A 57,671-nucleotide genomic window follows, 5' to 3' on the forward strand; every position below is an offset into this window, starting at 1 on the left:
TGCCTTTGTTTTTGGTTTGTTAGCACTCATGTTTTAGGAGTGCTAACACCTTATGCTCATAAGATAGCACTCTTGATTTGGTTTGTCAATATTATTTTGTGAATTTTTTGTTATTTTATGAACAATGGGAATTATTAAGATTATGTTATAGAAAGGGACGCGGGGAGAAAGTATTGATATTGTGTGCGGTTTCGGACGCTAAGAGATACTAAGTCTGCAGATTTCTGCGGACTTAGTATCTCTTAGCATCCTGCAAATGCACACAATATCAATACTTTCTCCCCGCTGGCTGTTCAGGACGATCATATAGGCGGGGCTCTCTCCTGGGAGGCGAATCGCCTCTTCTAAAACTCGGTGTAGAATTATTTGTCTAAAGTATCCAGATTCTTTTTCAGGTCGATCATTTTATCGCGGAGTTCGGCGGCTTGTTCGAAGTTGAGGTCTGCGGCTGCGGCGCGCATTTGTTTTTCTACCTGGGTGATGAGTTTGATAAGTTCTTTGCGGGTCATGGACTCTGGGTCTTTCTGGAGTCGGACTTCGGTTTCGGCTACTGCTTTGGATACGGCGATGAGGTCACGGACTGCTTTTTTGATAGTAGTCGGAGTAATTCCGTGTTCTTTGTTGTAGGCTTCCTGAATAGTTCGGCGGCGGTTGGTTTCGGTGATGGCTTTGTGCATGGAATCGGTCATGTTGTCTGCGTACATGATTACATGGCCTTCGCTGTTTCGGGCAGCTCGTCCGATGGTCTGGATGAGGGAGGTTTCGGAACGGAGAAAGCCTTCTTTGTCTGCATCCAGGATTGCTACCAGGGTGATTTCCGGGATGTCCAGGCCTTCCCTGAGGAGGTTGATTCCTACCAGTACATCAAAGACATCCAGACGCATATCGCGGATGATGCGGGCACGCTCTAAGGTATCGATATCGGAATGAAGATAGCGGACCCGGATTCCTACTTCTTTCATATATTCTGTCAGGTCTTCTGCCATTCGTTTGGTGAGGGTGGTGATCAGGATTTTGTGTTTCTTTGACACTTCTTTGTTTACTTCCCCGATCAGGTCGTCAATCTGTCCTTCAATGGGGCGGACTTCTACTTTCGGATCCAGAAGTCCGGTTGGACGGATGATCTGTTCTGCACAGAGGAGTTCATGATCATACTCATATTGTCCCGGGGTGGCAGATACAAACATGACCTGATCCAGTTTTGATTCGAATTCTTCGAAGCTTAAGGGACGGTTATCCTTGGCTGAAGGAAGTCGAAAGCCGTAGTCTACCAGCGTCTGCTTACGGTTCTGGTCACCGGCGTACATTCCTCCTACCTGAGGTACTGTGATATGAGATTCATCTATAATAAGTAAGAAGTCATCTCCAAAATAGTCCAGCAGCGTGTATGGCGGCTGTCCGGGCTTTAATCCTGACAGATGTCTGGAATAATTTTCAATTCCTGAACAGAATCCTGTTTCTTTCATCATTTCAATGTCAAAATTGGTGCGTTCTGAGATTCGCTGAGCTTCCAGAAGTTTGTCTTCGCTTTTGAAATACTCTACGCGTTCTTTTAATTCTTCTTCTATTGCTACCGCTGCTCTCTGGATCTGTTCTGCAGGCACTACATAGTGGGATGCAGGGAAGATGCTGATATGGGAACGCTGGCATTTGATTTCTCCTGTCAGTACATCAATTTCTGAAATACGGTCGATCTCATCTCCGAAAAATTCTACTCTCACGGCTGTGTCGGAGCTGTTGGCAGGAAAAATTTCCAGAGTATCTCCGCGGACACGGAAGGTGCTTCGGTGGAAGTCCATCTCATTTCTGGTATACTGAATGTCGATCAGCTCCCGGATTACCTCATCCCGGTCTTTGGTCATACCTGGACGCAGGGAGATCATCATGTCAAAGAATTCCTGAGGGGATCCCAGTCCGTAGATACAGGAAACGGAGGAAATGACCACTACATCTTTCCGTTCTGACATTGCGGCTGTGGCAGAGAGACGGAGTTTGTCAATTTCGTCATTGATGGAGGAGTCTTTAGCGATATAGGTGTCTGAAGACGGGACATAGGCCTCCGGCTGATAGTAGTCATAATAGGAGACAAAGTATTCCACTGCGTTCTCAGGGAAGAATTCCTTCATCTCTCCGTAAAGCTGTGCCGCGAGAGTTTTGTTGTGGGCGAGAATGAGGGTTGGTTTATTAAGCTGGGCGATGACGTTCGCCATAGTGAAGGTCTTACCGGAGCCTGTGACACCCAGTAAAGTCTCGAACTGGTTGCCTTCTTTAAAACCTTCGACCAGTTTCTCGATTGCCTGAGGCTGGTCACCGGTGGGTTTGTATTCGGAGTGCAATTTAAAATGATCCATAATATTCTCCTGTTTTAATCAAATTTCGCTTATCAAAAATTGAGATATGTTTTAGTATGGTTATGTTTTCAGTATATCATCCCATATAAAAAAAGTACAGAACAAACGAATACCTGTTCTGCACTTTAGAACGTGTCGCTACTGTTCACACGCTACTATTCCGCGAGGTGTTTTTTGTGAGCGAAGGTCACAGAAAAACCGAGACATGCCGCGCGAGTTTATGCGAATAGCATAAATTCTGTGCATCGCGAAGCATGTTACTGGGCACGGAGTGAACAGTAACAACGTGTCTGAAGGATACTTTATGCTATTGTTCGCTCCGCCTGTCTAAAACCCCACAAATAGTCTTCTCAACTTTTTCTGCATCAACAGGTTTTGCAATATGTCCGTTCATTCCTTTTGCCAGTGCCTTTTTTCTGTCTTCTTCGAAGGCATTGGCTGTCATGGCAATGATTGGAATATTTGCTTTGTTCTTATCTGACAGTCCACGGATCATCTCAGTTGCCCTGTAGCCATCCATGTTCGGCATCTGGATCTCCATAAGAATCAGGTCATAGGTGCCTGCCGGAGACTGCTCGATTCTGTAGACACACTGAATGCCATCTTCCACTCTGTCAATTACCAGTCCCTCTGTCATCAGAATTTCCATTGCAATCTCTGCATTCAGGTCATTATCCTCTGCAAGCAGCACATGTTTTCCTTTAAGGATTTCTCTTGAAGCATCTGTTGTTTTCTCTGATTTTTTCTCATAACACCCTGCATCTGCAATCCTGTGCTGAAGTATAACAGTAAACCGACTTCCTTTTCCGGATTCACTTTCTACTTCGATGGTTCCGCCCATCATATCGACCAGATTTTTCACGATAGACATTCCCAGTCCGGTTCCGCCTATTTTTCCGGCTGTTGTATTCCGTTCCCGGCTGAAGGACTCAAAGATGATGGGAAGATATTCTTTGCTCATGCCAATGCCGGTATCCGTAACTTCTGTTTTAATCCTTACATATCCTTCTTCGCTACACGGAAGTTCTGTGGTTATCAGAGATACTGTACCACCGTCCGGTGTATACTTAATTGCATTGCTGACAAGATTAATCATAATTTCTCTTATCTTGGTACCGTCACAGATAATATGCTGGTGTACCACATTATCCTCATGCAAAAAAGTAATCCCCTTCTGCTGTGCTTCCTCTCCGAAAACATCATAAAATTCTCTCAGCATACTGCTTATTTTTACATAATCCTCGCTCAGCTCTACCTTTCCGCTCTCGATCCGCGCCATATCAAGCACATTGTTAATGATCGACAAAAGCAGATTTCCTGACTGCTCTATCTTTTCCTGATAATCCAGAAGTTTGGGATCTGTCAGTCTCTTTCCAAGCATCTGGTTATATCCCAGGATCACATTCATAGGTGTACGGATATCATGAGACATATTATTCAGGAAATTGGTCTTTGCCAGGTTCGCACTCTCTGCCTTTTCCACAGCAATCTGCAGCTTTTTGTTCAGTTGTTGTGTTTCATCTGCCGCCTGTTTTGCAACAGTCTCAGCCTGACGCGCCTTTTGCAGCAAGCCCAGGATTGATATCAGAATCAGCATAATAACCACTGCACTGCACTGCACAGTAAAACTACAGCCAGATTATCCTTTACAAATTTTGCCAGAGTAACCTTCCCCGGTGTACTCTCATACATGGCGATGGCACTTGTAAGCATGTTGGAGGGCATGGCTTTAATCGTCTTATTCAGTATGGACAGCAGGTAATGGTTGCCGCTTTTTACTGCAAAAGCAGACTTCTCAGGGTTTGAAAGAGGCAGACTGTATAAATTGTATTTTTCACTGTAATCCGATGCAGAAGCAACTCCTGTGACAAATCCGTCTGCATGCTTCTTTATCACAAGATTTGCCGCATCATCCACAGAATCGCACTCTACGATTTCCCACTGAGGATAGTAATATTCAATATGCTTTTCCAACGGCAGATCATCCTTTGGAACTGCAATACGGTTTGATTCATTCTCATTAAAAGATGTCTTATTGGTGACAGCCATCAGATTATAGGTCCAGGCTGTATTGGTACAAGCGAAATGGTATTCCTCTGCTGTGTCCGGATTCTGACTGAAATGAAAGATCATATCAATTTCATCCGATTTCAGGGCTTCAGTCTCCTCCTCGTAGCTGTTATATTCTGTCAGTTTAAAATCCAGCTTCTGGTTTCCCAGACAGCCTGCTGCATATTGAATATAGTCAGTCATTGCACCGCTGAATCTGCCGTCAGGCATCTCTATGGTGCTGATGCCTGTATCATCTTTCAGGAATCCGATGCGGATGGCCCCATGCTCTTTCAGCCATTTTTTCTCCTCACCGGAAAGAATCGGTGTATAATCCATGGAAAAATACTGCTTATACAAATCTGCCAGGTAAAATGGATTATCATCCTCCAGTCTGCGCATGGCATTATCCAGTTCTTCTTTGATCTCCGGATGATCCTTGTTGATCGCATAATAAATGCCAGATTTTCCCACATTTACAACTGTGGAAATCCCCTGGGCAGCCCATAAAGACTCCTCCAGGGAAACAAAGGCATCGATTTCATGATCTGCCAGCTTTCTTTTCACATCATCATTATTGGCTATATTCACATGTGTTGTTTCCAGGTTATATTTCTGCTCCCATTCTGTGAGCATGACTTCCGGCTGGGTTCCTTTCAGCACACCGATCCGTTTTCCATTCAGTGTCTGGAAATTATAAGCTGAAATATCCGTATCTGAAAGATCTGCATACAGATAATATTTCTCCTCACCCATAGGTTCATCGGAAAACAGCATCTGTTTTGCGCGTTCCTCTGTATAGGAAATATCACCCATAATGTCAAATTCACCGTTTATAAGCTTTTCAAAACAGTTGGACCAGTCACAGGTGACATACTCAAACTTCCATCCTATATAGCCGGACAGAGTTTCCAGAAGCTCATATCCATAGCCCTTCCTTGCACCTTTCTCATTGACATAATTAAAGGTGTCCTCAAAGGAGCACGCGGACAACTCTTTCCGTGGTTTCTTCCTCCGCAGCTTTTGCTGTGGCAGGTGTCGCACACAGGATGCAGGTCAGAATCAGACTTAGGACCATGCATATGCATACAATCCTTTTTCCTGTTCTGCTCATTGATTCTTTTTCTTTCATTTAATTTCTGTATTCCCTTCCCAGTCTGTCGATTGCCTGAAATGTGTTTGAAAATACCTTCCACAAGAAATGATTTTTCAAACACGCTCTGAGGTAATCCATATTATCGCTTAAAAGTATTCTGCAGAATTTCTCTCATCTTCTCAATATCCACAGGTTTCGCAATATGTCCGTTCATTCCTTTTGCCAGTGCTTTCTTTCTGTCTTCCTCAAAGGCATTGGCTGTCATGGCAATGATTGGAATATTTGCTTTGCTCTTATCTGACAGACCTCGGATTACCTCTGTTGCTTTATACCCATCCATGTTCGGCATCTGAATGTCCATAAGAATCAGGTCATAGGTGCCTGCCGGTTTCTGTTCTATCCTTGCCACACATTGAACTCCATCCTCAGCACGATCAACCATAAGTCCCATATCCTCCAGAATAAACTCTGCGATTTCCGCATTCAGATCATTATCCTCTGCAAGCAAAATATGTTTTCCGCTTATTCTATCTGTTTCATCCATATCTATAGATTTTTCCGTATCCTGTTCATAATAACTCTTATCAGCAATCCTGTATTCCAGAGTAACTGTAAATTTACTTCCTTCCCCCAGCTTACTTTCTACTTCAATAGTTCCGTACATCATATCAATATATTTCTTTATGATCGGCATTCCCAGACCTGTCCCCGCAACTTTTCCGGCCGTTGTATTTCGTTCCCTGGCAAAAGCCTCAAAGAGAGATGGAAGGAATTCTTCGCTCATTCCGATACCTGTATCAATTACCTGAGTCCGTATCCGCATATAGTCTTTCCTGTCACAGTCAAGTTCTGTGATCTTTATGGTAACCCTTCCCCCTGAAGCTGTATATTTTACCGCATTGCTGATCAGATTGAGGAAAATTTCCCTGTTCTTTGTCCCATCGCAGATTACGTGCTCATGCTGCACATCGTATTCCATCTCAAGGTGAATACCTTTTTTCTCCGCTTCTGCCTGGAAAATTTTGTAAATTCCCTGATAAATATCTCTGATCTTCACATAATCCTCATCCAGTTCCACCTTACCGCTTTCAATCCGTGCCATGTCCAGCACATTGTTGATAATAGACAGCAGCAGATTTCCGGACTGTTCCATCTTCTCCTGATAGTCCAGAAGCTTGGGATCTGTCAGTTCCCTTTTTATCAGCTCACTGTATCCCAGCAGGGCATTCATGGGTGTCCGGATATCATGAGACATATTGAAAAGGAAATCTGATTTGGCGGCATTAGCCTTTTCTGCCTGAATCTGGGCTTTTCTTGCTTTCATCATCAGGTAAACTATAATCATTATAATAACCAGAACCGTACTTACAAAACCAATAGAAACTGCTCGCAGGTTATCCTTTATGTATTCTGCCAGAGTGACCTTTCCCGGTTCGTTTTCATATACGCAAAACTGACTGGAAAGCCTGGAAGCAGGCAGAGTCTGAATGGTTTTGTTCAGGATATTCATTAATGTTGTATTGTCCCTGGTGACTGCAAAGCAGGAATCCCCGGATTTCGTAAGAAAAATACTGCGCATTTTGCTGTCTGCCATTGTCTTTAATGACTGTCCTGCCTTCACAACAAAACAGTCTGCCTCACCGCTGTGAACTGCCTTCTCAACCTCATCGGATGAGTCATATTCCTTTATTTTCCAGAAAGGATAGTTAAAAGAAATATACCACTTTCCCAGCAGGTTATTCCTTCTCACTGCTACTGTATTCTCTTTATTTTCATCAAACTTTTTAACACCTGTGAGTACTGCAACATTGACTTCAAAAACAGTATTTGACAATATAACATCGTTTTGCTCAGCTTCATATGGATTCTGATTCATATGAAAAATCATATCAATCCTGCTATCCTTTAATGCCTGTAGCTCTTCCTCCTGGGAATCAAAGCCTGTCAACTGAAATTCTATGTTTTTTTCTCCCAGACAGCCAGAAGCCAGACTAATATAATCGTTAATAATTCCTACCGGTTTCTCTGACTCCGTACCCACAAGGCTGACACCCACATCATTTTTCAGATATCCAATCCTGACCGCCCCATGCTGTTCCAGCCAGTTCTGCTCCTCATCCGTAAGAGTTTCAAGGGAATTTGCGGAGAGATACCTCTTATAAAGATCGTCTGTATAAAAAGGATTCTCCCTCTCAATCTTCTGCATTGCCTGATCCAGCTCCTCTTTCAGATCCGGGCGTTTTTTGCTGACTGCAAAATAGTTATAGGAGCCGCCGATCAGAAGAGCTGGTGAAATGTTATCTCTTTCCCACTGTGGAGATTCATTCAAAACAAACCCATCAATTTCATGATTTTTCAATTTCTGACGGATATCGTCTACATCGATAATATCAACCTGCTGTGTGTTTACTCCATGGCTTTTTTCCCACTCATGAAACATTTCGGCAGAAAGTGTATCCGGCATCATCCCGATTCTCTTCTCATTTAATGTAGTCAGATTTGAAACAGAGATGTCTGTATTGGATGGATTCACATAGAGATAATATTTATCCTCGCCCATAGGCAGTTCCGAAAAGAGCATGGAAGTGGAACGTTCCTCTGCATAGGAGATGCCTCCCAGCAGATCGATCTGTCCTTTTTTCAGCATGCTCATCAGTTCTGCCCAGCTTCCATCCACATATTCATATTTCCAACCGGTATGCGCAGCTACTGCCTGTTAGTATTCGTAGCTGTAGCCTCTCCTCTGACCGTCTGATCCTGTGGTATTATAGATTCCTTCATACCAGCCTACTCTGACTGTCTGAGTTTTTGCTTCCTCTGCTGATACAGGAAAGGGAAGCACAGTAACATATAAAACAAGGCATAATAAAATGCAGATATATCTCTGTACATTTAAATTAAACTTTTTCATTTACCTGTTATCCTTCTCACGCTGCTTTAATACCAGTGCATACACATCCGGCCATTTTTTCTCTAACTGCTCATCCAAAAGTCGCCTGCGCTCCTCGAACATCGCCACCAACTCCGGATGCTCTTTCAGCATCTGTTCCCGGAGTTTCTTTCGATGCTTCTCAAAACGTACAGTCAGTTCCTGTTCATCCTGTCCGGAAATCTTTACAATTTCTTTCATATGCTCTTCCAGATGCTCAATCCATGCATCTGCATCAAGTTCGTCCATATGATTCCACTGGCCATGGAGCAGTTCCTGCATATCTCCGTTCTCTTTTAAATGTTCAATCTGCAGATGAATCTGCTTCTCTATCTCTGCCTCAGAATCAGAACCAAAAGCCCAGACAAATTCCTGTACACTGTTGTCCACACGCTTTCTGAACGGAGAACGTTCTGTATTATCTACATTGCCCTTCAAAGGATAAGGATAATGGATTCCCATATCCTTTAATGCAACATGTATGGTCCGGCGTACACGCCCCTCTTCGATCAAAAATCCAAGTCCAAGTGCACGCATCTGTTCATTCAGCTCAGCGATATGCTCTGTTATGTAGAAACGAATTCCTCTTGCCTTCAGAGAACGGTACAGAATTGCAAGCCTGTCCGCAGCCGTAACATCAATACTGCCAATCCCGCTGGCATCCAGAATTACTGCTTTGGTATCCGGTCCAATGGCATTCTCAATATCCTGCTGTAAAATATCTATATTTGCAAAAAACAGGCTGCTGCTGAATCGGTAGATCACCACGCCCTCAATCTCGCAGTTATGCAGGCTTTCCGTAAGATCCTCGAAATGCCTGTGTCCCGGCTGCACTCCCAGAAAACAGCGTGCCGGTTTCGCAGTACGGATGATCATCTCTGCAAAGGAGAGAATAATACCGATCAATACTCCATTGATGGTGCCAAGCATCAGCACTCCCCAGAATGCGCCCCAGTAGATCAGGCATTCCTTTTTGCTGATTTTCCTCAAACGTACAGCCAGATCAAATTCCGTTGCCCCCAGAAGTGAGGATATCACAATTGCAGTCAGCATGGGAACCGGCAGATAAGCGATCAGCCCGGTTGCTCCCAGAAGCACAAAAATCATGGAAATTCCTGCAACAATTCCTGTCAGCTGTGTTTTTCCCTGGTACTGTTCACTGATAGCGGTACGTGACACCGAACCATTGATCGGACAGCAGCCTGTCAGAGCTGCCGCCAGATTTCCCATGGAAAAGGCTACCAGCTCCTGATTGGCATTTACCCTGTAACCATTTTTCTGTGCAAAGCTGTTCTCACCAAGTAAGGTTTCCGCCATGATCACTACAGCAATGGACAGACTGTAGATAACTGCTTCCTTCAGACCGATGGCAGAGAAGTCAGGAATACTCCATACAGGCAGCCCCGGTTCTACTGCATCCAGTGTGCGGATTCCCCAGTTGGAAATCGGGACGAAATAGGATAATAATACACCTGCAGCCATCAGAACTACTACCATAGGAAACTTAGGCATGATTTTTTTCATTACCAGAAGGATGACCAGAGAAACCAGACCTAAGATCAGTGAAGGCAGATTGATCTGTCCCAATGTAGCCCAGATATGCTCTGCCAGCTCCGGCAACTCTCCGGTTCCTGCAGTTCCACCCATTAATTTGGGCACCTGCATGAGAATAATTGTGGTACAGATACCTGTGATAAAGCCTCCCATTACAGGTGCGGAAATATAGTTTACCAGTTTTCCAGCTTTAAAAAATGCAAATATAAACAGCCAGACTGCCACAAAAAATGTGAGTACCGGCACAACCGCCACGGCCTGTTTCGAACCACTCTGGATTCCCATTTCCACCAGTGCCGCCCCGACTAACGCCGCAGGTGCTGCATCCACCCCGAAGATGAACTGAGGTGATGTGGAAAACAGCCCAAACAATATGATCGGGAATACAGAGCCGTACAGTCCATAAACCGCCGGAAGCCCTGCAATCTGGGCATAGCCCATGGAAATCGGGATCGAGACAGCCATAATAATCAGCCCGGTGAGGATGTCCTTTGATAAATTTTTTCTGTCGTAATTTCGCAATGTTTTGGCTAACTCAAGGTGCATTTGTTTTGTGTTCCGTTACTGAAAACTTATAAAAAGTTATAAACTTCTATGTTCCATTCCTACTTCAACGAGTATGCTTTTGATGATATAAATATCAATCTACTCACAAGTTCTTGTACTCTCCATAGGCGTAAATTCCGGACTAACGTATCCGTACATATTTGCATTAACGTTTCAGTGTCAGCTTGCAAATTGTTCTCCATAAGTCTTGAGATTTATAGATGCCTGGAAGTCTCTGTCAATCATATTCCCACACTCACATCTATAAACTCTGTCAGATAACTTCAAAGCTTTTTTGATATTTCCACAACAGCTGCAAAGCTTTGATGATGGATAAAACCGATCAGCCACAATAAGCTGAATCCCTTTATCGCTGCATTTGTATTCGAGCTGTTTTCTAAACCAAAAAAATCCCTGTTCCTGGACTGCTTTGGATAAATGTCTGTTTTTCATCATTCCGCTGACATTCAGATCTTCAATACATATAAATCTTGGTTTTCGATTTATGATCTCAGATATGGTCTGATTCAAATAGTTTTTTCGGATATTTGTTAATCTGTGATTTCGTTTTAATAAAAGTTTTTCCTTTTTAATTACATTATTTGTTTTACAGTAACTTTCTCCTTTTTTATTTTTCTCGTAAGAACGAGAGATACTACGCTGTAATCTGCGTTTCTGTTTTTCTAGTTTCTTTACTTTCTGACTCTTATTGATGTTCTTATACTTAGTTCCATCAGAACAGATCGCCAGATCTTTGATTCCCAAATCTATGCCGACTCCGTCATCATTAAGTGTTTCCCTGCAGTCAGGAAATTCTACACATACACTGATCCACCAGTTCAATCCGTCAAAGGATATTCGCGGATTCATATATTTAGCATCTGTCGGAATCCTTCCATATTCTGCAAGTCTTACCCAATTCATTTTTTGCTTATTTGCCTTCCTGCTGGAGGAAAAGCCTTCAAATTTAACGTGGGTATTACTGAATCGTATCTTAACGTTGTCCTGATAGAACTTCGGCATTGATCTCTTTTTTGACTTGAATCTTGGGAATTTCTGCAAACCTTTGAAAAAATTCTTATAAGCAATACAGGCATCTTTGATTGCCTGTTTGGTTACATTATTTGAAATACTCAGTAACCATGCATATTCATCAGAATGTCTAAGCTTTGTAAATTCTTTTCTGAGTTCTGCATCTGAAATGAATTTTTCACCTTTTTCATAGTTTTCTATTTCCCTGGCCAAAGCCCAGTTATAAGCAAATCTTGAAGCACCTGCGTACTGAAACATCTTAGTTTTCTGTACATTATTTGGTATCAACATTACTTTTATGGCTTTTACCATCTGTTTCCTCCTGTATCAGTTCCCGAATAAGTTTCTTAGCTTTATTCGCTCGTTTTCCTTGTAATTTACAACTGAATACTGTGATTATTTGAACCAGATCCTCAACAAGTTCCTGCTGTTCGGATTTTTCAGTATTATCAATAATCTCAATCTCACAATTATAAAGTGAAGCGATATATTCTATCAGCTCAAAACCAAATCATAATAGCCGGTCTTTATATAAAACAACAACCTTTTCAACCTGATTTTGAGATATTCGCCTGATCAATTCCTGAATTCCTTTTTTCTTATAATTAATCTCGGAACCGATATCACTTATTATCTCAAATGGCTGTCCTTTTGCCAAAAGATATGTCTTAACATTATCAATCTGTCGTTCCAGATCATCTTTCTGTTTATGGCTTGAAACGCGACAATATCCAATTGTAATGCGGTTTTTAGGCTTTACATTTATTACCTGGTTGAGTTGCTCATCAGAATAATATCTATAGCCACTTACTGTAGTATGATGCGGATGAAGTTTTCCATTGGCATCCCAATTTCGTAATGTCTGGACAGATACGCCTATAATTTTTGAAAATTCATGTATAGAATAATATTTACTCAAAGAAGCAACTCCTTTCAATAATATTCTACTCTAATATCTTATAAAACTCAACATGTGCTTATATGATTTTATAATTTATATTTAACTGTTAATAACCTCCGTTTTTTCCAAGCATCATGTTACTAAAATAGTACCTTCTCTACTTGCTTATAGCCAAATAACTGATTCACAGCTTATTTAGTTAATAATGTACCTCCATTTTTTTTACATAAAATTTCTAAGTCTTCCAAAATTGTTTCAAAATCCAGAGTATGCTCGACATCGTAATTTTCTTTAATGAAAGCTATGCCTTTGAATTGAAAAAGGTACTGAAACGCTTCTTTGGCACTTAGATTATGTTTATTGGCAAATTCATTTACACACGCAACAGTAAAACCAATTTTTCTTTTTTGTTCGCTCATTCAAAAGCTCCTTATTATTCTGTAATGCCTGCCTATAAGATAACTAACAGTATATCACACTTCACATTTTTTTCCATGCCTCCTGTAACAGAAAAAGCAGTAACTTTTTATCAGCGCAGATAATTTCTCTAAATCATCCAGATTATAATCCTGATAAAGTTCTCATCACCAGATCTACATCTTTGTTCTCCAGTTCCTGAATAATGTGCAGGTATGTTTTCTGTGTTGTAGTCATACTTGCATGCCCCAGTCTACGCGCAACACTGGCAATGGACACTCCTGCAAACAATAATAATGAGGCATGGGTATGTCTGAGTCCATGTATGGAAATCTCAGATATCCCACACCTTCTGCAATGCCTGGTAAGCACATCATTCACAGTAGAATTGTAAACCTTTGATTCTCCCACAAAAACAGGTTGATCCTGCGGAAGTGTTTTGGTCAGTTCTGAGAATTTTACAACAATCTGCCAGTCAATCTGAATTTTTCTCACAGAAGATTTATTCTTCGTTGGAAGGAAACCACCTTCACCTTTATAATCCCAGGTTTTGCTTATTGACAGCGTCTGCCTGCCAAAATCAAAATCTGCCGGAGTAATCGCCAGAGCTTCTGAAAATCTCATTCCGGTTTTTGCAACAAGAAGAATAAACCAGTCCCAGTTTGGCTCCTCCTTAATATCCAGATCAGCGATCAATGTATGAAGTTCAAACTGATTCAGATATTTTATTTTCTTGGCCTTGGGAGTTTTCCCCTTAATAATGGCTTTTCTGGTTGGATCTCGTTCTATCATTCCTTCATCAACCGCATCCAGAATAGCACCTTTCAGCTGATGATGAAAATCCAGCGTAGTCTGTCTCTCATGTTCTCTTGCATAATCATTCAAAAGCTGCTGATATGCCGTTCTGGTCAGCTCTGACACCCTCAGTTCAGGCACCAGCTTCTCCACCCACCTCTGTGTCATCAGATATTTTGCCATAGTTGCTTCACGAATTGCACCCTTTTTATATACATCAATCCACTGTGCATAATACTGCGAAAACAGTACATTGTTATTTGTATCATTTGACATAAGCATTCTCCATTTCCGAAATTACCTGCGCTGATATTCACAATGTAATGATTATAGCAATTCTACAAATAGAGCGGATAAATTGATGGATTTATGCAGTCATAAGAAGAGGTTTTATCTCTTCGTCCAGAGTTTTCTTCAATTCTGCCATCATGCGATTATAAAATTTATACTTCGGCAAAGCTGTTTTCTGTGCTTCTTTGTAGCTGGTATAATCAACAGTCGCCTTAATTGCCGTTTCATTGGGGATTTTCCCATTTCTGTAATGGATTGCCGCATACATTACATCATCCTTTGACGCATACCATTGAATACAGAAATCAGAGATAACTTTTTCCACACAATCTCGTTTCATATTCTCAATAATATTAAGGATAGACTTTCCTCTGTACTTTCTGTCATCTTTCTCAATATCTGCAATCAGATTGGACATAAGGTCTGCTACTTTTTCATTATCTTTACGAAGCTCCGCCACGTACTGTTTTACTTCTTCCAGCTTTTTCTGCCGTTCCTGTGGTGTAATTTCCTCATCCTCCTCTGTCGGAGTTACAATATTCTGGATCAGGTTAATGATATATTCGTAATCAATCTTTGTACTGCTGTATGCCATCAATTCATAATCCTGATCCACCTGTGTATCACTGGAATCTGAATCCCCATGATCTTTGGAATCACGAATCTCTTCCATTACATTTTTATAATGGCCTGCATAATCGTCATATTCTGCCTCTGTAATTCCATATTCTTCCAACATACTGTCATTATACTTTGTAAAAGATTTCAGCTGTGCAAACAGGCTGTCAAACTCCTGGAACATTTTTGCAAAAATTTTCTTCTCTTTCATGGACATGCCCGGAATGTCCGAAGGCTTCTCAGCGCAGATTTTCAGTGCAGAAAGTGCTTTACGAAATGCAGGCTCTACTTCATCCCATTCTGCCAGCAACGCTGTCTCTGTGCTTCCGGCAGAATACAATTTCACTGCATTGTCCACACACTTCTTAAAAAGCTTTGGTGCCTGAAAAGTTACAATCTGCCCATATGTCTTATTGGTGTCATAAATACGGTTAGTTCTTGAAAAAGCCTGAATCAGATCATGAGGTCCCATCGGCTGACGATCAATAAAAATCGTAGACATACATGGTGCATCAAAACCTGTAAGCAGTCTGTCTACCACAATTACCAGATCCAGCTGTTCTCGTCTGCTCTTAAATCTGGCATCTTTTCTGGCAAGACGTTTATTCAGATTGCCATTATAGCTCTGTATCTGGGACATTTCATATTTCGTTCCAAACATCCCATTGTAATCATTCAAAGATTTCTGCATTTTTTCCTGATTTACATGGGAGCCTTCTTCATTTTCAGTAACAGAGTAGGTGATGGCAAATTTAGGAAAATCCGGAAGCACCTGTCTGATTTTCTCATCAATCACAAGAGAAGTTTCTCCGTTCTTTACCCTGGTAAGCAGTTCATAATATTTCTGTGCAACCTGAATGGATTTGGTTGTAAGCATGCACTCATATGTCATTCCCTTTCCGTTCTGAAAGCCTAATTTGTAATAGGATTTGTTTAAGATTACCTCCAATACCTTTAACATATGCGCTTCATTGTCATACTGGCTGCTGTCCGTTTCATCTGTCATATTTTTAGGACCATTATGCTCAACCTGAAATCCCAGAACAGCTTTGTCATGAATTGCATTCTGTATGGTATAAGAATGGAGACATTTTCCATATAATTCTTCTGTTGTTCGTGGCAAATCGCCCATCTGCGGATATGGATTCTCTGCGAAGCGTGGAGTTCCGGTAAAACCGTACCATAAAGATCTGCCAAAGAAACGTTCCAGTTCTCTCTTTGTTTTCGGTGTCACTGCCCTGTGGCACTCATCCACTACAAAAGCAATCCTCAGATTTTTGATTTTATCAAAGTCCGGGGTCCCTTCCTGCAGTCTTTTACTTATGAGAATCTGCATTTTCTGGATTGTCGTTACAATCACCTGACGGTCAGCCGATTTTAATTTCTTTTTGAGATCATTTACATTATCTGTTTCATCCACATCTACCAGATCATTATTTGCATATGCCTGAAATGCCATAGTTGTCTGTGTATCCAAATCTTTACGGTCAATAAGAAAAATCGTCTTATCAATACTTGGAATATCCATCAAAAGATTTCTTGTTGCCTTATAGGATGTCAGTGTTTTTCCCGAACCGGTTGTATGCCATACAAAACCGGATTCTCCGGTTTTTGAAGCTTCACGTATAGACTCAATGGCATGAATCTGATATGGTCTGAGCAGAATCAGCCGTCTGGCATCTTCATCCAGAACTGTGTATCTGGCAATCATTTCATGAGCCTGGGGAATACGGAGTACACTTTTTGCAAAGCTGAGATAATCTGAAACAGGATTATTCTTTCTGTCTACCCATCCACTCATAAATTTGGGATTTAACTCTGTATCCCCTGCTGCCGCAAAATATCTGGTATCCACACCGTTACTGACTACAAACATCTGCACAGCTGAGAAAATCCCGGTAAATTTATCCTCACCAATATATTTTTTAATCTGCCAGAATCCGTCCATGTAAGAATGCTGTTTATTCTTCAACTCAATATGTATCATGGGAAGCCCATTAATCATAAGAGTTACATCAAATCTTCTGTCCCGCACATCTGTAGAATCCTCATCATCTGATTTCAGTGCTTTATACTGATTAATCACTTCATAAACACTGGAACCGCCTGCAATATGCTCATGGTTCATCACTACAAGATGTAACTTTTCCGTATCCCGCTGTACATGAACCATTACCTTTCCATTCTCACCTACCAACCATTCCCCGGCTTTATAAAATGAGGAAAACTGTAGCTGGTTCTTTACCTGTTCAAATTCAGAGTCAGAAAGTCCCTCTCCATCCAGCCTGTCCTTATTATTCTGCTCCAGAATATATCTGAAATTCGCCCACAGATCCTCCTCAGTTTTTAAATCTTCCCGGTATGTCCACTGGGAATCTCCGTAAATTAGCTGTTCTATCAATTTTTCCTCTATCATTGACTCTAATTCTGACATATTTTTCTTCTCCTTTGTGTTTCGTGTGGGTGGTTGAATGGTTTGGATGGGGAATTGACTTTCGCTGGTGAAGAGTGATGAGGTGGTCGAGGGTAGAAAAATAGGCTCCGATTTTCTGTTGCTCCTCAAATTTCGGCACTGATATTTCATAACTTGCATACTCTTGTGCGTTTACTCCCGGCTGTCCTGAACGTTGCGAAGTGATGCGAATAAACTTATCATAATCATCTGTAAGTGTATTTTGAAATATAAATTCAGGTGAATAATTGCTCTTTACACGACCTCGAATTAAAAAACCTGCATAGTAAACTAATCCGTCAGATTCCTTATAAATATAGGTTTTTCCGACACTTGCACCTGTTCTTGCAAAAAGAACATCTCCATATTTGAGTTGATAATTTTCTGAGTTTGTCAAATCTATATCTGGCGAAGTCACATCATCTTGAATGAACTCATGGGAATTATCATCTATGTCTGTAATACGAATATATTTATTTTCGCCATCATATTCTTTAGCTGCCGCATTAAGTCCATACTCAAATGATTCGCAAATCTCTCCCAACTTACGCTGTTCCCAAGGATTGGCATTTACAACTGCTCTCTAACCATCACCAGAGCATATCCCAACAGATTTTTTCCCTTCCATTTGCTTTGATCAAGTCTATTGGGATCTCTCATGGACAAACCTATCCCCCAAATCTGATCTCTTACCGCACATTCTGCCAATATTGCGTCACCTGTATCAACAAGTTTTTCTTTCAATTCTACATTTTGACTGAATTTCGCCTTTAACCCTTCATAAACAATAATCTGTCTTACACCATTCCAGGTATTTTCATTATATCCATGTACCTCTCGCCCTAATTTCTTAATTTTCGCAACATCATTTGTGCTCAATATCTCCTTTGCTACTAAAGCATCATGAAAGCGACATGCTTTCTGGTACATCATAAACTGTTCCATTGAAGAAAAATCTATTCCATCAACTGTGAAATGAGTCGGATACCAGTTACTCAAATATCCATTTTCTTCATTCGGATTGTGAAAGCAGATAATATCCATTAAACCTCTCCTACTTTTCTGACTGCCAGATCAAGTTCCAGATCATGAAGTCCGTAATAGGCTTTCTTCAAGAAATCCACCGGGATTTTCTGAACAACTTCTGAACTTGGCATATTATAATACCACTGATAATATGCGTAAAACTCTCCAATCCAGTCCGGAATAAAACCTTTTAAGTTGTCTCCTTCCTGCAATCTGTAATGATCTGTTTTAAGAAAATACGACCATAAATCTTCCACATCCATCGTATTCACATAAGCCTGAGCTTCATCTATGCTCTTTCTCGTTTTACTCTTCATGTATGTGTTAATAAAATCTTCTGTATTTTTATCCGGGAATGACTGTGCTACAAAATCAAATAGCTTTCCCTGATTTTCTACAACATCACTTAAATAAGCTTCTGCATACGCTCTCATAATTCTCTCCTAAAGCAATGTACTGAATACATTCGTTACTTTGTTGGCATCAGAATCAATTAATTCCCGCATTTTTTGTCTTGCTGAAACATCTCGCTGATTATATTTTTCTCTGAATTCCATATAATCAACAGACAACAGACCGTCCTGTACTTCCTGCAAGTGCTCATATGCCAGCCTTGATTTAATACAATATTGGATTCCCAAACCACCAAGAGAAAGCAATTCCGTCAGAATATCCATATCAATATTATCTCTTACAAATTCCCTGGCAATATAGAAGTAGGAAGCATTGGCCCTCCAGCCCTTGATCACATCATATCCTTCTGTATCTATTCCATATTTCTCAATAAATTTTTTTGATAACACCCGGTAACGTTTAGAATCGGAGGCATCTCTGTGTTTCATCAGCTCTGCAAGCCATGAGAGAACATCTTTTTCCTGAAAATCCAGTATTTTTAATTGGTCTGTATCCAGTTCATATTGATGAACCCAGCCATTTTCATCATTAGGTTTACAAACAGCCCATTCCTTTGCGAGATTCAGATTATCTGTCAAATAAAACCCCATGCCATAATCATGTTTTTTCTCACCAAGTCCATATGTTGGCACTACAATTCTGTTCGAAGTTCCATGAAATAACGTAATTTTTTCCATTTGCTCACCTTTTTCCTAGACAAACATTTTCTGTAGCATGAATTTCTTTATTTTTTTCAGTTCTTCACACTTTTGCTGGTGAAGAGTGATGAGGTGGTCGAGGGTAGAAAAATAGGCTCCGATTTTCTGTTGCTCCTCAAATTTCGGCACTGATATTTCATAACTTGCATACTCTTGTGCGTTTACTCCCGGCTGTCCTGAACGTTGCGAAGTGATGCGAATAAACTTATCATAATCATCTGTAAGTGTATTTTGAAATATAAATTCAGGTGAATAATTGCTCTTTACACGACCTCGAATTAAAAAACCTGCATAGTAAACTAATCCGTCAGATTCCTTATAAATATAGGTTTTTCCGACACTTGCACCTGTTCTTGCAAAAAGAACATCTCCATATTTGAGTTGATAATTTTCTGAGTTTGTCAAATCTATATCTGGCGAAGTCACATCATCTTGAATGAACTCATGGGAATTATCATCTATGTCTGTAATACGAATATATTTATTTTCGCCATCATATTCTTTAGCTGCCGCATTAAGTCCATACTCAAATGATTCGCAAATCTCTCCCAACTTACGCTGTTCCCAAGCTTCCGTAAATCCTTCAAATCTGATTTCTGGAACTTTTTGTTCATTTTGAGGAAACATTTTTTGTAACATATATTTTTTTAAACTTTTTATTTCAGCACACTTTCGCTGGTGAAGAGTGATGAGGTGGTCGAGAGAATTAAAATACTCTCCAACTTTTGTTTGTTCTTCAATATTCGGGATTGGTAATTCTTGTTTATATAATTCTTCCCAGACAATATTTTTTCTACAAACGCTAGCTCCTTCTGTAGATGCTTTTAAAAAGAAATCCTTAGTACTGTCTTTTTTTACCCATGCTTGCATAAATAACGGATTACATCCAACAAGCTCATAAACCTTATATGCAGGCGAAATTATGCCATGCTCAAATCGCAAATTCACGTTACAATTCCCAAGGTGCAAATTTTGCGCTGACAAAATCAAATCATTTTTCTTGATTTTTAAATATCCAATATTTGATGAACCTCTAAAATGACTAAACAGTTCAGAGTTGAGATACATACCATCAATGGCACAAGAAAGCAATGTATCTTCATCTTCAACTGTTGTCTTATTTCTCGTCTCTTCCAGTAAACTACCAAACTTACGCTGTTCCCACTCATCCGTATAACCTTTAAATCTAATCTCAGGTTTTCCCATAATTTACCCCTCCATTTTCGCAATCAGTTCATCTAATGATTTCATAATTGCGTCATCTGTAGAAGTTAAATCCCTGAGCAAGGACAGGAATTCCCCCTGTGTTTTTTCTAATTCGTCATCTGTTTTCTTCATTTCGGATAACAGATCATTCAAGTCTATCTCTTCTTCTTTTTCAAAGTTATCAACATAGCGTGGGATGTTGAGGTTAAAGTCGTTCTTTTCTATTTCTTCAAAGCTGGCAAGAAATGATTCTTTTTCTACAGTTTCCCGTTTACTGTACAGTTCTATCACTTCATTGATATGCACATCTGTCATTTCATTCTGCTTCTTGCCTTTGTCAAACTTCTTTGAAGCATCAATAAACAGCACATCTCTGCCATCTCTGTGCTTCTTCAGCACAATGATACAAGTTGGAATCGAAGTATTGTAGAAAAGATTCGCAGGTAATCCAATTACTGCATAAATATTTCCGGAGCGAAGCAGTTTTTCTCTGATTTTCCCTTCCGCAGCTCCCCGAAAGAGGACACCGTGCGGAAGTACAATTGCCATAGTTCCATTATTTTTCAGATGGTACAGTCCATGCAGTAGGAAAGCGTAATCTGCTTTTGATTTCGGTGCAAGCACCCCATAATCACTGAATCTTTCATCCTGCAGAAATCCTGCTGCTGCGGTCCATTTCGCGCTGTAAGGCGGATTCATAAGTACCATATTGAAGTCTGTTTCTTCGTCTGTTGGCCAGTCTCCGTCAAGAGTGTCTCCGTTTCTCAAGTTCTGATTCTCTGCCGGAATGCCATGAAGAAACATATTCATTCTTGCAAGATTGTAAGTCGAAGTATTTAATTCCTGTCCATAATATTTGATATACTGAGAATATTTCGCATATTTTTTTGCATTAAGCAGAAGGGAGCCGGAACCCATACATGGATCATAGACAGATAATCCCTGTTTTTCTTCCTGTCCTGCGATTGCAATGCGGGTAAGAATTTTGGATACTGCCTGAGGCGTATAGAATTCACCGGCTTTCTTTCCTGTCTCTGATGCAAACTGTCCGATCAGATACTCATAGGCATTTCCAAGTATTTCCGCATCTGAATTCAATAAATCTGCTTTATCAATTTCCTTTATCAGACTTGCAACTGTATCACTCTGCTTCTGATCTCCTGTTCCCAGACGGTTGGAATACAGATCAATATCTGCAAACAGATCTGCAAAGATAGGATCACTTTGTTCAATATTATTGAATGCTTTCTGCAGCTGCTCTCTGTTAAAAGAATTATTTCTTGCGGCATCTGCAAAATATGTGTATGTAAGTTCAGGTTCGATCACATAATGGCATTCTTCTTTCATTCCCTGTTTCAGTTCTTCGCCATCTTCACTTTCCAATTCTTTTACATATACATCCAGTGCTTCTTTTAATGTCTGTGGTTTGTCATCACAGATCATATCATATACTTTGATAAGAAAAGAATCTGACAGATATTTATAGAAAATAATTCCCAAAAGATAATTTTTATATTCATTTGCATCCATTTTTGAGCGAAGAATATCTGCTCCGCTCCACAATACACTGATCAGATCTTTACTGTTTTCCATTTCAGCCATTTCACGTTCCCCCGTTTTTACTATCGCTTATGTACAGCGTAAGTATATCATATTTTTTTTGAACATGATACATACCTGTCTTAATTGTCGTGGGAAATTTCATCAGGAAATATAATCGCAGCATAAAAGGCAGTCCCTGTTAATCAGAAACTGCCCTACCACTGTTATTTGATTTTATTGACATAAATTCTTTTTTCTTCTTCTGATAATCTTTACAATTCCAAAGATCACCAACAAACTCACTCCAACAGCCACAATACAGATTCCCACAATCGCTATGGCAAATTTATTCGGATGTTTTACCAGATTTATGATGTTTTTGCTGTTGTCTACAACTTTTCTTTCGTGTGTTGTATTATAATATTCCGGCACATTTGCAATTCCGTCTTTGTCTGTGTCTTCAAAGGATTGCATGTATTCTGCGATTGCAGCCCAGGCTTTCAGTTCTTTTTTTCCATCCATGACTGCATAATCTTCCAGATTCTCTATGGGATTGCCGTTTTTATCCTTAGGGACGATGGATATCAGCCCATAGGATTTGTCCAGAACAGAACCCAGCATACGGCCAGTGTACAGGTCAGTGACAACATGATACAATTTATCGTCCTGTATTTCTTCCCTTTCCCCATCCTTGCCTGTCAGATAACAGTCTGTTACTTTATTTAAGATCATTCGGTGGGGATTATAGGTGAAATTCATTCCACTGCAATATAATCTGGCTATTGTCATAAAATCTGATATGGAGGCATCTACCTCTGCCACTGTTTTCAGTTCTTTTCCCGTTAAATATGCACTGATCAGAGGATAACCTGCAAGCCCGTCTTTTCCTGTTCCCAGCGAGAAGGAATTATATACCTGCTCCACTGTTATATTGCCTTTTGTATAAGTATCTCTTACAGTTCCGGCAGGTACGATCGCAACATCTACTTTTTCTCCATCAGAGTCTCCTGCATTCTCTACTGCATATATATAAGCATCTGATATGATATCTCCCAGATTCAACTCCTCATGCTTTGTTTCCATCTCACTGAGGCTGTTAAATTCAATGTCATTTTCTGCCAGAATTTCCTCTCTGGTATAACCAAAATTAGAGAGATAATTGGTATCAACAGTATCTGACAATTCATCTATTTTCTTCTGTGTGGCTTCATCTGCTTTGATTTCATCCGTAACCGGAACAAGCTCATAGGTATCCGTTTCCCACCGTCCATTCTCTTTCTGAGTCATGGAAAGTGTTCCCAGGTTTTTCCCATATTCTCCACAGGATACGATGCAGGTATCTCCCTGCAGGATCGGTTCTGCCAACTGTGTGTGGGTATGTCCGCTGACGATCAGATCAATGTCCGGCACATTCTTTGCAAGGATTTCATCCTCTGATACTTTTTCGTCCTCCCATGTTCCGCTGTGTGATACACAGGCGATCATGTCTACATCTTCGTTCTTCTTTATTTCCTCTACTGTTTTTTTTGCGGCTTCTGACGGGTCTTTGAAAAGAAGCTCGCAGGTAGGAGCGCAATCCAGAGAATCCTTTCCGAAAACACCCAGTACTGCAATCTTTATATCGCCTTTTTGAATTACCGTATAGTCTTTTACTCCATATGTCTGAAATGCTTCATAAATCTGTTTCTGCCCTTCACTGAGTCCGGCTTTTTTCATTGCATCCCAGTCCACATTACACACAACCATCCCGGGAAGATTTTCCCCTGAACTGACTGCGGCATTCAGCATATCTGCCAGACCATCGGAGCCGTAATCAAATTCATGATTTCCCAGAGTTGTCACATCACAGCCCAGATATCCAAGCATCCTCAGTTCGGCAGCCTCTGTGTCATATACAGTCTGTATCAGAGTTCCCATGGAGAAGTCTCCTCCATCCAGTATAAGTGTATCTGTATTCTCTTTCTCATACTCATTGATCAATGTTTTCAGCCGGGCAAATCCTCCGGTCTCCTGCTGTGTCCCGTCTACAATCGTTTGAAAGCTGTTCAAATGGGAATGCAGATCATGGGTGAACAGGATATTCAGATGTTTGGGCTGCTCTGAGGCGTTTACCTGATATCCTGTCAGACCTGAAACGCTCAGCATAAATATAAATATGAATGCGAATGCTTTTTTTAATAATTTCATAAAATTCTCCTGTAATATCAAAAATGGTTCCGCAGTATCATTTATTTTCCCGCAGGATAATGATACCATGAAACCATTTTACAAAAAAACTAATTTATCTTTCATCTCCCACAAAGAACAAAGCCATTGTTCCCGGACCTGAGTGAGCGCCGATGGTGGCTCCTACCTGATTCATGATAATCGTGTTGATCTGGTATTTTTCTTTTACTTTCTCTGCCACATAATTTGCATCGTCTTCACAGTCTCCATGACTGATAAAAACGGTATGGCAGGTGTCATGATAGCTGCCGATTTTCTCATCCATAAGCTTTACCAGCTCCTGAAGGGATTTTTTACGGCCGCGGACTTTGCCGATGGCAGTGAGTTTTCCGTCATTGTCTACATGAAGGACCGGTTTAATATTCAGCATGCTTCCTACTACTGCAGTGGTTCTGGAAATGCGGCCTCCACGGTATAGGTGGTTTAAATCATTGACTGTAAAAAGGTGTACCATATGAAGCCTGTTCTCTTCTGCCCATTTCGCAACTGTCTCCAGATCTTCTCCCTGCTCTTTCTTCTCCTGCGCAAGGTAAACCAGAAGCCCCTGACCAAGGGAAGCGCCAAGAGAATCTACCACGATGATCTTACGGTCCGGATAATCCTCCATCAATTCCTCCGCTGCGATACGGCTACTATTGTATGTACCGCTTAAAGCAGAAGAAAATGCAATATGAAGAATATCTTTTCCTTCTTTCAGGTAAGGCTCCAGCAGTGCTTTTGCATTTTCAGGATTTACCTGTGCTGTAGTTGGCATGGAACCGTTTCTCATTGCCTCATAAAATTCATGCTCCGGAAGGAAATTTCCATGCGTGTAATTTTTTCCATCCATGGAATAACTGAGATACATGCAGCCTACTCCATGGTCTTTAAGATATTCCTCCGGAAGATCTGAATTGTTGTCGGTGGTGATTACATATTCGCTCATGTTGTCGCCCTCTCGTTTTCTGATATTTTTCAATTTCTGCCCATTAACCGTTCAATGTCTTCGCAGTTACGAAGCAGAATCCGCTGCCTGCTCAGTAATGGGCTCTTCATCTTATCTATCAAGTCAGGGGCAAAATACCTTTCAACCCTGACATCATATATACAGTATAGCATCAAACTATCAGCCAAACAACTACTTTTCCTTCTCAACTGCCTTAATCGCTTCCTGCAACTGATTATCCTCCTCATGGGTAATCTCGTCTTTATTCTTATTCAGCAGGCTGGTATCCAGAGAAACCTCTATATCAGGTTTGATTCCTGTTTTGTTGATGTTGTTTCCTTTTGGAGTATAGTAGTTGGCAATAGTCAGTTTAATGGCACTTCCGTCTGAGAGCTGGCGGATGGACTGTACCACGCCTTTTCCGTAAGTGGTTGTTCCGACGATTGTTCCGATACCATAATCCTGCACTGCGCCGGCAAAAATCTCTGATGCACTGGCGCTGCTTTCATTTACCAGAACTGCAAGCGGAATCCTGAGTTCGTTTTTGCCATCACATTTTTCCTCTTCTCTGTTTCCGTCTTTGTCTTCGGTGTAAACGATCAGTCCTTCCGGAAGGATTTTTCGCAGAATATCACAGACAGAATTAAGAAGTCCACCCGGATTATTGCGGAGATCCACGATCATTTTCTCCATTCCCTGTTTTTGCAGATCATCAAAAGCTTCCTGATACTGTTCGCCGGTAACGCCTGTAAACTGTGTAATGCGGATGTAGCCGATTTTGGAATCCAGCATTTCATGGAAAACAGACGGTAATTCCACATCTGTGACAGGGACTGTGATTTCCATGGCATCTTCTTCACCTTCTCTGTGAACAGTAAGCACCACACTGTCTTTATCCGAATTGCGGACAATATCTGCAACATCAGATACCTCATCCTCTGTGATGTCTTCCCCGTCAATGGCACTGATGATGTCCCCTTCTTCCAGTCCTGCTTTTTCTCCGGGACCACCCTCATAGCATTCAACAATCTTTACTCCGCCTTCTTTGTTCTTCTCCATAAGAATGCCGATTCCCACATAGCTTCCCTCATTGGAAGAATTCTCAGAATCGTATTCCTCTGCTGTATAATATCTGGAATAAGGATCATCCAGTCCATAGAGAAGACCTGCATAAAGCCCTTCCTGAAGCTTCTCTTCATCCTTATCTCCCAGATAGTATCTGTCGATCAGCTCTTCAAGATATGCCAGCTTTGATGTACACTTGTAATCACCAAGAGCTGTTCCTTTTGCTGCAAGACCTGTTCCTGCAAAAACACCTGTACCGATGCACGTCACAACCAGTGCTCCTGCTACTGCACCTTTCCAAAATTCTTTATTTTTCATGTCTGCACTCCTGTAAAAAAGCCGCCGGTTCATGATATGATATCATTGTTCCGGCAGCTTCATGCTTGTCTGCTTTTTATTATACTCTTAAATGCTTTCTTGTTGTAAAGAAACTTCCGATCAGTCCGATTCCGATTCCAAGTCCCAGTCCTATAGGAAGCAATGTCTGATAAATCTGCCATACCGGGATAAAATCAACCACGCCGGTCAGCACATTAAATTTGTTCAGAATATAAGATACCGCCGCATTATAGCAGAAATAAAGTCCGACCAACGGTATAGCAGCACCGATAACTCCCAGCACAATGCCTTCCAGAAGGAATGGAGCTCTTACAAATGCATCGGTCGCTCCTATGTACTTCATGATTCCGATTTCTTCCTTACGAACCGCAATACCGACAGATACTGTATTGCTGATCAGGAAAATAGAAATGATAAGTAATAATGCGATGATTGCAATGGAAATATAGGAAACCAGTTTATTGACATTTCCCAGTGTCTTGGCTGCTTCCTCGGACTGATTTACCAGACGTACATGTTTCAACCCTTCTATATAAGAAACCAGCTCTGACTGTTTCGTGATATCGTTCATGTATACACTGTAGTTTGCCTGGTTTGCAAGCGGATTGTCATCTTTAAATCCGTCTGCCGCTTCAGATCCCTGAAAATATGTCTCTTTAAATTCTTCCCATGCCGCATCAGCGGATGTGAATTCAATTTTCTCTACTTCCGGGCGTTCCTTAATTTTCTTACCGATTGCCTTGATCTGTTTGTTCGTTGTTCCTTTATCAAAGAATACTGTGATCGGGACTTCCTGCTCTACTTTATGAGCAACATTGTTTACGTTATTCACGATAGAGAAGAAAATGCCAAACAAAAAAATACAGGCAGCCATGGTAATGATAGATGCCAGGGAAAACATCCAGTTTCTCTTAATGTTCTTGATACCCTGTTTCAGGGTATACCATATTGTGCTAGGCCTCATGATATTCTCCCTCTTTCTCGTCACTTATTATGGAACCTTCATGCATGGTAACTACACGTTTCTTCATTGCATTTACGATCTCTTTGTTGTGTGTTACAACAAGGACTGTGGTTCCTCTGTCATTGATCTGCTCCAGAAGCTTCATGATTTCCTCGGATGTCTTAGGATCGAGGTTACCTGTTGGCTCGTCTGCCAGAAGAATATCAGGACGGTTTACCAGAGCTCTGGCCAGTGCCACTCTCTGCTGTTCTCCACCGGAAAGTTCATCCGGGAAAGATTTGTATTTGCCGGCAAGTCCAACTTCCTGAAGTACCTCAGGGACACGTTTGCGGATTACTCGTGTCGGGCGGTTGACTACTCGCTGTGCAAATGCTACATTCTCATACACGTTTCTGTCTTTCAGGAGACGGAAATCCTGGAATACTACACCTAATTTTCGACGGTATTTGGCCACTCGTCTGTGTTTCATTCCTTCCAGACGTTCACCGCTTACGATTGTCTGGCCGGATGTGGAATCCAGTTCTTTCATAAGGAGTTTGATCAGGGTTGTTTTTCCTGATCCGCTGTTTCCTACTACGAAGACGAATTCGCCTTTATCTATATGTAAGTTCGCATGGTTTACTGCCGGAAGGCCGGGGCCATAGGATTTACTTACATCTATAAGGTCTATCATATGTTTTGTCCTCCAAAGGGTTCATGTTTTTGTAACAATATTGTAATGTATGTTTTTGGGGATTGCAAGAGGTTTTTGTGGGTTCATTGAATGTTCATAGTTTGACTGCTCTCTAATCCCGAATTTAAACTATACACTGTGTAAAGAGATTTGTAAAGTAAAAATGCCTGTCACAACGTGTAAGCTGTGACAGGCATTAAAGTTTTGTTTCCATTACAGTATATTTGTATTAGTATTCCAATGTCTCCATGTATTTCATGTAGCGTACTACCATGAGTGCTATCTTGAATGTGATGGCATCTTCAAAAACACGGAGGTCTAAGCCGGTGCTTTTCTGGAGTTTGTCGAGGCGGTATACCAGTGTATTTCTGTGGATGTAGAGTTGTCTGGATGTCTCGGATACATTCAGGCTGTTTTCAAAGAATTTATCGATGGTTACCAGTGTTTCTTCATCGAAGTCATCCGGAGATTTGCCACCGAAGATTTCTTTGATGAACATCTTACAGAGCGGGATTGGGAGCTGGTAGATCAGTCGTCCGATTCCCAGGGAGCTGTATGCGATTACTTCTTTGTCTCCGAAGAAAATCTTGCCTACATCGAGAGCCATGCGGGCCTCTTTATAGGATCGGGATACTTCTTTCAGTTCGTTGACAATGGTACCATATGCCATATGGGTCTTGCCGTCGTTACCCATTCCGAGGGTATCAAGGATGGTGTGTGCAAGCTGATCCATTTCCGGATAGTTCTCACCTTCATCGAGTTCCTTGACAACAATGATGCTCTTCTCGTCTACGGCTGTGATGAAATCTTTGCTCTTACCGCCGAAGAGGCTCTTCACACTCTCCATGGAGCTGTGGTCTTTTTCCTGCGGCATCTCGAGGATCATAACAACGCGGCGTACATCTGCTTCTATGTGCAGTTTCTTCGCACGGTTGTAAATGTCAACAAGGAGCAGGTTGTCAAGAAGAAGGTTCTTGATAAAGCTGTCTTTATCAAAGCGTTCCTTATAAGCTACGATCAGATTCTGAATCTGGAAAGCTGCGAGCTTGCCTACCATATAAGTATCTTCATCATCACCATGAGCAACTAATATATATTCCAGCTGATAGTCATCACAGACTTTAAAATACTGGAATCCCTTTACCAGCTGGCTGTCTGCCTGTGATTCCACGAAAGCCTGCACATCTGGTGTTGCGATGGAAAAATCTGCAAAAGTACTTGCGAGTACTTTGCCTTCTGTGTCGAGTACACAAAATTCTGTTCTGGAAATTTCTTTTAACCCTTCAAGAGTATTCTGAAGCACCTGATTCGATATCATCCAATTTCAATCCCTTCTCATCTATAGTATTGTTCGTGCTACCGTTCACTGCGTTCTCAGTAACATTATTCCGTTTTAACCATAAAACCTTATACCTGTATTGTATTTTAATATATATTTACCAAAAATGAAAGAGGAAAGATTAAAAAATTTACAATTTTTTGTATATTTTTTTGTGAGTGTTCACCTTATCTCTTCTTTTTCTACTTTTTCTCTATGAATCCTTCTCCATGGACTTCTCTGGCATCTGTCACGATCACAAAGGCTGCCGGATCGATTTCATCTACTTTTTCTTTTAACATTACGATTTCTTTTTTATTTACTACACAAAAAAGCATCAGCTTGTCCTGTCCGGAGTACATTCCTTTTGCGTTGATGCCGGTTACACCTCTGTCCAGGTCATTGATAATCATATTTGAAATTTCATCCGGCTTTCCTGTGATGATGTAAGCAGTTTTGGAGAATTTCAGACCTTCGATCAGACTGTCAGATACTTTTGTGACCAGGTATACTGCAATGATCGCATATAATGCTTTGTGGATACCAAATACGTACATACCAACCAATACAACGCCTGCGTCTATGATCTGCATAATCTGTGCGATTGAATAATGTTTCAGATATTTCTGTATAATTGCAGCCATCATATCTGTTCCGCCGGTCGTTCCACCGCCAAGAAAAACGAGTCCGATTCCCACGCCCTGGATCACACCGCCGTAAAGAGCTGCAAGCAGGAGGTCATCACCGGCAAGATTCCATACCGGCTGAAAGGCCAGCCATGCAGACAGAGAAATTTCTCCTATCAGTGCTTTCTTTACAAAAGAGAAACCATGTATCTTCCATCCGATCAGAAACAGTGGAACATTCAGTCCAATATTGGTTACCCAAAGCGGGATTCCACCGTCAATGACTCCTTTTGTCCAGGCCTTTACGATAATCGCTACACCGGAAAAACCGCCGGTAACCATTCCTGATGCATCAAATACAGAATTGATTGCCAATGCCATCAGTCCGGTTCCCACAATAATCATTAAGTATTCAAGTAATTTTGATTTCTTTCCATTTGCCAACTTCATCTTTCGCCTCCTGTTTCTATCTCTTATTCACTTCGAGCACAGCGTTTGCATTGTATCTTTTTCAGCCAGCATTTATCCACAATTCAATTCAAGCCGATATTCTCAGGCCATTTTATACTCAAATGCATCTATGATGCCACTTTATCACTGCGCCGTATTTATTTCCCCGTAAACTACAAGAACGGCAGCAATCCACGAAGGACTGCTCCCGCTCTTATTCTTACCTTATTTTCCAGGCTTATTGATAAAATTTACAAAATGATAACTCTCCATTATCTGGAAGTATTTAATGATCCTTGGATATAAAGGCTCTGCCTTCTCCCCAAATTCACCTTTTACCAGTGCTGCAATATCTTCCACTGTCTTCCTGCCATCTATGAGAGGCCAGATAAATGTACCATTGTCATCCAGATGTATCTTCGTATATCTGGGTTTTCCAAACAGTTTCTGGGCAATCGTATTAAATACACCCTTATTTTCTATTTCTAGCACCATTCTCCCCCTGATGTCCGTATGCCAGCGAAGCTGTGCACTGCGCTCAGGAATGAGATCCAGATAATTGATCTGTATTTCTTTTTTCTTTTTACTCATTTAGATATTATCATCCCCGCCTGATCAGGCTTTCTTCTTATTCCAGATACTGAATTTCAGAAGGCTTAAGATCATAAGTAACATCAGGATCACACCGCCTGCATTACCAAGGTTAATGCTTCCGGAGAGATCAAATACACTGCTTACGTTTACTACTGCAAGGATAGCAAGAAGGATACCTACAAGACCTTCACCTGCGATCATACCTGCACAGTAAAGTGTACCGTCTGTTGCCTGTTCTTCTTTTTTCTTATCATCAACATTCTTTCTTCTGTCAACGAACATACGAACAACACCACCGATCATGATAGTAGCGTTGAGGTAGATTGGAAGGTAAAGACCGATAGCAAATGGCATAACCGGAATTCTTAAGATTTCCAGACCAATTGCAAGGAATACACCGATGAATACCAGTGTCCATGGAAGCTTGCCGCCCATGATACCTTCTACGATCATCTTCATCAGAGTTGCCTGAGGAGCAGGTACTTCTGCACTTCCATATCCCCATGCAGTGTTCAGAAGATAAAGAACACCACCGATAGCAAGACCGGAAGCAAGAACACCGATAAGCTCACCGATCTGCTGTTTCTTAGGAGTTGCACCAAGGAGATAACCTGTCTTTAAGTCCTGTGAAGTATCACCTGCGATTGCTGCTACGATACAGATTACGGAACCGATAGCAATTGCAGCTTTCATTCCGTCGATACCGGTTTTGCCGGATGCTTTGATAACCATTGTTGCGATCAGAAGAGTAGCGATAGCCATACCTGATACAGGGTTATTGGAGCTTCCTACAAGACCAACCATACGGGAAGATACAGTTGCAAAGAAGAAGCCGAAGACTACGATGATCAGCGCACCGATCGGATTAACCGGGATAGCCGGAACAAGCCAGATGATTGCAACCATTGCCACAATACCGATCAGGATAATGTTCATCGGAAGATCCTGTGCAGTTCTTTCTGTACTTGTATTCTTACCGCCCTTCATGCTCTTCATGGAATCGCGGAAGGTTGTAATGATCAGAGGCAGGGATTTGATCAGGGAAATAATACCACCTGTTGCGATAGCTCCTGCTCCGATATATTTTACATAAGTACTCCAGATTTTAGCTGCTCCGCCTGCTGCATAAAGAGCAGAAATTGTTTCTGTTCCGGGATACATAACTGTATCAGCTCCGAACAGACAGATTACCGGAATCAGCACCATCCAGCCAATAAGAGAACCAACAAACATAAATGATGCGATTCTTGGTCCTACGATATATCCAACACCGAGAAGTGCAGGATAGCATTCCATACCAATTTCACCTTTGAATCCTTTGAATGCTGCTGCAACGTCTGCAGGGATTACCTTTAAACCGTCAACTACAAATTTAAAGATCGCTGCGATTCCCATACCTGAGAATACTGTTGCAGCGTTTGCACCACCCTCTTCACCTGCAAGAAGAACATCTGCGCAGGCAGTTCCTTCAGGATAAAGAAGTGTTGCATGCTCTTTTACGATCAGTGCGTTACGAAGTGGTACCATAAAAAGTACACCAAGAACACCACCGCAAAGTGCGATTAATGTAATTTCCACGATACCCGGCATTTCACAAAGTCCTTCTTCTGCCCAAAGGAACAGAGCAGGCATTGTGAAAATTGCACCGGCTGCCAGTGATTCACCGGCTGAACCGATTGTCTGGACCATGTTGCTCTCCAGAATGGAGTTCTTTTTCATGATCTTGCGAATTACGCCCATGGAAATAACTGCTGCCGGAATGGAAGCAGATACAGTCATACCAACACGCAGACCAAGATAAGCATTGGCTGCACCGAAGATGACTGCAAGGATAACACCCATGATGATGGATGTCACCGTAAATTCTGGTGTGATCTTGTCAGCCGGAATATACGGTTTGAACTCTTTGTTTTCGTTCATGATTTCCTCTCCCTTTTGTATTAATTTATAAACATAAAACATTATAGCGAAATTTGTACAAAAAGGCAAGGTGAAAAAACTGGTTTTTATGCACTTTATCATATTGACGTGCTAATCTTATAATCTCTTAACATATCAACACGCTCAAACGGCATATTTTCGCCCTGTTTTATCAGTCTATTCATCCGAATCCAACTGTTTAATCAGGTATTTCCCAACAATTCTGGAAAAATTCGAAATATTCCGGATATATGCGAAATCTTTGCCAAATATTTTTTTTTCTGTGGAAAGATCCTTTTCTTCCCCCGCAAACACTCCCAGAACACTTACTCCAAGGTTTCGCAGGTGCCGCACTTCTGTTGCAGTATCATTAACTGCATATTTTCCCATATAAGGTTCCGGATTCTTTGCGTGAGGTCTGTTTACGATGACATCGTATGGTTTTCCATCACTTAATACAATGAGGATTTTTTTCTCCTCAGGTCTCTGAAGCAGACCGTATCCTGCGGTTTTAATAGCAAGTCCGTCCCTGTTATTGGAAGAAGTTACATAATTAAAAATATTTTCATTGGCTGACTGTGGATCATCGTACTCGCGGAATCTGTGAAGGATCGTATAGTCCCAGAATGTGCAGAAGCTCATGACACGGTGAGGCAGGTTTACATTGCTTAATGCTTCACTGATGATGTAGGCCTGTAATGCCACATCTCCCTGCCTGGACATCTGGGAACCGCTGGCATCAATCAGCACATCTACTACAAAATCAGATGCATCAGATTTCAATTCTCTTTTAAACAGATTTGCTTCACTGCTTCTGCCCACACGCCAGAGTCTGGACGGAATGATCGTTCCTCTGTCTGACAGTACTTCCTGCGTCTCGCTTTTCAGCACCAGCGTCTTTCGCAAAAGATCTGTGAGGGATGCGATGTTCTGCTTTACGATCCTGTGTTTGTCATGGTAGAGCCAGATATTCTTATTCTTTAATCGCACTGCATATTCGTACTGATAGTTTCGTTTGACCGGATTCTTAAGAATTCCTTCTGTAAAATAAAGGCTGCAGTCTCTGTGAAGTTCCCTGCACATCAGATAATTCATTCGCTTCTCTTCTGCAGGAGTGAGATAAGTTTTTCCGAAATTCAACTCTACATAGGTGTATGCTTTCTCAAGTTCTTCCTCTGTGAGAATTGTAATTTTGTGTTTGGTCTGGCGCTGTTTTTCCATTTCTTCAGTGACAGCAGTATCTTCCATGTCCGTAATCTTATTTGTCATCTGTTCGATGTAACTCTCCAGAGCTTCCTCATAAAGTTCTTCTGTGAGAAAATCTTCCCAGTCGTATTCTGTCAGTTCTTCCATGGTGACTGCCATAACCTGTTCCAGTGTTCCATGATCTTTCTCAAAATTCGGATCAATGATAGTGTTGTAAAGACCGTCAATAATGCGGATCAGTTCTATAGTGTCTGCAGCTGTTCTGGCTTTGTAAACCATGTCGCGGATTTTCCGAAGACGCTCTTCTACATAATGGTTTCCATTCTGCAAACGGTCACGCAGGATGGCAATCTTCAGGCGACCGAGAATATCTCCGTATGCGGGCATCTGTTCAAACTCCTGATCCAGGATATCCTCGAATGCTTCCCTCTGCATCTCCCGGACTCCCGGACGCTCCTGACAGATTTTGTCCCCGATTGCTTCTTCTACACATAGCTGTGCTACTGCAGTCAGTTCTCCTTCTCCTGCCTGACAGAAGACTTTTTTTACCAGATATAAACCAAGCAGATTCCTGTCATAATATTTCGCCAGAGCGCCCTGCTTGATGCCGTCATACAGAGCAATTGCTTTTGAGCGCAGATACAGGGAAACATCTACTTTCATATTTAATGTGTAATCCCCGCTGATAGTCCAGAGGAGATTGCGGATCCTGTTTTCCAGTTCCAGACGGTAATCGTCGATTTCTACGATTTTCTCATCTTTCATATACATCATCCCTTGTCCAGTCTGCCGGAATTCTGGTTTTCACAATATCCTCTACGATTTCTTTCTCGAAAATATCGAAAGTCTTGTTCACCACTCCCATAGTAACTGCTTTTCTCGGAGAAAGTCCGGTTTCTACAATCTTCATGGCTGCAAGGAGACCTCGCAGATCCAGAGGTTTGGTGGAAATTTCACTGTTTGTGGCTTTGAGCTGAAGATCCAGGAAAACTCCTATGAACTGTGTTCTGGCGTTTTCTTTTATATTCGGGAACATCCGGTGGAAAATAAATTCCAGGGATTCTTCAGTCTGAGCCGGCATGTCAATGACCAGAAATCTGGATACCAGCGCTTCATTGAGTTCTTTGGTTCCTGCATAACCGTAATTCATGGTTCCAATAAAACGGGCAGCCGGATGAAGATCAATTTTGTCATAGCCCGGGACATCGATGGAACGACGATAATCCAGAGTTGCATGGAGAACGGAAACTGCATCGTTCTTTGCCATATTAATCTCGTCGAGGATTCCGAAACCACCGTATTCTGCACACTGATAGATAGTTCCTTTGCGAAGCTTAACTTCATTGTCCACGAAAGTGTCTGTGCCTATCAGATCTCCGCTGTTTGTATTTACATGAAAGGAAACATTGTACGCGGGGCGGTTGAAAATATATGCCAGGTTCTCTGCAAGGATATTTTTTCCTGTTGCCTTCGGACCGGTGAGTAACAGGTTCTCCCCTTTGAGCAGTCCGGCAATGGCCATTTCCAGAATATCTTTTCCGTAAAATGGAATGGATGGTTTCACAATCCTGTCTGCGGTCTCCGGTGCCACCTCATACCGGCTACGAAATTCTTCTACTCTCTTTATCAGTTCAGGGGCTACCTGCTGCTCCTCCAGAAATTTCAGTTCTTCCATTTAGTTCTCCTTTATATAACTATTATAGTCCAGTTTGTGTTATAGAAAAAGGCCGCTTATCTTTTACAGATTCACGACCCTTTCATTATAGCATTCTTCTTTATATTTTTACAACATTATACTTCAAATACAAGATCTCCATAAGAAGGCATCGGCCACATTTCCTTATCTACGATCATTTCCAGTTCATCCACAGGCTCACGTAAAGCTTCCATTGCAGGAACTACCTTTTCTCTGCAGAATACGGCTCTGTCCCGTCCCTCTGCATATTCCTGGGTCTTCTCAACCAGTTTGCTCAGCTTACTCATGGCACTGTTTGCAGCCTTTAAGAGTTTTGACGCTTTCTTAAGCAGGTCAAGCTGTACACTTACATCGATCAGCCCTTCGCCTGCTGTCTTCACTGTATTGATGGATTCGCCAAGAACAGTGGTATATCTGATAACTGCCGGAATAATCTGCTTGGTTGCCATGTCGATCATGGTCTTTGCTTCAATATTGATTGCTTTAGAATAAATCTCATATTTAATCTCTGCACGTGATTCAAGCTCGGCTCTTGAGAATACATCAAAAGATTCAAAGAGTTTCACTGCCTTCTCTGTAGTAAGTGCAGGGATTGCATCTACCATGCTCGGAAGGATTGGAAGTCCACGGCGTTTAGCTTCTTTCTCCCATTCCGGCGCATAGCCGTTTCCGTTAAATACGATCTTCTGATGATCTGTGGCATATTCTTTGATCAGGTCATGTACCGCCAGTTCGAAATCAGGAGCTTTTTCCAGACGGTCACATACTTCCTTAAATACTTCTGCTGTGATCGTATTCAGGACTACGTTACATGCGGAAATAGAATCTCTTGAGCCCACCATACGGAATTCAAATTTATTTCCTGTGAAAGCAAAAGGTGAAGTACGGTTACGGTCTGTGGCATCCTTCATGAAATCAGGCAGAGTCTTAACACCTGTTTCCAGCTTACTTCCCTTTTTACTGTGAGTTGCTGTTCCTGTGCTGACCAGCTGTTCCAGAACATCCTCAAGCTGCTCTCCAAGGAATACGGAAATCACTGCCGGCGGTGCCTCATGGCCGCCAAGTCTCTGGTCATTTCCCACATCTGCCGCAGATTCACGCAGAAGATCTGCATGTTCATCTACTGCTTTCAGGATACAGGTGAGGACCAGAAGGAACTGAATATTTTCATGAGGTGTTTTGCCCGGATCCAGAAGATTGATTCCGTCATCTGTGGTAAGAGACCAGTTGTTATGCTTACCGGAACCGTTCACACCTGCAAATGGTTTCTCATGAAGAACACAGCGCATTCCATGACGGCTGGCAACCTTTTTAAGGATACGCATCATCATCTGGTTCTGGTCTGCTGCGATATTGACCGGTGCATAGATCGGTGCAAGCTCATGCTGTGCAGGGGCAACCTCATTATGCTGTGTCTTTGCAGGAATTCCAAGCTTCCAGCATTCTTCATTTACCTCTTTCATGTATGCGGAAATTCTCTGACGGATACTTCCGAAGTAATGGTCATCCATTTCCTGTCCCTTCGGAGGCATAGCTCCAAAAAGAGTTCTGCCTGTATAGATCAGGTCTTTTCTCTGAAGCCATTTCTCTTTATCGATCAGGAAATATTCCTGCTCTGCTCCTACTGACGGAGTTACTTTCTTAGAAGTTGTATTTCCGAAAAGTCTCAGCAGACGGAGTGCCTGGGTGTTGATTGCTTCCATAGAACGAAGAAGTGGTGTCTTCTGGTCAAGTGCTTCTCCTGTATAGGAACAGAATGCAGTAGGAATACAGAGTGTTCCGCCTGCTGCATCATGACGGACAAAAGCCGGTGATGTACAGTCCCATGCTGTATATCCTCTTGCTTCAAAAGTTGCTCTTAATCCACCGGACGGGAAAGAAGATGCATCCGGTTCACCTTTGATCAGTTCTTTTCCGGAGAAAGACATCAGGACCTTGCCGTTATCCATCGGAGCTGTGATAAAGGCATCATGTTTCTCTGCTGTCACACCTGTAAGAGGCTGGAACCAGTGGCTGTAATGTGTGGCACCTTTCTCGATGGCCCATTCTTTCATCTCGTGTGCTACTACATCCGCAATCTCCATAGACAGTTCTTTGCCCTCTTCTATGGTTTTTTTCAATTCTTTGTAGATCTTCTTTGGAAGTCGTGCCTGCATGACGGAATCATTAAACACGTCACATCCAAAAGTCTCTACTACATTGATATACTCACCCATTTTATTTCTCCTTTTTATTTATTAACGGGGAAATTCCAATTGATCTGGTTTCCTCATTTTTTGTACTTTTCAGATACAGATTCAGTGCTTCGTGGCAGTTTTCAATCTCTATCTGTGTATGACTGCCGCCGTATTCACCGTCCAGAGTCCATGGTACCGGTTCTTCTGAGGTAATAGTCACCCTGGCTGATTTAAAAGAATGAATCAGATCTGTATTGTCCTCTGCTGTCAGCATTGCAGTCATGATCTCCTGCAATTCCAGCGGATTCTTCGGTCTTGTGATCATGGTAACTTCAAAAAGTCCGTCATTCATATCCACGTTCTTGCCTGTAAGGTTCTTAAACCCTCCCACTGAACGGGAATTGGTGATCATTCCAAAGATGAAGTCATCCTCCACAGTTAATTCTTCGGATTCAATTCTCATATGGTATGATTTGATATCAAAAAGGCGTTTCACTCCCTCAAGAAGATAGGCTACATGGCCAAGGATATTCTTGAGATCCTGATCTGTCTGATAGGCTACATCTGTGAAAAGACCGAAAGCTGCTATATATGTAAAGCTCTGGTTATTGAATCTGCCGATGTCACAGTGATAAAGTTTCTCTTCCATGATCATGGAAGCGGCATCTGTCATGCTTTTCGGCATAAAGAGACTGTTTGCAAAGTCGTTGGTGCTTCCTGCCGGAATGTATCCGATGGGAATGGAACTCTTCTTTTCCATTACTCCGGTAACCACCTCATCAAGAGTCCCGTCTCCGCCGCTGCATACGATAAGATCTACTTTGGATTCGTATTCTTTGGCTTTCTCATAGGCATCTTTTGGTTTCTGTGTGGAATAGATAATGACTTCATAACCACCTTTATTAAAAATGTCCACGATATCAAGCAGGTTTGCTTTGATCTTACCTTTGCCTGCTTTTGGGTTGAAAACAAAGAGCATTTTCTTATCCATTTTTATGCATTCCTCCTTCTTTTTCAGAGTTTGAACGCGTAGGTTTATGGGTACGCGGAATTCTATTTATATAATATAAGAAAAAAGAGGGGAAAAGTCAATGGGGTTCATGGGGCAAAAAAAGTTTGGGGACGGCAGGAAATATTTTTGTTTTCAGGTGCGGTTTCGCGGGCTAGAAACTCTAGGTGTGTGGAAATCTGCTAAAAGCATTCAAAAAATGCTCAAACTCGCTTCGCTCAGACAGTGAGCATTTTTTGAATAACGCAGATTCCCACGCACCAAGAGTTGCTACGCCCACTGCAAATGCACCTGAAAACAAAAATATTTCCTGCCTGTTGGTTGGCTGTGGGACTGCCGAGCTGTTACTGCTCACTTCGTTCACAGTAATGCGCCTTGCAACGCCAGGCTACGCAGATGAGATTTTCTCACAAAACATTTTGCAGGATAGTAACGCATGAAACGGGACTGGTGAATAGTTGTAATTTTTCTTAATTATTTATGGCAAGTTATATTTGTGCGTGATAAAATGGGGATTGTATTTATTAATAAATAGAAAGGATTTCTTATTCATATGATTAAATTGATTGCTTCAGATATAGATGGAACTCTGGTGAAGGATGGAACTCTGGCGATTGACAGGGAGTATATGGATGTGATCCATCGTCTGCTTGATAAGGGTATTATTTTCGTTGCGTGCTCGGGGCGCCAATATCGAAGTGAGAGGAAGCTGTTTGCACCTGTTGCAGACAGGCTGCTTTACATCACTGATGGCGGCACTGTGGTAAGAACTCCGAAGGAGATTCTGAAGGTAGATACTATGCCTGATGAAATATGGAAAGGAATGCTTTCTATGGTTCATGAGAGTCTGCCTTCCTGCGATTACTATATTGCCACACCTGACCGTGGCTTTGCAGAGGATGGCGGCAGCCGTATGTTTCACTGGCTGAGAGATTCTTACGGATATGATATCCAGGAAATTTCTGATCCACGCATCCTTGAGGATCAGCAGATCATCAAATTCTCTGTCTATCATCCTAATGCCTGTGAAGAATTATGTGCTCCTGTATTTACCCCTGCATGGAAAGATAAAGTCACTCTGGTCTCTGCAGGTAAAGAATGGATGGATGCCACTCTCCAGGGATCCGGCAAGGGTCCGGCTCTGGATTTCCTGCAAAAACATCTGGGAATTGCGCCTGATGAAACCTGTGTTTTCGGAGATAATATCAATGATATTGAAATGCTCCGTGAAGCAGGTTATAGCTATGCAGTTTCTAATTCCCGACCGGAAGTCCAGGCTGCTGCCCAAAATACCTGCCCACCCTACTGGGAAAACGGAGTACTGCAGATTCTAAAATCTTTCTTATAAAAGATACAAATTACTCCGCAGCTCTTCACGCTATGATGGACTGGATTGCTTGCAGTATTTTCAGTTCATACCAATACACAGCGCAGAAACATATTTCATTTCGTGTGCATTTGCAGAAGTTCTTAGGCTCCGAAACCGCACACGAAATGAAATATGTTTCTGCGCGTCCCTTTTTAATTCCTAAGCTTCCATTACAGCATCTTTCATAGATTTCACATACTCTTTCACATAGGGCACACAATCCCTGCCATACTGTGCACACAACTTCACAATTGCAGATCCTACAATCGCTCCATCCGACTGTGCTGCCATCTTCTTCGCCTGCTCAGGTGTGGAGATTCCAAAACCTACTGCACAAGGAATATCTTTCGCAGCTTTTACCAATTTCACCATTGCACCGATATCTGTAGTAATATTAGTTCTTGTTCCTGTAACACCAAGAGAAGAAACACAATACACAAACCCTTCCGCATCCTTCGCAATCTGTGCGACCCTCTCATGAGAAGTCGGCGCGATCAGAGAGATCAGATCAATACCGTATTTCTTACATACACTGTCAAATTCCTCTTTTTCCTCATACGGCACATCCGGCAAGATCAATCCATCCATGCCAATCTCTGCCGCAGTCTTAATAAACCGTTCCGTTCCATAAGAAAATACTACGTTTGCATAAGTCATAAACACCATCGGAACAGAACTGTTCTTTCTGATCTTTACCACCATGTCAAATACCTTATCTGTAGTCACACCACCTGAAAGTGCTCTCACATTTGCTCCCTGGATCACAGTTCCCTCTGCTGTAGGATCAGAAAACGGAATTCCAAGCTCAATCAGGTCTGCACCTGCTTCCTCCATTGCATAGACAAGCTGTTCTGTCACTTCCAGAGACGGATCTCCACAGGTAATAAACGGGATAAATGCCTTTCCTTTTTCAAATGCTTCTGTAATTCTCTTATTCATGGATATCCTCCCCTCTGTAACGCGCGATTGCTGCGCAGTCCTTATCTCCACGTCCGGAAATTGTTATGACCACGATCTGGTCTTTGCCCATCTGCGGAACAATTTTCTTTGCGTAAGCTACTGCATGAGCACTCTCAATAGCAGGAATGATTCCCTCTGTTCTGGATAGATATTCAAAGGCCTCTACTGCTTCTTCGTCTGTGACAGGTACATATTCTGCACGTCCTGTATCATAGAGATGTGCATGCTCCGGTCCGATTCCAGGATAATCCAGACCTGCGGAAATGGAATATACCGGTGCGATCTGACCATATTCATCCTGGCAGAAATAAGATTTCATTCCATGGAAGATTCCCAGTTTGCCGGTTGCAATGGTAGCTGCTGTCTCTGCCGTATTTACGCCACGTCCTGCTGCCTCACATCCGATCAGACGAACATCTTTGTCATTGATGAAGTTGTAGAATGTTCCGATCGCATTGGAGCCACCGCCCACACATGCCAGCACCGCATCCGGAAGTCTGCCTTCTTTTTCAAGGATCTGCTCTTTGATCTCTTTGGAGATCACTGCCTGAAAATCACGGACAATTGTCGGGAACGGATGAGGTCCCATTACAGAACCAAGTACATAATGTGTATCGGAAATACGGTTTGTCCACTCTCGCATTGTCTCGGAAACAGCGTCCTTCAGTGTGGCTGTACCGGAAGTAACTGCGTTTACTTTTGCTCCGAGAAGACGCATTCTGTATACATTTAATGCCTGACGTTCTGTGTCTTCTTTTCCCATGAAGATTTCACATTCCATACCCATAAGAGCTGCTGCTGTTGCTGTTGCCACACCGTGCTGGCCTGCACCTGTTTCTGCGATCACACGGGTCTTGCCCATTTTTTTTGCAAGAAGTACCTGGCCAAGTACATTGTTGATCTTGTGAGCACCTGTGTGGTTTAAGTCTTCTCTCTTTAAGTATACTTTTGCTCCGCCCAGATCTTCTGTCATGTGGGATGCAAAATAGAGACGGGATGGTCTTCCCGCATATTCGTTCAGAAGCTCTGTAAGCTCTGTGTTAAACTCCGGGTCATCTTTATAGTGGTTGTAGGCTTCCTCCAGTTCGATGACAGCATTCATCAGTGTTTCCGGAATGTACTGTCCTCCATGGATGCCGAATCTTCCTTTTGACATCTGTATATGTCCTCCTTCTGAATTATTATCTTATTTCATATGCGCCAGTTGAACTGCCTTCAAAATCTTATCTCTGTCTTTCATTCCATCCGTCTCCACACTGCTGCTCAGATCTACTGCATAGGGATGAATGGTCCGGACGGCTGTTTCCAGATTTTCTGTGCCCAGTCCTCCTGCCAGAAAAAACGGTCTGTCTATCTCCGGGATCAGTGACCAGTCAAAGGTCTGTCCTGTTCCACCGCCTCCCTGATCAAGCAGTATATAATCCGCCGGACTTTTCAGGGCATTTTCAATATCCTGAGCTGTTTTTACGGAAAAGGCTTTTATAACCTGATGACCTGTATTCTTTTGGATTCTCCGTATATATGTCTCATCTTCCTGTCCGTGAAGCTGTGCAATATGGATGATTCCGTCAAGAAGAAGTTCCTCCACACGCTCAGGTGCTGCATTTACAAAAACACCTACAGGGATAATGTCCGAAGCCAGCCTTGCAGTAAGTTCTCTTAGCTGCACGCCCGTAACATTTCTGTTGCTTTTGGGAAATCCTATGATAAATCCGCAGTAATCAGGTTTTGCTTCATTTACATAGGTAATGTCTTCCGGACGTTTCAGACCACAAATTTTAATTTTTGTTCTTTGCTGTTGTTCTCTGGTCATGTTCTATCCTCCCAGATGATATCTGATCTCTCAGCGTAACGGACTGCCATTCAAGCTTTCCAGTGCTACTTTCTTGTCCGGGCTTCTCATCAGTGTTTCCCCGATCAGTACCGCGTCTACTTTATTCTCATAAAGAAGCCGGATATCCTCCGAGGTGCGGATTCCGCTCTCAGAAACAAAAACTACATTGTCCGGCGCCATTTTTCTCAGGCGGATGCTGTTATTCATATCTACCTGAAAGGTTCTCAGATCCCGGTTATTGACTCCCACGATCTCTGCCCCAAGATTTAAGGCTCTATCCACTTCGTACTCATCGTGTGCTTCTACCAGCGCATCCAGTCCCAATTCTTTTGCAAGCTGTCTGTATGCTCTTAATTCTCCGTCATCCAGGATGGCACAGATAAGCAATACTGCGGAAGCACCAAGGGATTTCGCCTGATAGATCATATATTCATCTACTGTAAAATCCTTGCGGAGTACAGGTATTTTTACAGTGGCTGCGATTTCTCTCAGATACCGGTCTGCTCCCTGGAAATAAAAAGGTTCTGTGAGACAGGAGATTGCACTTGCACCTGCCTGTTCATATTCCTTTGCAATTGCCAGATATGGAAAATCCGGTGCGATCAGTCCCTTTGAGGGGGAGGCTTTCTTTACCTCGCAGATATAGGACATACCATCTTTTTTTAATGCCTGGAGAAATGTGATTTTCTGCCCTGCATTTTTATTTACTTCCTGAATCTGGTTCTCCAGCTCCGAAACAGAAATATCTGACTTTTCTTTTGCAATTCTTTCTCTTGTTCTGGCTGCTATTTCTTCTAATATATTCTTCATAATCTCTATGATTTTTCTGTAACTGTTCTGTATATCCACAGTCAGCAGATTACCGGACAGTTACAGATTTCCTTTACATTAGTAGTTTTTCGTTGTTTTTTATTTATTTGTCTCTTCTACAAATTCTTCCAGTTTCTTCAGTGCTGCACCACTGTCGATGAGGGATTCTGCCAACTTCACTCCTTCTTCTATGGAAGCGGCTTTTCCTGCAATATAGAGTGCTGCACCTGCATTTAAACATACTGCCTGACGCTTCGAACCTTTTTCCTCACCCTTCAGGATTGCTTTTGTGATCTCTGCGTTTTCTGCAGGTGTACCACCTGTCAGGGCACCCTTCTCACATCTCTCATATCCAAACTGTTCCGGTGTAATCTCATAGGAAGTAAATTTGCCATCCCTGATCTCACATACAGAAGTAGGTGCACACATGGAAATTTCATCCAGGCTGTCCTGTCCGTAAACAACCATTCCTCTGTCAACGCCCAGATTTGCCATAACCTGAGCCAGTGGCTCCACCAGTGACTGATCGTAAACTCCCATCAGTTCCATGTTTGCCCCTGCAGGATTACTTAACGGTCCAAGAATGTTAAATACAGTACGGATTCCAAGCTCTTTACGGATCGGTGCCACATATTTCATTGCAATGTGATAATTCTGTGCAAACAGGAAGCAGATGTTGATCTTTTTCAGGATCTCTGCACTGCGTTCCGGCGTCAGTGTAATCTTCACTCCCAGTGCTTCCAGAACATCTGCTGCACCGGATTTAGAAGATGCTGCTCTGTTTCCATGTTTTGCAACCGGAACACCGCCTGCTGCGATCACCAGAGAAGAAGTGGTGGAAATATTAAAGGAGTTAGAACCGTCTCCGCCGGTACCCACGATTTCAAGCACATCCAGGTTGTGGAGAAGTTTGATGCAGTGTGCTCTCATGCCTGCTGCGGAAGCAGTGATCTCATCAATGGTCTCTCCTTTTAAGGATAAAGCTGTAAGATAGGCGGACATCTGTACAGGTGTTGCCTGACCGCTCATGATCTCGTCCATTACAGTTTCTGCTTCTGCGTATGTTAAGTCCTGTTTCTTTGATAATTTAATAATGGCTTCCTTAATCATTTCTCACTACCTCCATAAAATTCTCTATCATCACTCTGCCGTCCGGTGTCATTACAGATTCAGGATGAAACTGTACTCCGAACACAGGATAGTTCATATGTTCCACTGCCATGACCTCTCCGTCCTCTGACTCTGCTGTCACCCTAAGTTCTGCAGGCAGGGTATCCTTTAATGCTGCCAGGGAATGATATCTGGCTGCTGCAAAGGTATCCGGCAGGCCCTTAAAAAGCTGACTTTCTCCTGTTTTATACATCAGCTTTTTCTTTCCATGCATCAGTTCCTTTGCATAGGAAACGGTTCCTCCAAAGGCTTCGCAGATGGACTGATGTCCCAGGCACACACCCAGAATGGGAATTTTTCCTGCAAATTCTTTAATCACCGGAATACAGATACCTGCATCCTCCGGCCTTCCCGGACCAGGGGATAAAATGATGGCTTCCGGTTTCATCTCTGCGATTTCTTCCAGTATACACTCATCGTTTCTCACTACTTTGATGTCCGGTTCCACTGCGCCGATGAGCTGATATAAGTTATAGGAAAAGCTGTCATAATTATCGATCAGTAATATCATTCTAATCCCTCCTGTGCCTGTTCAATTGCCTGTACCACAGCTCTTGCCTTGTTGCAGCATTCCTGAAATTCCTTTTCCGGTACACTGTCTGCCACAATTCCGGCACCTGAACGGATACAGATTTCTCCGTTTTTCTTATAAACCAGGCGGATGGCAATACAGGTATCCAGATTTCCTGCAAAATCCAGATATCCGATGGCGCCTCCGTAAATGCCTCGTTTGCTCTGTTCCAGTTCCTCGATGATCTGGCAGGCTCTGAATTTGGGTGCTCCGGAAAGGGTTCCTGCCGGAAGGATTGCGTCTACTGCATCCACAGCGTCTTTATCATCCCGGATAATTCCTGTTACTGTGGAGCCCAGATGCATTACATGGGAAAAACGTTCTACGCAGAGATACTTTTCTACTTTTACAGTTCCGATCTTGCTGATCTTTCCAATATCGTTTCTTCCCAGGTCTACCAGCATATTGTGTTCTGCCAGCTCTTTCTCATCTTTCAGAAGTCCCTCTTCAAGTTCTTTATCCTCTTCTCTTGTCTTTCCTCTTGGTCTGGTTCCTGCCAGAGGGAAGGTACTTAAGGTGCCATTTTCCAGCTTCGCAAGTGTTTCAGGGGAAGCACCTGCCAGTTCAATGTCATCGCTGGAAAAGTAGAACATATAAGGAGAAGGATTAGATGCCCGAAGAACCCGGTAAGTATCAAACAGACTTCCTGTTGCTTTCGCACGCATGGGATTGGAAAGTACCACCTGGAAAATATCACCTTCTCTGATGTAATGTTTGGCTTTCTCCACCATCTCTGCATATTTTTCTTTCGGAAATTTCGGCTGTATTTCTGACTGAAGTCTCAGCGGTTCAAATTCCATATGCTCCCCGTTTCGAATCAGCTGCGCCATTTCCTCCAACTTCTTTACTGCTTTCTCGTAGGAAGCTTCCAGATCATCTGTCATCACACCTGTGATCAGAAGTACTTTCTGTCTGAAATGGTCAAATACGATCACCTGATCAAAAAGCATTAAATCCATGTCCCTGAAATCCTGCTGTTCCCTGTCCTCCAGTTTCAGCTTTGGTTCACTGTATTTGATATAATCGTAGGAGAAATATCCTACCAGACCGCCTGTAAAAGGAGGCATCTTTTCCATTACCGGAGTTTTATATTTCCGGATGATTTCTCTGAGAGTATCACCGGGATGTGTGACCTGCCTTACGGTTTCCTCTGTTTTTCCCTCAGCATCGGTTGTCCGGATCTTCAATGTTCCGTCTGTACAGGTAATCTCCATGGACGGTTCATACCCCAGAAAAGAATACCTGCCCCACACTTCTGTCTGGCTGGCACTTTCCAGCAGGTAACAATGGCGGCTGGCTTTTCGCAAAATGCGCATTACCTCTACCGGTGTATATCTGTCTGCATAAAGTTCTCTGCACAGAGGAATACGACGATATTCTTTTGTCTGTGCAAGCCGCCTGATGGTTTCTAATGTTGGATACATGGGAACACCTCCTGTGATTAATTCAGTTTCTGCCAGGAACATAAAAAAGCCCGTCCTTGACAGAATTATCGTTTCTGTCAAGGACGAGCGTATATACTTCACCCGCGGTGCCACCTTGATTTACGGTTTGAACCGTACTCTTTGCGAAATACCTTCATATTTCCGGCAACTGACGTATGCCTCACGTCACAGGATACTTAGTCTGCTCTGTAATCTTCAACCTTTCACTGTGCCCTCAGCGGCCCATTTGGCAGACTGCATTTCCACCCGGCTCTCACCTTCCCGGATTCTCTGTGCGCGCATGACTGCTTTGACTTCCGCTTCATCGGTTTAATCTGTTAAATTTACACTTAATTTACCACCGGAAGCTATATTTGTCAACCCTGAATTTCATTCAATAACATATTTTTATCATTACGTTATTGTTCACACACCACTATCCCGCAAGATGTTTTGGCATGAATATGCCAAAATCCCGAGACATACAAGCCAAAATTCATTCCAGACATCTGCAGTCTGTTTTCGCCACATACATCTGCACCAGATAATCATTCACTATAATCTGAATAAAAGCGCAAAACCAGATATTCCCAGTTTCACGCTTTTTATTGTTTTACTTATTCACTTTCGAACACTCCCAGTGTGCCGCTATTTCTTCTGTGCCTCTTTTTTCTTCATGTCAAGAATCTCTTCTGCAATCTCAACTTCGGATTTCTCATCCGGTGGAAGCACGATATTCAGAATAATAGCAAACAGTGCTGCAGGTACAATTCCTGAACCACCAAAGATCAGTGTGATCGCCTGCGGCATATGTGCAAGGACTGCTGAGTTTGCCCCCAGTCCATAGCCAAGACCAAGTGCAACGGAGACAATTGTTACGTTTCTCGGAGTTACCGGCCATTTTGTGATAAGCTGGATACCGCTGACAACAATAGATGAGAACATCATAACTGCCGCACCGCCCAGTACACTCTGAGGCATGATGGAGATCAGTGCTGCAAGTTTAGGAAACAGACCACATGCGATAAGGAAAATACCGCCTGTTGCAATTGAAAAACGGTTTACAACCTTGTTCATTGCAACCAGACCTACGTTCTGGCTAAAAGAAGTATTCGGAAGTACGCCAAATACTGCTGCCAGTGAAGATCCAAGGCCATCACACATAACGCCGCCGGAAAGCTCTTTGTCTGTAGCTTCTCTTCCAAGACCGCCCTCTGTGATACCGGAAATATCACCGACAGTCTCTACAGCTGTTACAATAAACATGATGCAGATCGGAACGATTGCCCTTGCATCAAATACCCATTTGACAGGCATGATCTTCGGCACTGCAAACCAGGATGCGTTTGCTACTTTATCCCAGTTAAGAACCCAGGATTTGGTAGCTTCTACTGTTGCACCTGCATCATCCACATAGGTAAATGTGGTAGGAAGAACTGCTGCCATAATACTTACCAGCACATATCCTACGATAATACCGATCAGAATTGATGCAAAGCTTGTAAATCCTTTTGTTCCATGTTTTAATACGACAATTACAACCAGAACTACAAAGCCTACAAACAGATTCTCCAGAGAACCGTAGTCCTTAGCGGAACTTCCGCCTCCAAAAGAACTGATACCAACAGCGATCAGTGAAAGACCGATTGATAATACAACGGTTCCTGTTACAACTGACGGAAAAAATTTTCTCAGTGGTTTCAGGAAGCTTCCCAGTACAGTTTCAAAAAGACCGCCGATAAAGGATGCCGCCATGATCGCACCATACGCAACCACTCCATTACCCATGACTCCTGCAACACTCTGGCATACGCCAATGAAACCGGAACTGGTTCCCATAACGATGGGGAGTTTACCACCCACAGGTCCTATGGTAAATACCTGAACCAATGTTACAATACCTGCAATCAGCATGGCATTCTGCAGAAGTGCTACCTGCAGTTCTCCGCCGGCTTCGATTCCACAGGCTGCTGTGATGATCAGAAGCGGTGTAAGATTACCTACGAACATAGCCAGCACATGCTGCAAACCAAGAGGAATCGCCAGCTTCAGTGGCGGCCTTCCGTCAAGGTCGTAGGGTGTTACTGTGTTTTTCTCTTGTTTCTCCATTCCTTTCCCTCTCTTTCGTGGATGTTAACGTGTAATGGCAAGGCAGTCTGTTTATCAATAGTCAGAATTTATTTGTTTCAACTCACAGTCGGTAATTTCACAGAGTCTGACATGTCAGCAACATGCTGACCGTGATTTGCCTCATATCAGTGGAGGATACCGATTTCTCTCCGTCCGCCACTGCCGTTCATTTTCTTGTTTGCAATTCATCTCGCCACCTATAGTGGGAGAATTCTTGTTATATCTTGTTAAAAAAGGCAGCTATCCCCTGAGAATAACTACCTTGTTATCATTTCATCATACTGTTGATATATCTCCTTGCTTTTACCCGTTGATATTATAAAGGATTTAAGAAATTATGGCAATAGATATGCAAAAATTTATGTATTAATGTATTAATATATCGAAACCTCAATAGGCTTCACATCCAGACTTATTGTTCCTGCGCATTACAATGCCATATTTTTTTCTACTGCCTGCATTCTGTTCTCAAGATTTGCAACATGTTCTATCAGGTAACTGGTCTGTACTGTATTCACATGATTATTATGTGCTGCTTCTACGGCTTCATTGAATTTTTTCACCAGATAACCATGATTTTCCGCTAAAATTGAAATATTTCTGTCAGTTACATTTTCAAGATGAAGTTTAACACCGTTTACTTCTTCTTTTAAATCGCAAATATCCTGCTGTAACGGTTCAATAGCTTTCTGAACGGTAGCTTCTACTGTTTCTTTTACCGTAGCTTCTACTGTTTCTTTTACCGTAGTTTCCATCATTTCCCTTAACATTTTCATATCGTTTTTGTCCAGCATGTTTCTCACCTCCTGATCTGTTTACTTATCATTTCGTTCTTTTTCTGCTGATTATAACAAGTTCCGGATGTGAAGTCTATTCAATTTTCAATATTCCATGTATAACCATTTTCCATATTTACGTTTCTATAGTACATTTCATAATTCTTCTGTATCATAATCGTTTTCAGGGTAAATATCATAAAGAAACAATTTGTCAATCGGATATTCGCAACCTCCGCAGGGGACTTACTTGATTCGGTTAAATTGATTTATTCAGAAATGAAAAAAAGCCCACAAACCCCTTATCCAGGTTTATAGACTTATCTTTCGTAAATAGTAGCGAGAGGGGGATTCGAACCCTCGACACCACGGGTATGAACCGTGTGCTCTAGCCAACTGAGCTATCTCGCCATTTTCTTTTAAGATATGGAACCTATAGGGCTCGAACCTATGACCCTCTGCTTGTAAGGCAGATGCTCTCCCAGCTGAGCTAAGATTCCATATTTGTTGGTGACAGATTTCTCTGTCAAGTAGCGAGAGGGGGATTCGAACCCTCGACACCACGGGTATGAACCGTGTGCTCTAGCCAACTGAGCTATCTCGCCATTTTCTTTAAGATATGGAACCTATAGGGCTCGAACCTATGACCCTCTGCTTGTAAGGCAGATGCTCTCCCAGCTGAGCTAAGATTCCATATTGTGCTTGTTTCAGGCGGCTTATTTGTTGTCCGCTCCGTAACTTGCTTTGCTATTATATAATGGATTTTGTCGGATGTCAACACCTTTTTTGAAACTTTTTTAATTTTTTTTATTTTTCTAATTGTTTATACATTTTAAAGCCATCTTATCACCTGAATTTTTCAAAGAAATACAGGTAAATGAAACCCGGAAACAGAATTGCTCATGACAACAACTCTGATGTACCGACAAGTTGATTCTTGAAACAATCTTGTCGGTACACTAATTCCGGGCTTCTTCTTCTGGAACTATCTTTTTATGTGTAGCAGAAATTTTTACTGATTCTGCCTCTATATAATTTTAACTGTATGGTTTTAGCTATATAATCTTTGTTTCTATTTCTTATTTTGTAATCTTTACAGAATTTTTCTGTCCTTTGCCCTTGAAAAGTTTCTGGTATGCACTTAATTTTGCTGCCGGAACTTTGATTACTGCCTTAGCAGAAATTCCCTTTAATGCAGATGCTCCTACTGTTTTGAGTACTTTAGAATTAACTGTAATGGAAGTCAGCGCTTTACATCCGTTAAACGCCTGTTTTCCAATTGTGGTTACTTTGGATCCTATCGTGACTTTTTTCAGTTTTGTGCAGCCATTAAATGCTTTATCACCAATTGCTGTTACATTAAATGTATAACCATTAATTTTTACTGTTGCAGGAACAGATGCACTTGTAAGAGATTTCTCTGCCGGAGCATAAACGCTTACTGTTCCATTCTTGTATGCGGATTTAGTTACCTTGTATTTCAGGTTTCCGGATGTGTATACCTTTCCTTTTGCCGGAATCGCCGCAATTTCGAAATTCTGGATCGCTGTGCCAACATAATTGCCTTTACCTGTAATAATCACAGATGCTGTGGAGCCGGCTTTTGTGTTATTTGCATAGGAAACGGTGTAATCTGTTCCGGCTTTCAGCTTCTTGCCGTTTAAGGTTACTGTTACTGACGGTTTAATCGCCTTACCTGCATAAAGTTGGGTCTTGATTGTAGAAATCTGTGCGGATGCGATGCTGTTCAGAGATTGACCTGAGAACTCATAGTATGCAGGAATCTCAACAGCTTTTATTTTCTCTTCATTTGTCCACCAGTCTACATAAAATAAACGGCGTTTATTTCCATCAATTCCGGTTGTTAAACCTTCGAATTCATCCAGATAACTGTATCGAGGAAGTACTACTCCATATTTTTTCTCACCATTTACATCAAATCTAAACTGCGCCCGAAGTCTGTTTGTAGAATATTCTTCATCCAGACTAGCATTGACCGTAACAAGTTTTATTTCTTCATTCTTGTATATTTTTGTAAAGTAAAACCAGTCATTATCCTCTGTCTCCTCCCAGGCATACCTATATGTTGGATCAAAACAGTCTTTCGATACAGGAACGCCTGCTGCCTGCGCTTCTTTTGTATCAAACTGTCGAACGATCAGATTTCTTGAATATGTCTCACCTTCCGCTTCATATGTACCAAGTTTCAATGCTCCGCCTATATACAGTTGCGCTGTCTGTTTTCCGTTTGTTCCAAGATAAATCTGCGGAATTGCTGTCTGAGAGTATTCTGCACTGTCAATTTCACCAAATTTCAGATAAGCTCCCGGCTGTCCATAAATGGTTATCTCCGGATTAATCACTGCTTTCTCAAAATTCAGATATTCAGATACAACCAGACATACACCCTCTTCTGATGTCAGTTCTTTACAGTCCAGGCTCTTCACTACAGCATCCGCAATCTTAATTTTATCTGCTGTTACATTTGCATTTAATCTGGCATTCATAAGTTCCACTTCTCCAGAGCCTGTAAAAGTTAAAGTATTTGCTTTTACAAGAATTCTGGACAGTGACAGTTTCTTGCCTGCCGGAACATTTACAGAAGAAATTGAAGCCGGAACAAAATTATCTGTATCTGTGCTTTCGTCATAATTATTCTGTCCCTCTATCTTCAGTGCTTTCGCAGCACTTGGAACAGTAAGCGTTCCACTGATCTTGGTGTTAGCTTTCATATTCATCAGATAATAGCCACTGGCATTGTTCTTCTTCTGATATGCATTTATATATCTTTCCGCCTGTGCTGTCGGTGCGACGTTAATCCACACACATCCTCCATCAGGGAATTCTGCCCTTCCGCATGCCTCGAAAATCTCCTGTGCTGACATTCCTTCACAATCCTGAAATTCCTGAATATCAACCGCATTATCTTTATCCGGATTCCAGATTTTTCCATTCATATCCTGAGTCGTACCATCTTCTGAATAGACCCAAATTCTGGAAAGCATTTCCACAATATCTTCGTCAGACATATCATATTTCACTGCCTGTGTACCAGCCGGAACAGGAATATCTTCCCATTCACCTTTCTCATCTGATGTCTTATATATAATTCCAATTCCGTAAGGACTGCTCCACTTCTCTCCATTTTCATTTTCAAACTCGCCAGTACCCCAGTCAAATGTTTTATGGAATACCGGAGCAGTCTTACTGTTTACAATGTGTATGAAAAAAGCATTTTCTTCCTGCGGATGGTTTTTGATATTATCCGTTTCATTGTAAATATTAAAAAATTCACTGGCACCAAATACCTGCAGATCATGGCTGTTATTTCTCAGATATATATTTTCTACTCCGGAAATACCACCTATCGCATTATTCTGCCCACAAAAGATCACTTTATCATCGGAACCTGTTCCTTTTAATACGCTTCTCATATCCTGACAGAAGAAAGTTGTCGTTCCTTTTCCTTCTTTGATTTCAATCGTCTCTGGCGGATCTACCATACCCCAGAATGCGATGTTTCCGTTCGGTGTAATACTTCTGGCTCTTGCATTCTCCACCAGTACTGTCATCCCTTCAGGAGCCACAAAGTCTGCTGCATCTTCCAGATCCTGGACGTTTACAAAACAGTATCCTGTATTTTCTCCTTCGATACTGTTTAACGCATTTGAAAAAGTAGTGTCTTCTACTGTTTTCATGTCCACTTCCGGACGTTCTTCATTCTGCAGGGCATTATTGTACTGTTCCTCTGTTATGTATGCCACTTCAAAAGATCCTTTTACCTGTTTAGCACCTGCTGCGTCTGTCGATGCCTCTGATTCTTCTGATGTAAATACGTCCACTTCCGGCGCTTCGTCCGTACCAAAATCTGATACTTCTTCCCCGGATGTCCAGATTTCTGCCGTATTCTCTGCTTCGGCTTCTTCCTCCGTGCCCTGCATCTCTACAGTTTCTTCCCCCGAAGAAAATTCTGCACCCATAACAGCTGCGCTTTCTGCCACAGGTGTTATGCACATAAGTGCTGCCAACAATAATGCGACTTGTTTTTTCTTCATACGTAAAACCCTCCTTTTTCTGGATTTGAGTGTATTAAAAAAAGCACCCTACAAGATGTAATCGCAGCTTGAACAATTTGCGGGAATGATTTTTTTATACCTCTGTAATTTTATACACTGCCATCTTCATTTTTGACAGCGTTCAGAATCCCTTCCGGGATATCTTTCAAAAATATTTTACAATAAAACCTCTTCCCCGATTTCATCCAGGAAGCTGTTCATCTCTTCCAGTGTCATCTTCTCTTCCAGTCCATAAATAATCGCTGCATCGTAACGTACGCGCGGATAAAGTCTCGGCTTCTGACCGATATCCAGAAGCCTTTGTGTATCCGACAGATCAAGAGAAAGGAGAAACGCACACTGCAGCAGTATTTTCCTTGTGGGGATTCGCTGACCGCCAAACAGTTTTCGTGCATAGGATTCTTCCAGATTCAGCTTTCGCACAATGTCTTTCTTTTTCATTCCACGCTCTTCGATTATATGCTCAAGATAAAGCCCTACCTCTACCTTGTTTCCTCGTTCTCTTGCAAAATATGCGGCGCCTTCCTCTTTTATCATTCCCATGATTTCTTCTGTTTCTTTCATTTCTTCTCACACCTCTTTCCTGTTCATATCTCCCTTCTGTCAAAACCCGAGGTTGTATTTTTTTGATCTTTACCACTATCCGTTATCTGATGACTGATCCATAATTTAAAAGCAGATATGATACTGTTAAGTGTACCATATCTGCCCATTTTAGAGCGGGACAATTTTGTCCCTTTTTATGTATAAATTTCAAAATCAGGAGAAGAATCTATCTTCATGATTTCTTCTTTTTGTTCCTCTGTACAGTGTACCTCCGTCAGTCCCGAATGTCCAAACAGCGGTTCAAAATTTTCAATATCTGCATTGGAAATATCTATTACCTGCAGATTCTTTGCTCCTGTGACAGGAGACAGATCTTTCACCAGGCTGAAACTCACTGACAGGAAATTTAATGAAGGAAACTGTTCGATTCCTTCTAACGAGGAAATCTGTGTTGTGAATGCAAGTGTCTCCAGCTGTGTCATCCCTTTCAATGGTTTCAGATTCTCCAGTATGGTACTATCCCCCCACATGAACAGCGCCTTTAAGGTACTCATCTGCGAAAGAGTTTCGGCAGCCGCCTCATTTACATCACACATACACAGAGTATCCAGTTTCTTCATCTCTGTCAATGGCTCAAATATATTGTTTTCTACTTCCACATTACTCATATCCAGGTAATCCAGGCTCAGATTTTTCAGAAAGTCTATATCTTTCAGATTCATCCCCTGTATATTTAATCTTAAAATGCCTATGCATTCTCCAATCACTGACAGATTCTCTGCTGGATTCTCCTTAATACAATGGAAATCCTATATGTTTTTGCAAAAAAAGATTCCCTCTCCAGTTTTACCTGAAAAAGGAATCTCCTGTTATCTTTACTTATTCAGCGTCTTCTGCTGTGTCAGTTGTATCTGCATTTTCTTCTGCTGTGTCATCTGCATTGTCTGCGTCTTTGCTGTCTGCATCATCTGCATCTTCTGTATCTGCTTCTTCTGCATCTGAGTTTTCTTCAAAAGGAATTACTGCACCATCATATTTCTCATTGATAAAATCTTTGATCTCATCAGATTTCAGTACGTCTACAAGTGCCTGGATTTTTTCGCTGTCTTCATTGCCTTCTTTTACTGCGATTACGTTTACGTATGTCTTTGCTGCCTCAGAATCAGATTTCTCATATGCAAGTGCATCTTTTCCAACTGAGAAGCCAGCTTCCAGAGCATAGTTTCCATTTAATACCACATAAGCTGTCTCGCCTGTAACACGTGCGACCTGTGCAGCTTCCAGCTCTACGATCTCCACATTGTGAGGATTCTCTGCAATATCCTTAACAGTTGCATTTAATCCTGCGCCTTCTTTTAGTGTGATGATTCCATTATCCTGAAGAAGAAGAAGTGCTCTTGCTTCGTTTGTTGTATCATTTGGTACTGCGATAGAATCTCCATCTTCCAGATCATCCAGGCTGTCTTTTGTTCCCGGATAAATTCCGAATGGCTCATAATGAATTCCACCTGCATTTACAAGGTGTGTACCTTTTTCTTCATTGAACTGCTCCAGATATGGAATGTGCTGGAAGTAGTTTGCATCGAATTCTCCACTCTCTACAACCTCGTTTGGTCTTACATAGTCATCAAATACAGTAACTTCCAGATCATATCCTTCTTTCTCAAGAATTGGCTTTGCTTCTTCAAGGATTTCTGCATGTGGTGTTGCAGACGCTGCAACTGTGATTGTCTTGTCATCATCCTTTGCGTAAACTCCTGTGCTTAAAGTTCCTGCTACTAATACTCCTGTTAAAACTGCTGCTACTAATTTTTTCATAATAATTGTCCTCCTGAATTTAATTTTATTGTTATTTCATTTTTTATTTTCTTCTGTCTATCTTATTAGCAATCAGCATTCCCACTGACTGGAAAATCTGTACCAGGATCACCAGCAGGATAACTGTCACGATCATGATATCTGACTGATATCTGTAATATCCATAGCGGATGGCGATATCTCCAAGTCCGCCGCCGCCAACTGCACCGGACATTGCGGAATAACCAAGAATCGTTCCAATCGCAATCGTTGCTCCTGTGATCAGTGAAGTTCTAGCTTCTACCAGAAGCACTTTCACAATGATTCTCATATTACTTGCACCCATAGCTCTGGCTGCCTCGATCACACCTGCATCAACCTCTTTAATAGAAGATTCCACCATTCGTGCTATAAAAGGAATGGCAGCCACTACCAGAGGCACTACAGTTGCTGTGGATCCATAGCTCTTTCCCACTACTGCTCTGGTGAAAGGAATGAGCAGAATCAACAAGATCAGAAACGGAATACTTCTCACAATATTTGCAATTGCATCCAGTATCTTATACAACACTGCATTTGGTTTCAGTCCCTCTTTATCTGATACTGCCAGCAACACTCCCATGGGAAGTCCGAACAGGTATCCCAGAACTGTGGAAAGAACTGTCATGTAAAGTGTTTCTCCCACACCCTGGACAATCATCATTATTGTCTCATGATCCCACATATTCTGTCACCTCCCCGATTGCTAAACCTTTTTCTTTCAGATACTGTTTCATCATTTCTGTTCTGGTACTGCCCTCCATAAACTCCAGTATCATCTCTCCCTTGGCTACACCACCTACATTCTTGGTATCTGCCTTCAGAATATTTACCGGTTCTCCGAATGTAAGGATCAGATTTGCGATCACAGGCTCAAAAGCTGAATTCTCTGAAAATACGATTCGTATTTTCTCACCACTTTTAATCTCTGCCTGTCCTTTTTCCCTGCCGGCATCCAGTCTACTGTCTGCGTCGATATCGGAGCCTGTATCCTTTCGGATCAGTTCTTTGGCAACCTCTGACTGAGGATTTGCAAAAATATCTGCAACCAGTCCTTTCTCAAC

At 41.9% G+C, this 57,671-nt stretch carries 47 protein-coding genes, 4 tRNA genes and 2 pseudogenes (1 of these 53 only partly in view); 2 read left to right on the plus strand and 51 right to left on the minus strand.

Annotated features, from left to right (window positions below; all coding sequences use genetic code 11):
* Positions 1-362 precede the first annotated feature (362 nt).
* The 32 genes and pseudogenes from uvrB to WKT11_RS00715 form a co-directional block, all read right to left on the minus strand.
* Positions 363-2,351 carry an excinuclease ABC subunit UvrB gene (gene uvrB, locus WKT11_RS00560; protein WP_340281658.1) on the minus strand — a complete coding sequence of 663 codons (1,989 nt, stop codon included), beginning with the start codon at positions 2,349-2,351 and terminating at the stop codon, positions 363-365.
* Between the two features lie 307 nt (positions 2,352-2,658).
* The gene (locus WKT11_RS00565) at positions 2,659-3,948 is read right to left on the minus strand and encodes a hybrid sensor histidine kinase/response regulator (protein ID WP_117675136.1); all 1,290 of its coding nucleotides are present in this window, start codon (positions 3,946-3,948) and stop codon (positions 2,659-2,661) included.
* Entirely contained in the window at positions 3,942-5,393 is a 1,452-nt protein-coding gene (locus WKT11_RS00570; RefSeq protein WP_117675138.1) for a transporter substrate-binding domain-containing protein, read from the minus strand. Before WKT11_RS00570 ends, WKT11_RS00565 begins: the two co-directional genes overlap by 7 nt.
* Entirely contained in the window at positions 5,374-5,532 is a 159-nt protein-coding gene (locus WKT11_RS00575; RefSeq protein ID WP_340281664.1) for a hypothetical protein, read from the minus strand. Before WKT11_RS00575 ends, WKT11_RS00570 begins: the two co-directional genes overlap by 20 nt.
* 103 nt (positions 5,533-5,635) lie before the next feature.
* A complete protein-coding gene (locus tag WKT11_RS00580; protein WP_445291921.1) occupies positions 5,636-7,384 on the minus strand; it encodes a response regulator in 1,749 nt (582 codons plus the stop codon).
* 273 nt (positions 7,385-7,657) lie between these two features.
* Positions 7,658-8,200 (minus strand): annotated as a pseudogene (locus WKT11_RS00585) (substrate-binding periplasmic protein); the annotation flags it as partial.
* A gap of 12 nt (positions 8,201-8,212) precedes the next feature.
* A complete protein-coding gene (locus WKT11_RS00590; RefSeq protein WP_340281666.1) occupies positions 8,213-8,407 on the minus strand; it encodes a hypothetical protein in 195 nt (64 codons plus the stop codon).
* The gene (locus WKT11_RS00595) at positions 8,408-10,525 is read right to left on the minus strand and encodes a SulP family inorganic anion transporter (protein ID WP_117675142.1); all 2,118 of its coding nucleotides are present in this window, start codon (positions 10,523-10,525) and stop codon (positions 8,408-8,410) included.
* Positions 10,526-10,705: 180 nt separating this feature from the next.
* Positions 10,706-11,869, minus strand: coding sequence for an RNA-guided endonuclease InsQ/TnpB family protein (locus WKT11_RS00600; RefSeq protein WP_117675144.1), 1,164 nt, complete (start codon positions 11,867-11,869; stop codon positions 10,706-10,708).
* Positions 11,832-12,476: pseudogene (locus WKT11_RS00605) on the minus strand (IS607 family transposase). Before WKT11_RS00605 ends, WKT11_RS00600 begins: the two are co-directional and overlap by 38 nt.
* A 173-nt stretch (positions 12,477-12,649) precedes the next feature.
* The gene (locus WKT11_RS00610; protein ID WP_117675146.1) at positions 12,650-12,877 is read right to left on the minus strand and encodes a DUF3791 domain-containing protein; all 228 of its coding nucleotides are present in this window, start codon (positions 12,875-12,877) and stop codon (positions 12,650-12,652) included.
* A gap of 142 nt (positions 12,878-13,019) precedes the next feature.
* Positions 13,020-13,946 carry a site-specific integrase gene (locus WKT11_RS00615; RefSeq protein WP_117675148.1) on the minus strand — a complete coding sequence of 309 codons (927 nt, stop codon included), beginning with the start codon at positions 13,944-13,946 and terminating at the stop codon, positions 13,020-13,022.
* 91 nt (positions 13,947-14,037) lie between these two features.
* Positions 14,038-17,013, minus strand: a complete 2,976-nt coding sequence (locus tag WKT11_RS00620; RefSeq protein WP_117675150.1) for a type I restriction endonuclease subunit R — start codon at positions 17,011-17,013, stop codon at positions 14,038-14,040.
* Entirely contained in the window at positions 16,919-17,575 is a 657-nt protein-coding gene (locus tag WKT11_RS00625; protein WP_117675152.1) for a restriction endonuclease subunit S, read from the minus strand. The genes WKT11_RS00620 and WKT11_RS00625 overlap by 95 nt, the downstream gene beginning before the upstream one ends.
* Before the next feature lie 26 nt (positions 17,576-17,601).
* Positions 17,602-18,075: an NADAR family protein gene (locus WKT11_RS00630; RefSeq protein WP_117675154.1), complete on the minus strand. Its 474-nt coding sequence runs from the start codon at positions 18,073-18,075 to the stop codon at positions 17,602-17,604.
* Positions 18,075-18,491, minus strand: a complete 417-nt coding sequence (locus WKT11_RS00635; RefSeq protein ID WP_117675156.1) for a hypothetical protein — start codon at positions 18,489-18,491, stop codon at positions 18,075-18,077. Before WKT11_RS00635 ends, WKT11_RS00630 begins: the two co-directional genes overlap by 1 nt.
* 9 nt (positions 18,492-18,500) lie before the next feature.
* The gene (locus WKT11_RS00640) at positions 18,501-19,148 is read right to left on the minus strand and encodes a DUF3990 domain-containing protein (RefSeq protein ID WP_117675157.1); all 648 of its coding nucleotides are present in this window, start codon (positions 19,146-19,148) and stop codon (positions 18,501-18,503) included.
* A gap of 15 nt (positions 19,149-19,163) precedes the next feature.
* Positions 19,164-20,375 (minus strand): restriction endonuclease subunit S, encoded by a 1,212-nt coding sequence (locus WKT11_RS00645; RefSeq protein WP_340281681.1) that lies wholly within the window; start codon positions 20,373-20,375, stop codon positions 19,164-19,166.
* A gap of 3 nt (positions 20,376-20,378) precedes the next feature.
* Positions 20,379-21,977 carry a type I restriction-modification system subunit M gene (locus WKT11_RS00650; protein ID WP_117675159.1) on the minus strand — a complete coding sequence of 533 codons (1,599 nt, stop codon included), beginning with the start codon at positions 21,975-21,977 and terminating at the stop codon, positions 20,379-20,381.
* A gap of 174 nt (positions 21,978-22,151) precedes the next feature.
* Positions 22,152-24,104 (minus strand): bifunctional metallophosphatase/5'-nucleotidase, encoded by a 1,953-nt coding sequence (locus WKT11_RS00655; protein ID WP_117675161.1) that lies wholly within the window; start codon positions 24,102-24,104, stop codon positions 22,152-22,154.
* A gap of 94 nt (positions 24,105-24,198) precedes the next feature.
* Positions 24,199-25,068, minus strand: coding sequence for a DegV family protein (locus tag WKT11_RS00660; protein ID WP_117675163.1), 870 nt, complete (start codon positions 25,066-25,068; stop codon positions 24,199-24,201).
* A gap of 192 nt (positions 25,069-25,260) precedes the next feature.
* Positions 25,261-26,451, minus strand: coding sequence for a S41 family peptidase (locus WKT11_RS00665; RefSeq protein WP_117675165.1), 1,191 nt, complete (start codon positions 26,449-26,451; stop codon positions 25,261-25,263).
* A 79-nt stretch (positions 26,452-26,530) separates the two neighbouring features.
* Positions 26,531-27,436 (minus strand): permease-like cell division protein FtsX, encoded by a 906-nt coding sequence (gene ftsX, locus WKT11_RS00670; protein ID WP_117675167.1) that lies wholly within the window; start codon positions 27,434-27,436, stop codon positions 26,531-26,533.
* Positions 27,426-28,109 carry a cell division ATP-binding protein FtsE gene (gene ftsE, locus WKT11_RS00675; protein WP_117675169.1) on the minus strand — a complete coding sequence of 228 codons (684 nt, stop codon included), beginning with the start codon at positions 28,107-28,109 and terminating at the stop codon, positions 27,426-27,428. Before ftsE ends, ftsX begins: the two co-directional genes overlap by 11 nt.
* Positions 28,110-28,338: 229 nt before the next feature.
* Positions 28,339-29,427 carry a PucR family transcriptional regulator gene (locus WKT11_RS00680; protein ID WP_117675172.1) on the minus strand — a complete coding sequence of 363 codons (1,089 nt, stop codon included), beginning with the start codon at positions 29,425-29,427 and terminating at the stop codon, positions 28,339-28,341.
* A 203-nt stretch (positions 29,428-29,630) separates the two neighbouring features.
* Complete coding sequence (locus WKT11_RS00685; protein ID WP_117675174.1) at positions 29,631-30,503, minus strand: YitT family protein; 873 nt, start codon at positions 30,501-30,503, stop codon at positions 29,631-29,633.
* Between the two features lie 225 nt (positions 30,504-30,728).
* Positions 30,729-31,094 (minus strand): PqqD family protein, encoded by a 366-nt coding sequence (locus tag WKT11_RS00690; protein WP_117675175.1) that lies wholly within the window; start codon positions 31,092-31,094, stop codon positions 30,729-30,731.
* A gap of 24 nt (positions 31,095-31,118) precedes the next feature.
* Entirely contained in the window at positions 31,119-33,017 is a 1,899-nt protein-coding gene (locus tag WKT11_RS00695) for an OPT family oligopeptide transporter (protein ID WP_117675176.1), read from the minus strand.
* A 177-nt stretch (positions 33,018-33,194) separates the two neighbouring features.
* Positions 33,195-34,988, minus strand: a complete 1,794-nt coding sequence (locus tag WKT11_RS00700) for a cobaltochelatase CobT-related protein (RefSeq protein ID WP_340281700.1) — start codon at positions 34,986-34,988, stop codon at positions 33,195-33,197.
* A complete protein-coding gene (locus WKT11_RS00705; protein ID WP_340281703.1) occupies positions 34,978-35,898 on the minus strand; it encodes an AAA family ATPase in 921 nt (306 codons plus the stop codon). Before WKT11_RS00705 ends, WKT11_RS00700 begins: the two co-directional genes overlap by 11 nt.
* Before the next feature lie 116 nt (positions 35,899-36,014).
* A complete protein-coding gene (locus tag WKT11_RS00710) occupies positions 36,015-38,135 on the minus strand; it encodes a glutamine synthetase III family protein (RefSeq protein WP_118409007.1) in 2,121 nt (706 codons plus the stop codon).
* Position 38,136: 1 nt separating this feature from the next.
* Positions 38,137-39,087 (minus strand): diacylglycerol/lipid kinase family protein, encoded by a 951-nt coding sequence (locus WKT11_RS00715; protein WP_055150387.1) that lies wholly within the window; start codon positions 39,085-39,087, stop codon positions 38,137-38,139.
* Positions 39,088-39,341: 254 nt separating this feature from the next.
* Here WKT11_RS00715 and WKT11_RS00720 point away from each other — a divergent pair, with 254 nt between their 5' ends.
* A complete protein-coding gene (locus WKT11_RS00720; RefSeq protein ID WP_147417274.1) occupies positions 39,342-39,545 on the plus strand; it encodes a hypothetical protein in 204 nt (67 codons plus the stop codon).
* A gap of 113 nt (positions 39,546-39,658) precedes the next feature.
* The gene (locus tag WKT11_RS00725) at positions 39,659-40,453 is read left to right on the plus strand and encodes a Cof-type HAD-IIB family hydrolase (protein WP_117675182.1); all 795 of its coding nucleotides are present in this window, start codon (positions 39,659-39,661) and stop codon (positions 40,451-40,453) included.
* Positions 40,454-40,633: 180 nt separating this feature from the next.
* On the opposite strand, the gene trpA is transcribed toward WKT11_RS00725, so the two are convergent.
* The 19 genes from trpA to WKT11_RS00820 form a co-directional block, all read right to left on the minus strand.
* A complete protein-coding gene (gene trpA, locus WKT11_RS00730; protein WP_117675184.1) occupies positions 40,634-41,413 on the minus strand; it encodes a tryptophan synthase subunit alpha in 780 nt (259 codons plus the stop codon).
* Positions 41,406-42,590, minus strand: a complete 1,185-nt coding sequence (gene trpB / locus WKT11_RS00735; protein WP_340281729.1) for a tryptophan synthase subunit beta — start codon at positions 42,588-42,590, stop codon at positions 41,406-41,408. Before trpB ends, trpA begins: the two co-directional genes overlap by 8 nt.
* Positions 42,591-42,620: 30 nt before the next feature.
* Positions 42,621-43,247 (minus strand): phosphoribosylanthranilate isomerase, encoded by a 627-nt coding sequence (locus WKT11_RS00740; protein WP_117675186.1) that lies wholly within the window; start codon positions 43,245-43,247, stop codon positions 42,621-42,623.
* A 30-nt stretch (positions 43,248-43,277) separates the two neighbouring features.
* Positions 43,278-44,078, minus strand: a complete 801-nt coding sequence (gene trpC, locus WKT11_RS00745; RefSeq protein ID WP_181977666.1) for an indole-3-glycerol phosphate synthase TrpC — start codon at positions 44,076-44,078, stop codon at positions 43,278-43,280.
* Positions 44,079-44,177: 99 nt separating this feature from the next.
* Positions 44,178-45,188: an anthranilate phosphoribosyltransferase gene (gene trpD, locus WKT11_RS00750; protein WP_117675188.1), complete on the minus strand. Its 1,011-nt coding sequence runs from the start codon at positions 45,186-45,188 to the stop codon at positions 44,178-44,180.
* Entirely contained in the window at positions 45,181-45,759 is a 579-nt protein-coding gene (locus tag WKT11_RS00755) for an anthranilate synthase component II (RefSeq protein WP_117675190.1), read from the minus strand. The genes trpD and WKT11_RS00755 overlap by 8 nt, the downstream gene beginning before the upstream one ends.
* Positions 45,756-47,243, minus strand: a complete 1,488-nt coding sequence (trpE, locus tag WKT11_RS00760; RefSeq protein ID WP_117675192.1) for an anthranilate synthase component I — start codon at positions 47,241-47,243, stop codon at positions 45,756-45,758. Before trpE ends, WKT11_RS00755 begins: the two co-directional genes overlap by 4 nt.
* Before the next feature lie 648 nt (positions 47,244-47,891).
* Complete coding sequence (locus WKT11_RS00765) at positions 47,892-49,352, minus strand: uracil-xanthine permease family protein (protein ID WP_117675194.1); 1,461 nt, start codon at positions 49,350-49,352, stop codon at positions 47,892-47,894.
* A 449-nt stretch (positions 49,353-49,801) separates the two neighbouring features.
* Entirely contained in the window at positions 49,802-50,167 is a 366-nt protein-coding gene (locus WKT11_RS00770) for a hypothetical protein (protein WP_117675196.1), read from the minus strand.
* A 319-nt stretch (positions 50,168-50,486) separates the two neighbouring features.
* A tRNA-Met gene (locus tag WKT11_RS00775) sits at positions 50,487-50,560 on the minus strand.
* Positions 50,561-50,576: 16 nt separating this feature from the next.
* Positions 50,577-50,649, minus strand: a tRNA-Val gene (locus WKT11_RS00780).
* 31 nt (positions 50,650-50,680) lie between these two features.
* A tRNA-Met gene (locus WKT11_RS00785) sits at positions 50,681-50,754 on the minus strand.
* A 15-nt stretch (positions 50,755-50,769) separates the two neighbouring features.
* Positions 50,770-50,842: transfer RNA gene (locus tag WKT11_RS00790), tRNA-Val, on the minus strand.
* A 386-nt stretch (positions 50,843-51,228) separates the two neighbouring features.
* Complete coding sequence (locus WKT11_RS00795) at positions 51,229-54,204, minus strand: leucine-rich repeat domain-containing protein (protein ID WP_117844043.1); 2,976 nt, start codon at positions 54,202-54,204, stop codon at positions 51,229-51,231.
* Between the two features lie 177 nt (positions 54,205-54,381).
* A complete protein-coding gene (locus WKT11_RS00800; RefSeq protein ID WP_117844042.1) occupies positions 54,382-54,789 on the minus strand; it encodes a hypothetical protein in 408 nt (135 codons plus the stop codon).
* Between the two features lie 176 nt (positions 54,790-54,965).
* Positions 54,966-55,493: a hypothetical protein gene (locus WKT11_RS00805; protein WP_117675201.1), complete on the minus strand. Its 528-nt coding sequence runs from the start codon at positions 55,491-55,493 to the stop codon at positions 54,966-54,968.
* A gap of 157 nt (positions 55,494-55,650) precedes the next feature.
* A complete protein-coding gene (locus WKT11_RS00810) occupies positions 55,651-56,589 on the minus strand; it encodes a MetQ/NlpA family ABC transporter substrate-binding protein (RefSeq protein WP_117844040.1) in 939 nt (312 codons plus the stop codon).
* Between the two features lie 43 nt (positions 56,590-56,632).
* The gene (locus WKT11_RS00815; RefSeq protein ID WP_117675204.1) at positions 56,633-57,292 is read right to left on the minus strand and encodes a methionine ABC transporter permease; all 660 of its coding nucleotides are present in this window, start codon (positions 57,290-57,292) and stop codon (positions 56,633-56,635) included.
* Positions 57,279-57,671: the 3' end of a methionine ABC transporter ATP-binding protein gene (locus WKT11_RS00820; protein ID WP_019162464.1), read on the minus strand. 663 nt of this gene lie beyond the right edge of the window; only the last 393 of its 1,056 coding nucleotides appear in the window; its start codon lies off the right edge, out of view — the gene reads right to left on this strand; its stop codon occupies positions 57,279-57,281. Before WKT11_RS00820 ends, WKT11_RS00815 begins: the two co-directional genes overlap by 14 nt.

The sequence above is a fragment of the Blautia sp. HCN-1074 genome (assembly GCF_037890165.1).
GTDB lineage: Bacteria > Bacillota > Clostridia > Lachnospirales > Lachnospiraceae > Blautia_A.

Coding starts and splice junctions, on each gene's coding strand:
- uvrB (WP_340281658.1), bottom strand. CDS start 2,351: ATGGATCATTTTAAATTGCACTCCGAATACAAACCCACCGGTGACCAG.
- trpC (WP_181977666.1), bottom strand. CDS start 44,078: ATGAAGAATATATTAGAAGAAATAGCAGCCAGAACAAGAGAAAGAATT.
- WKT11_RS00650 (WP_117675159.1), bottom strand. CDS start 21,977: ATGGCTGAAATGGAAAACAGTAAAGATCTGATCAGTGTATTGTGGAGC.
- WKT11_RS00705 (WP_340281703.1), bottom strand. CDS start 35,898: ATGGAAGAACTGAAATTTCTGGAGGAGCAGCAGGTAGCCCCTGAACTG.
- trpE (WP_117675192.1), bottom strand. CDS start 47,243: ATGTATCCAACATTAGAAACCATCAGGCGGCTTGCACAGACAAAAGAA.
- WKT11_RS00645 (WP_340281681.1), bottom strand. CDS start 20,375: ATGGGAAAACCTGAGATTAGATTTAAAGGTTATACGGATGAGTGGGAA.
- WKT11_RS00765 (WP_117675194.1), bottom strand. CDS start 49,352: ATGGAGAAACAAGAGAAAAACACAGTAACACCCTACGACCTTGACGGA.
- WKT11_RS00770 (WP_117675196.1), bottom strand. CDS start 50,167: ATGCTGGACAAAAACGATATGAAAATGTTAAGGGAAATGATGGAAACT.
- trpB (WP_340281729.1), bottom strand. CDS start 42,590: ATGTCAAAAGGAAGATTCGGCATCCATGGAGGACAGTACATTCCGGAA.
- WKT11_RS00635 (WP_117675156.1), bottom strand. CDS start 18,491: ATGAGAGCGTATGCAGAAGCTTATTTAAGTGATGTTGTAGAAAATCAG.
- WKT11_RS00805 (WP_117675201.1), bottom strand. CDS start 55,493: ATGAATCTGAAAGATATAGACTTTCTGAAAAATCTGAGCCTGGATTAC.
- WKT11_RS00595 (WP_117675142.1), bottom strand. CDS start 10,525: ATGCACCTTGAGTTAGCCAAAACATTGCGAAATTACGACAGAAAAAAT.
- WKT11_RS00665 (WP_117675165.1), bottom strand. CDS start 26,451: ATGAAAAATAAAGAATTTTGGAAAGGTGCAGTAGCAGGAGCACTGGTT.
- ftsE (WP_117675169.1), bottom strand. CDS start 28,109: ATGATAGACCTTATAGATGTAAGTAAATCCTATGGCCCCGGCCTTCCG.
- WKT11_RS00600 (WP_117675144.1), bottom strand. CDS start 11,869: ATGGTAAAAGCCATAAAAGTAATGTTGATACCAAATAATGTACAGAAA.
- WKT11_RS00725 (WP_117675182.1), top strand. CDS start 39,659: ATGATTAAATTGATTGCTTCAGATATAGATGGAACTCTGGTGAAGGAT.
- WKT11_RS00795 (WP_117844043.1), bottom strand. CDS start 54,204: ATGAAGAAAAAACAAGTCGCATTATTGTTGGCAGCACTTATGTGCATA.
- WKT11_RS00695 (WP_117675176.1), bottom strand. CDS start 33,017: ATGAACGAAAACAAAGAGTTCAAACCGTATATTCCGGCTGACAAGATC.
- WKT11_RS00630 (WP_117675154.1), bottom strand. CDS start 18,075: ATGGATATTATCTGCTTTCACAATCCGAATGAAGAAAATGGATATTTG.
- WKT11_RS00715 (WP_055150387.1), bottom strand. CDS start 39,087: ATGGATAAGAAAATGCTCTTTGTTTTCAACCCAAAAGCAGGCAAAGGT.
- WKT11_RS00680 (WP_117675172.1), bottom strand. CDS start 29,427: ATGATATCGAATCAGGTGCTTCAGAATACTCTTGAAGGGTTAAAAGAA.
- trpD (WP_117675188.1), bottom strand. CDS start 45,188: ATGATTAAGGAAGCCATTATTAAATTATCAAAGAAACAGGACTTAACA.
- WKT11_RS00685 (WP_117675174.1), bottom strand. CDS start 30,503: ATGAAGTTGGCAAATGGAAAGAAATCAAAATTACTTGAATACTTAATG.
- WKT11_RS00615 (WP_117675148.1), bottom strand. CDS start 13,946: ATGTCAAATGATACAAATAACAATGTACTGTTTTCGCAGTATTATGCA.
- WKT11_RS00800 (WP_117844042.1), bottom strand. CDS start 54,789: ATGAAAGAAACAGAAGAAATCATGGGAATGATAAAAGAGGAAGGCGCC.
- WKT11_RS00620 (WP_117675150.1), bottom strand. CDS start 17,013: ATGTCAGAATTAGAGTCAATGATAGAGGAAAAATTGATAGAACAGCTA.
- WKT11_RS00815 (WP_117675204.1), bottom strand. CDS start 57,292: ATGTGGGATCATGAGACAATAATGATGATTGTCCAGGGTGTGGGAGAA.
- WKT11_RS00655 (WP_117675161.1), bottom strand. CDS start 24,104: ATGAAATTATTAAAAAAAGCATTCGCATTCATATTTATATTTATGCTG.
- WKT11_RS00565 (WP_117675136.1), bottom strand. CDS start 3,948: ATGCTGATTCTGATATCAATCCTGGGCTTGCTGCAAAAGGCGCGTCAG.
- WKT11_RS00810 (WP_117844040.1), bottom strand. CDS start 56,589: ATGAAAAAATTAGTAGCAGCAGTTTTAACAGGAGTATTAGTAGCAGGA.
- WKT11_RS00700 (WP_340281700.1), bottom strand. CDS start 34,988: ATGAAAGATGAGAAAATCGTAGAAATCGACGATTACCGTCTGGAACTG.
- WKT11_RS00660 (WP_117675163.1), bottom strand. CDS start 25,068: ATGAGCGAATATGTAATCACCACCGACAACAATTCAGATCTTCCGGAG.
- WKT11_RS00740 (WP_117675186.1), bottom strand. CDS start 43,247: ATGACCAGAGAACAACAGCAAAGAACAAAAATTAAAATTTGTGGTCTG.
- ftsX (WP_117675167.1), bottom strand. CDS start 27,436: ATGAGGCCTAGCACAATATGGTATACCCTGAAACAGGGTATCAAGAAC.
- WKT11_RS00610 (WP_117675146.1), bottom strand. CDS start 12,877: ATGAGCGAACAAAAAAGAAAAATTGGTTTTACTGTTGCGTGTGTAAAT.
- WKT11_RS00575 (WP_340281664.1), bottom strand. CDS start 5,532: ATGAAAGAAAAAGAATCAATGAGCAGAACAGGAAAAAGGATTGTATGC.
- trpA (WP_117675184.1), bottom strand. CDS start 41,413: ATGAATAAGAGAATTACAGAAGCATTTGAAAAAGGAAAGGCATTTATC.
- WKT11_RS00710 (WP_118409007.1), bottom strand. CDS start 38,135: ATGGGTGAGTATATCAATGTAGTAGAGACTTTTGGATGTGACGTGTTT.
- WKT11_RS00590 (WP_340281666.1), bottom strand. CDS start 8,407: ATGAAAAAGTTTAATTTAAATGTACAGAGATATATCTGCATTTTATTA.
- WKT11_RS00690 (WP_117675175.1), bottom strand. CDS start 31,094: ATGAGTAAAAAGAAAAAAGAAATACAGATCAATTATCTGGATCTCATT.
- WKT11_RS00580 (WP_445291921.1), bottom strand. CDS start 7,384: ATGATTTTTCATATGAATCAGAATCCATATGAAGCTGAGCAAAACGAT.
- WKT11_RS00640 (WP_117675157.1), bottom strand. CDS start 19,148: ATGGAAAAAATTACGTTATTTCATGGAACTTCGAACAGAATTGTAGTG.
- WKT11_RS00755 (WP_117675190.1), bottom strand. CDS start 45,759: ATGATATTACTGATCGATAATTATGACAGCTTTTCCTATAACTTATAT.